The sequence below is a fragment of the Pseudomonas sp. BF-R-26 genome, from assembly GCF_019947395.1.
GTDB classification, from domain to species: domain Bacteria; phylum Pseudomonadota; class Gammaproteobacteria; order Pseudomonadales; family Pseudomonadaceae; genus Aquipseudomonas; species Aquipseudomonas farris.
Genome location: NZ_JAGYGK010000013.1, coordinates 1 through 57671 on the forward strand (window position 1 = coordinate 1; position 57671 = coordinate 57671).

The 57671-nt window shown below is 59.5% G+C and carries 48 protein-coding genes (1 of these 48 running past the window's edge); 18 read left to right on the forward strand and 30 right to left on the reverse strand.

Going from position 1 to position 57671, the window contains the following annotated elements; all coding sequences use genetic code 11:
- Positions 1 to 159: 159 nt before the first annotated feature.
- Together KGB18_RS19840 and KGB18_RS19845 are read right to left on the reverse strand one after the other, a co-directional pair.
- The gene (locus KGB18_RS19840; RefSeq protein ID WP_007904205.1) at positions 160 to 318 is read right to left on the reverse strand and encodes a YqaE/Pmp3 family membrane protein; all 159 of its coding nucleotides are present in this window, start codon (positions 316 to 318) and stop codon (positions 160 to 162) included.
- 199 nt (positions 319 to 517) lie between these two features.
- Positions 518 to 1801, reverse strand: coding sequence for an aspartate aminotransferase family protein (locus KGB18_RS19845; RefSeq protein ID WP_123719587.1), 1284 nt, complete (start codon positions 1799 to 1801; stop codon positions 518 to 520).
- 169 nt (positions 1802 to 1970) lie between these two features.
- Between KGB18_RS19845 and KGB18_RS19850 the strand changes: the two genes are divergently transcribed.
- A complete protein-coding gene (locus KGB18_RS19850) occupies positions 1971 to 2900 on the forward strand; it encodes a LysR family transcriptional regulator (RefSeq protein WP_123719588.1) in 930 nt (309 codons plus the stop codon).
- A 227-nt stretch (positions 2901 to 3127) separates the two neighbouring features.
- On the opposite strand, the gene KGB18_RS19855 is transcribed toward KGB18_RS19850, so the two are convergent.
- The 10 genes from KGB18_RS19855 to bioB form a co-directional block, all read right to left on the reverse strand.
- Positions 3128 to 4906: an acyl-CoA dehydrogenase C-terminal domain-containing protein gene (locus KGB18_RS19855; protein ID WP_123719589.1), complete on the reverse strand. Its 1779-nt coding sequence runs from the start codon at positions 4904 to 4906 to the stop codon at positions 3128 to 3130.
- Positions 4907 to 5168: 262 nt separating this feature from the next.
- Positions 5169 to 6965, reverse strand: a complete 1797-nt coding sequence (locus KGB18_RS19860; protein WP_123719590.1) for an acyl-CoA dehydrogenase C-terminal domain-containing protein — start codon at positions 6963 to 6965, stop codon at positions 5169 to 5171.
- A gap of 90 nt (positions 6966 to 7055) precedes the next feature.
- Entirely contained in the window at positions 7056 to 8345 is a 1290-nt protein-coding gene (locus KGB18_RS19865) for a GGDEF domain-containing protein (protein ID WP_123719591.1), read from the reverse strand.
- 227 nt (positions 8346 to 8572) lie between these two features.
- Entirely contained in the window at positions 8573 to 10378 is a 1806-nt protein-coding gene (locus tag KGB18_RS19870) for a phenylacyl-CoA dehydrogenase (protein ID WP_007904189.1), read from the reverse strand.
- A 277-nt stretch (positions 10379 to 10655) separates the two neighbouring features.
- Positions 10656 to 10952: a hypothetical protein gene (locus KGB18_RS19875; RefSeq protein ID WP_007904188.1), complete on the reverse strand. Its 297-nt coding sequence runs from the start codon at positions 10950 to 10952 to the stop codon at positions 10656 to 10658.
- Positions 10953 to 11071: 119 nt separating this feature from the next.
- Positions 11072 to 11752 carry a dethiobiotin synthase gene (bioD, locus tag KGB18_RS19880; RefSeq protein ID WP_123719592.1) on the reverse strand — a complete coding sequence of 227 codons (681 nt, stop codon included), beginning with the start codon at positions 11750 to 11752 and terminating at the stop codon, positions 11072 to 11074.
- A complete protein-coding gene (gene bioC / locus KGB18_RS19885; RefSeq protein ID WP_123719593.1) occupies positions 11749 to 12561 on the reverse strand; it encodes a malonyl-ACP O-methyltransferase BioC in 813 nt (270 codons plus the stop codon). Before bioC ends, bioD begins: the two co-directional genes overlap by 4 nt.
- On the reverse strand, positions 12554 to 13285 hold the full coding sequence (locus KGB18_RS19890; protein ID WP_038981188.1) for an alpha/beta fold hydrolase: 732 nt from the start codon (positions 13283 to 13285) through the stop codon (positions 12554 to 12556). The genes bioC and KGB18_RS19890 overlap by 8 nt, the downstream gene beginning before the upstream one ends.
- Entirely contained in the window at positions 13278 to 14456 is a 1179-nt protein-coding gene (gene bioF, locus KGB18_RS19895; RefSeq protein ID WP_038981185.1) for an 8-amino-7-oxononanoate synthase, read from the reverse strand. The genes KGB18_RS19890 and bioF overlap by 8 nt, the downstream gene beginning before the upstream one ends.
- Before the next feature lie 173 nt (positions 14457 to 14629).
- Positions 14630 to 15685, reverse strand: coding sequence for a biotin synthase BioB (bioB, locus tag KGB18_RS19900; protein ID WP_038981183.1), 1056 nt, complete (start codon positions 15683 to 15685; stop codon positions 14630 to 14632).
- 90 nt (positions 15686 to 15775) lie between these two features.
- Here bioB and KGB18_RS19905 point away from each other — a divergent pair, with 90 nt between their 5' ends.
- The 5 genes from KGB18_RS19905 to rarD all read left to right on the forward strand — a co-directional run bounded on the left by KGB18_RS19905 (position 15776) and on the right by rarD (position 21645).
- On the forward strand, positions 15776 to 16516 hold the full coding sequence (locus KGB18_RS19905) for a ComF family protein (RefSeq protein ID WP_223570363.1): 741 nt from the start codon (positions 15776 to 15778) through the stop codon (positions 16514 to 16516).
- 63 nt (positions 16517 to 16579) lie between these two features.
- Positions 16580 to 17344 (forward strand): TOBE domain-containing protein, encoded by a 765-nt coding sequence (locus KGB18_RS19910; RefSeq protein WP_123719595.1) that lies wholly within the window; start codon positions 16580 to 16582, stop codon positions 17342 to 17344.
- Positions 17345 to 17524: 180 nt separating this feature from the next.
- Positions 17525 to 19426: a PhoX family protein gene (locus tag KGB18_RS19915; RefSeq protein WP_223570364.1), complete on the forward strand. Its 1902-nt coding sequence runs from the start codon at positions 17525 to 17527 to the stop codon at positions 19424 to 19426.
- A 196-nt stretch (positions 19427 to 19622) separates the two neighbouring features.
- On the forward strand, positions 19623 to 20597 hold the full coding sequence (locus KGB18_RS19920; RefSeq protein ID WP_123357589.1) for a serine/threonine protein kinase: 975 nt from the start codon (positions 19623 to 19625) through the stop codon (positions 20595 to 20597).
- 160 nt (positions 20598 to 20757) lie between these two features.
- Entirely contained in the window at positions 20758 to 21645 is an 888-nt protein-coding gene (rarD, locus tag KGB18_RS19925; RefSeq protein ID WP_123497325.1) for an EamA family transporter RarD, read from the forward strand.
- 215 nt (positions 21646 to 21860) lie between these two features.
- Here rarD and KGB18_RS19930 read toward each other — a convergent pair whose 3' ends face one another.
- On the reverse strand, positions 21861 to 22379 hold the full coding sequence (locus KGB18_RS19930) for a glycine cleavage system protein R (protein WP_038981174.1): 519 nt from the start codon (positions 22377 to 22379) through the stop codon (positions 21861 to 21863).
- 333 nt (positions 22380 to 22712) lie between these two features.
- Positions 22713 to 22979 carry a hypothetical protein gene (locus KGB18_RS19935; RefSeq protein WP_148710183.1) on the reverse strand — a complete coding sequence of 89 codons (267 nt, stop codon included), beginning with the start codon at positions 22977 to 22979 and terminating at the stop codon, positions 22713 to 22715.
- Between KGB18_RS19935 and KGB18_RS19940 the strand changes: the two genes are divergently transcribed.
- Positions 22962 to 25139: a malate synthase G gene (locus KGB18_RS19940; RefSeq protein WP_223570365.1), complete on the forward strand. Its 2178-nt coding sequence runs from the start codon at positions 22962 to 22964 to the stop codon at positions 25137 to 25139. The two genes, KGB18_RS19935 and KGB18_RS19940, sit on opposite strands and share 18 nt — an antisense overlap.
- A 215-nt stretch (positions 25140 to 25354) precedes the next feature.
- On the opposite strand, the gene KGB18_RS19945 is transcribed toward KGB18_RS19940, so the two are convergent.
- Positions 25355 to 25801, reverse strand: a complete 447-nt coding sequence (locus KGB18_RS19945) for a response regulator (RefSeq protein ID WP_123719599.1) — start codon at positions 25799 to 25801, stop codon at positions 25355 to 25357.
- A 264-nt stretch (positions 25802 to 26065) separates the two neighbouring features.
- On the opposite strand from KGB18_RS19945, the gene KGB18_RS19950 reads away from it, so the two are divergent.
- From KGB18_RS19950 to KGB18_RS19985, 8 genes are all read left to right on the forward strand, one after another.
- A complete protein-coding gene (locus tag KGB18_RS19950; protein WP_123719600.1) occupies positions 26066 to 28006 on the forward strand; it encodes a putative nucleotidyltransferase substrate binding domain-containing protein in 1941 nt (646 codons plus the stop codon).
- Positions 28003 to 28710, forward strand: coding sequence for a PolC-type DNA polymerase III (locus KGB18_RS19955; protein WP_123719601.1), 708 nt, complete (start codon positions 28003 to 28005; stop codon positions 28708 to 28710). The genes KGB18_RS19950 and KGB18_RS19955 overlap by 4 nt, the downstream gene beginning before the upstream one ends.
- Before the next feature lie 247 nt (positions 28711 to 28957).
- Entirely contained in the window at positions 28958 to 29476 is a 519-nt protein-coding gene (locus KGB18_RS19960; protein ID WP_123719602.1) for an RNA polymerase sigma factor, read from the forward strand.
- A complete protein-coding gene (locus KGB18_RS19965; protein ID WP_223570366.1) occupies positions 29473 to 30447 on the forward strand; it encodes a FecR domain-containing protein in 975 nt (324 codons plus the stop codon). Before KGB18_RS19960 ends, KGB18_RS19965 begins: the two co-directional genes overlap by 4 nt.
- A 234-nt stretch (positions 30448 to 30681) precedes the next feature.
- The gene (locus tag KGB18_RS19970) at positions 30682 to 33120 is read left to right on the forward strand and encodes a TonB-dependent siderophore receptor (RefSeq protein ID WP_123719604.1); all 2439 of its coding nucleotides are present in this window, start codon (positions 30682 to 30684) and stop codon (positions 33118 to 33120) included.
- A 69-nt stretch (positions 33121 to 33189) separates the two neighbouring features.
- The gene (locus tag KGB18_RS19975) at positions 33190 to 34320 is read left to right on the forward strand and encodes a PepSY-associated TM helix domain-containing protein (protein ID WP_123719605.1); all 1131 of its coding nucleotides are present in this window, start codon (positions 33190 to 33192) and stop codon (positions 34318 to 34320) included.
- A complete protein-coding gene (locus tag KGB18_RS19980; RefSeq protein WP_123719606.1) occupies positions 34317 to 34496 on the forward strand; it encodes a hypothetical protein in 180 nt (59 codons plus the stop codon). Before KGB18_RS19975 ends, KGB18_RS19980 begins: the two co-directional genes overlap by 4 nt.
- Positions 34497 to 34632: 136 nt before the next feature.
- On the forward strand, positions 34633 to 35262 hold the full coding sequence (locus tag KGB18_RS19985; RefSeq protein WP_123719735.1) for a glutathione S-transferase: 630 nt from the start codon (positions 34633 to 34635) through the stop codon (positions 35260 to 35262).
- Positions 35263 to 35295: 33 nt separating this feature from the next.
- On the opposite strand, the gene KGB18_RS19990 is transcribed toward KGB18_RS19985, so the two are convergent.
- The 5 genes from KGB18_RS19990 to KGB18_RS20010 form a co-directional block, all read right to left on the reverse strand.
- On the reverse strand, positions 35296 to 38094 hold the full coding sequence (locus KGB18_RS19990; RefSeq protein WP_223570367.1) for an RHS repeat-associated core domain-containing protein: 2799 nt from the start codon (positions 38092 to 38094) through the stop codon (positions 35296 to 35298).
- 183 nt (positions 38095 to 38277) lie between these two features.
- Positions 38278 to 39648, reverse strand: coding sequence for a cell envelope integrity protein CreD (gene creD, locus KGB18_RS19995; protein ID WP_123719608.1), 1371 nt, complete (start codon positions 39646 to 39648; stop codon positions 38278 to 38280).
- Between the two features lie 203 nt (positions 39649 to 39851).
- Complete coding sequence (creC, locus tag KGB18_RS20000; RefSeq protein WP_223570368.1) at positions 39852 to 41270, reverse strand: two-component system sensor histidine kinase CreC; 1419 nt, start codon at positions 41268 to 41270, stop codon at positions 39852 to 39854.
- On the reverse strand, positions 41270 to 41950 hold the full coding sequence (gene creB, locus KGB18_RS20005; RefSeq protein WP_123719610.1) for a two-component system response regulator CreB: 681 nt from the start codon (positions 41948 to 41950) through the stop codon (positions 41270 to 41272). The genes creC and creB overlap by 1 nt, the downstream gene beginning before the upstream one ends.
- A 59-nt stretch (positions 41951 to 42009) precedes the next feature.
- Entirely contained in the window at positions 42010 to 42516 is a 507-nt protein-coding gene (locus KGB18_RS20010) for an ATP-dependent zinc protease (RefSeq protein WP_123719611.1), read from the reverse strand.
- 354 nt (positions 42517 to 42870) lie between these two features.
- On the opposite strand from KGB18_RS20010, the gene KGB18_RS20015 reads away from it, so the two are divergent.
- The gene (locus KGB18_RS20015; protein WP_123719612.1) at positions 42871 to 43755 is read left to right on the forward strand and encodes an acyltransferase; all 885 of its coding nucleotides are present in this window, start codon (positions 42871 to 42873) and stop codon (positions 43753 to 43755) included.
- Between the two features lies 1 nt (position 43756).
- On the opposite strand, the gene KGB18_RS20020 is transcribed toward KGB18_RS20015, so the two are convergent.
- The 9 genes from KGB18_RS20020 to KGB18_RS20060 form a co-directional block, all read right to left on the reverse strand.
- Entirely contained in the window at positions 43757 to 44353 is a 597-nt protein-coding gene (locus KGB18_RS20020; RefSeq protein WP_123719613.1) for a DUF2780 domain-containing protein, read from the reverse strand.
- A gap of 276 nt (positions 44354 to 44629) precedes the next feature.
- Positions 44630 to 45829, reverse strand: coding sequence for a formaldehyde dehydrogenase, glutathione-independent (gene fdhA, locus KGB18_RS20025; protein ID WP_123719614.1), 1200 nt, complete (start codon positions 45827 to 45829; stop codon positions 44630 to 44632).
- Between the two features lie 207 nt (positions 45830 to 46036).
- Complete coding sequence (gene purU / locus KGB18_RS20030) at positions 46037 to 46894, reverse strand: formyltetrahydrofolate deformylase (RefSeq protein ID WP_007907570.1); 858 nt, start codon at positions 46892 to 46894, stop codon at positions 46037 to 46039.
- A gap of 180 nt (positions 46895 to 47074) precedes the next feature.
- Complete coding sequence (locus KGB18_RS20035; protein WP_201061805.1) at positions 47075 to 47707, reverse strand: sarcosine oxidase subunit gamma; 633 nt, start codon at positions 47705 to 47707, stop codon at positions 47075 to 47077.
- Positions 47708 to 47832: 125 nt separating this feature from the next.
- The gene (locus tag KGB18_RS20040; RefSeq protein WP_123719616.1) at positions 47833 to 50850 is read right to left on the reverse strand and encodes a sarcosine oxidase subunit alpha; all 3018 of its coding nucleotides are present in this window, start codon (positions 50848 to 50850) and stop codon (positions 47833 to 47835) included.
- Complete coding sequence (locus KGB18_RS20045; RefSeq protein ID WP_033053963.1) at positions 50847 to 51176, reverse strand: sarcosine oxidase subunit delta; 330 nt, start codon at positions 51174 to 51176, stop codon at positions 50847 to 50849. Before KGB18_RS20045 ends, KGB18_RS20040 begins: the two co-directional genes overlap by 4 nt.
- A 14-nt stretch (positions 51177 to 51190) precedes the next feature.
- Complete coding sequence (locus KGB18_RS20050) at positions 51191 to 52441, reverse strand: sarcosine oxidase subunit beta (RefSeq protein WP_007947735.1); 1251 nt, start codon at positions 52439 to 52441, stop codon at positions 51191 to 51193.
- Positions 52442 to 52464: 23 nt separating this feature from the next.
- Positions 52465 to 53718: a serine hydroxymethyltransferase gene (gene glyA, locus KGB18_RS20055; RefSeq protein WP_123719617.1), complete on the reverse strand. Its 1254-nt coding sequence runs from the start codon at positions 53716 to 53718 to the stop codon at positions 52465 to 52467.
- 318 nt (positions 53719 to 54036) lie between these two features.
- Positions 54037 to 54753, reverse strand: a complete 717-nt coding sequence (locus KGB18_RS20060) for a TraX family protein (protein ID WP_123719618.1) — start codon at positions 54751 to 54753, stop codon at positions 54037 to 54039.
- A 131-nt stretch (positions 54754 to 54884) separates the two neighbouring features.
- Here KGB18_RS20060 and KGB18_RS20065 point away from each other — a divergent pair, with 131 nt between their 5' ends.
- Positions 54885 to 55925, forward strand: a complete 1041-nt coding sequence (locus KGB18_RS20065) for a low specificity L-threonine aldolase (RefSeq protein WP_123719619.1) — start codon at positions 54885 to 54887, stop codon at positions 55923 to 55925.
- Positions 55926 to 56167: 242 nt separating this feature from the next.
- Positions 56168 to 56992 (forward strand): SDR family oxidoreductase, encoded by an 825-nt coding sequence (locus KGB18_RS20070; RefSeq protein WP_201061799.1) that lies wholly within the window; start codon positions 56168 to 56170, stop codon positions 56990 to 56992.
- A 105-nt stretch (positions 56993 to 57097) separates the two neighbouring features.
- On the opposite strand, the gene gbcB is transcribed toward KGB18_RS20070, so the two are convergent.
- On the reverse strand, positions 57098 to 57671 hold the 3' portion of the coding sequence (gene gbcB / locus KGB18_RS20075; RefSeq protein WP_123719621.1) for a glycine-betaine demethylase subunit GbcB. It continues 527 nt past the right edge of the window; 574 of the gene's 1101 nt are visible here — the last part of the coding sequence; the start codon falls outside the window, past its right edge; the stop codon is at positions 57098 to 57100.

The window sequence follows — 57671 nt, forward strand, 5'->3', positions numbered from 1 at the left end:
AACCAGAGCGGAGAGGTGAATGGCAGCATGGGCTCCCACACGTGCTTTAAGCACTCCGGGCATTCAGCTTGCCACTCACCGCTCTCACCCTCAGTCTAATTCCTGCCCAAGACACAAGCGGGCTTGCTCGCGAATGCGATCTAACCGGCGCGGCAAAACTCAGCGCTTGGCGATGATGTACACCGCATGCACGATCCCCGGAATGTAACCGCACAACGTCAGCAGAATATTCAGCCAGAATGCTCCAGCGAAACCGACTTGCAGAAACACACCCAGTGGCGGCAACAGAATGGCGATGATGATTCGAATAAAGTCCATGGGGTAGCTCCTGATTGAAGTTGGTTCTTGTGAAACCATACAGCTAATCGACCTGCGGCGTTCTTCGGGGTTCAGTTGTAAATTCCGATCACTGCCCCTTCCAAAAGAAGACAAAAAACGCCCCACGCCAAAAGAATCAGGCGTGGGGCGATGCGTTATACCGCGAGACGGTTCTGGAATTCGTGTAGGACGAGTCTGATCAGACCGCAATACCTTTGCGGCATTGCAGTTGCGCGGTGCGTACGCGGGAGAAGGCTCGGGCCAGGCGCAGGAGCATTTCGTCGACATTGGCCTTGCTGACGGTGAGGGCCGGGGTAAAGCGCAGGCAATCGGGTTGCGGGGCGTTGAGCAGCAAGCCTTCGTACAACGCAGCTTTGACTACGGCCTCAGCCGAATCGTCGGACAGATCAAGACCCCAGAGCAGTCCTTGCCCGCGCAATTCACCGTGACCGTAGCGATGAGCCAGACGACTCAACCCTTCACGCAGATGCTGACCCATTTCCCGCACATGATCGAGATGGCCCTTGTCCTGCACGTTGTCGAGGACGACAAGACCGGCCGCACTCATCAGTGCATTGCCGTGATGCGTGCCGGTCAGTTCGCCGACTTCGAAACAACAGGCCTTGCCTCGCGCCAGCAATGCCGCCAAGGGCACGCCACCGCCAAGCCCTTTGCCGAGCACGACGATATCTGCCCGCACGCCGTAGGACTGTTCGGCGAGCAAGGTGCCGCAGCGACCGATGCCGGTTTGCACTTCGTCGAGTATCAGCAAGATGCCAAGCTCACGACACAGGCGCTCGACCCCTTTGAGGTAGTGCTCGGTGGCGGGAATCACACCGGCCTCGCTCTGGATCGGCTCGAGCATGATTGCGACAGTCTGGGCGTCTACAGCTGCATGCAGTGCTGGCAGGTCATTGAACGGGACATGACTGAAGCCCGGCAGTTGTGGCTCGAATCGGTTGATCAGATTCGAACTGTCCGACGCTGAAATCGTCCCGAGACTACGGCCATGACAACCTTTACTGGCAACGATGATCCGCGAAGCACCGCCACGATGTCGCTGACCCCATTTGCGCGCCAACTTGATCGCTGCTTCACAGGCTTCGCTGCCACTGTTGAGCAGGTACGCTTGGTCACTGCCGGTGCTGGTACAGAGCCGTTCGGTAAGATTGAGCATGCCTCGGTTATGCAAACTGAAACCTGGGTTGATCAGCGACTGAGCCTGCTCCGAAATCGCCTTGACCAGAACTGAGGGGCTATGTCCGAGGCTATTGGCGCCGCCACCCTGGGAGAAATCCAGATAAGCGCGGTCATCGCTGTCCCACAGCCATGAGCCTTGGCCCCGCACGAAAATCTGTTTCGGCCGTTCGACACTGGGCATCAGGCACTCGCTGGATAAGTTGTCGCTTCTGGACGGCTGGGAGGTATCCATCGCCAGGTCATCAAGGCTTGGTGGTTTGCGTCGCAGGTTGAACAGATTCATTGGATAAAACCTCGTTTGAGGTTTTCTGTCTTGCCTATGTAAACACCATCGTCGTAAACGGTATTCATCGTGCGCTCTGGCCCTGTAAGCCTTGTGAATGCGGTTAGACTAGGCTTAGGCAAGGCACTGAGCCATTTCGATTTCCCAGCATTTTCGATAAGTATTACTTATGGATTTCAAGCAACTGCGTTATTTCGTCGCGGTCTACGAAGAAGGCCACGTCGGTCGGGCCGCCGAGCGACTTTCAATCTCCCAGCCAGCGTTGTCCCAGCAGATTCGCCAACTCGAAAAAAACCTCGATGTGAGCCTGTTCGAGCGCAGCAGCAAACGTCTGTTGCCCACTCTGGCCGCCCATACGTTGTACAACCATGCCCTGCCCTTGCTCGATGGCCTGCAGCGCGCACGCGAAGCCTTGGGCAATTTCAAGGGCAAGGCGCTACGAACCTTGGCCATCGGCGTGCTACAGACCGTCCATTCCAGCCTGGTGCCGCAAATGCTCGAACGCGTGCGCAAGGCACAGCCACATTTGGTGGTGCAGATCTATGAACTGACTGGCCTGGAAATCGAGCGGCGGTTACTCAACGGTTCGCTGGACATCGGCATCAGTTACCTGCCGCCCCGTCAGCCGGGTTTGCACGGCGTGCAGTTGTACGAAGATGAACTGACCCTTGTCATCCCGGCGGACCACCCGCTGCGGGAATTCAAGAAAGTGTCCATGAGCCAGGCCGCCGAGCTGCCGATGTTGCTACTGGGTGAGGAGTTTCAGGTGCGGCAGATCTGGCAGGCACAACTGGCCAATCTGGGACGTCGCCCGCAGGTGCAGGCTGAGCTGAACAACATGGCGGGGATTCTCGACAGCCTGCCGCACACGCGACTGGCGACGGTTCTGCCGGGGCGCTCGCAAAAGACCCATGGCGATCAGGCCTTACTGTGGAAGCCACTAAGCGAGCCGCGGGTGCCGCTGAAAGTCGGATTGGTGTGTCGGGATGTGCAGCGGCAACAGGCTTCGCTGACGTTGTTGCGGACATTGCTGGAAGAAGTGATGAATGGCCCGGATGACCACTTGAATGGCCCTGCGACACTGGACGGTTTGAGCTGAGTACTTTTTTGCAGGCAAAAGAAAACCCCGCCGAAGCGGGGCTTTGCAGACTGTTTCCCTGACATCCATTTCACTCCGCCGTCCTGGCAGAATCCTACGTGTCCGTGTTGTTGCTTTGCGCTTCCTGCGCGACGTCCATGTGAAGTAGATTAGCTCTGGATCCAATCTTCGCCTATGGGAAAACAGCAGCACGTTATGTAAGAGAAAGCTTACATAACGTTAAAGGGTCAGAATTGTCCTGCGTCCAGCAGGAACAACGATTCGCTACCGGCCTTTACCGACGCGCTCAACGAGTGAATACGCGGCAGCAGACGTGCGAAATAGAACCGCGCCGTACCGAGTTTGCTCGCGTAGAAATCGTCCTGGGCTTCTTTACCGAAGGCTGCCTTGGCCATCAGTGCCCACATGTAGGCGTAGGCCATGTAACCGAATGCTTGCAGATACTCGACCGACGCCGCGCCGATCTCGTTCGGGTTGTTTTTCGCCCGATCCAGCAACCACTCAGTCAGTTCGTCGAGGGTATCCACCGCATCATTCAACGGCTTGGTGAACTCCGCCAGGTTTGTATCGGCGGTCGCGGTGAAATGGCGAATCTCGTCAGCGAACAATTTGTAGAACGCGCCGCCGCTACCAACGATCTTGCGTCCTACAAGGTCCAGTGCCTGAATCCCGTTGGTGCCTTCGTAGATCTGAGTGATCCGTACATCACGAACCAGTTGCTCCTGGCCCCACTCACGAATGTAGCCGTGACCGCCAAAAACCTGCTGACCGTGAACCGTGGTTTCCAGACCCAGGTCGGTCAGGAAGGCCTTGGCCACCGGCGTCAGCAGTGCAACCAGATCTTCTGCGCGCTTGCGGGTGGTGGCGTCTTCGCTGAACTTGGCGGTGTCCAGCTGCATCGCCACGTAAGTGGAGAAGGCACGGCCGCCCTCGTTCGAGGCTTTCATGGTCAGCAGCATGCGACGCACGTCCGGGTGGACGATGATCGGGTCAGCCACTTTGTCCTTGTTCTGCGCGCCGGTTGGCGAGCGGCTTTGCAGACGGTCGCGAGCGTACTCGATAGCGTTCTGGTACGAGCGCTCGCCAGTGGCCAGGCCCTGGATACCGACGCCCAGACGCTCGTAGTTCATCATGGTGAACATCGCTGCCAGGCCTTTGTTTGGCTCACCGACCAGGTAACCCACGGCTTCGTCGAAGTTCATCACGCAGGTCGCGGATGCCTGGATGCCCATCTTGTGTTCGATCGAACCACAATTCGCCGGGTTGCGCGCGCCCAGGCTGCCATCGGCATTGACCATGAACTTCGGCACCAGGAACAGCGAAATGCCTTTCGGCCCCGCTGGCGCGTCGGGCAGTTTGGCCAATACCAGGTGGATGATGTTCTCGGTCAGGTCGTGTTCACCGCCGGTGATGAAGATTTTGGTGCCGCTGACTTTGTAGGAACCATCGGCCTGAGGCTCGGCCTTGGTGCGGATGATCCCCAGGTCAGTACCGGCATGCGGCTCGGTCAGGCACATGGAACCGGCCCAGACACCGGCGTACATGTTGGGCAGGTACGCGGCTTTCAGCTCTTCGCTGGCGTGGGCGTTGATCGACAGGCAAGCGCCGGCAGTCAGCATCGGGTACAGACCGAACGACAGGCTCGCGGAGTTGACCATTTCTTCGACCTGCGCCGAAACCGCCTTGGGCATGCCCATGCCGCCGTAGGTCGGATCGCCCCCGACACCAACCCAACCGCCTTCGGCGTAAGTCTGATAAGCCTGTGGGAAACCGGCCGGGGTGGTGACGGCACCGTCGGCCCAGTGGCAACCTTCTTCGTCAGCTGCACGGCTCAGGGGTGCGATGCTTTTGCTGGTGACCTTGCCGGCTTCTTCGAGAATGGCTTCAACCGTTTCCGCATCGACGGTCTCGGCCAGCGCAGGCAGTTCGGCCCACAGTTTGGCGACCTCAAAAACTTCATTGAGGACGAAGCGCATATCGCGCAGGGGCGCTTTGTAGTCAGCCATGGCAAACCTCGCAAGATCTAAACAGGTGGTTCGTAGAATAGTGATTTCGTTGTGTCCGAGTGTACCTCAACAACTTTTACGACACATAGGGTCAACTCATGACTGTTTTGTTATTTTTAGTCACTTAGAGTCAGGCGGATGTCTCAGGTCCGCCAAAACGCATTCGCGGGCAAACCTCGCTCCTACAGTTTTATGTCGTTCGCGCACACGACGAAGATCTGTAGGAGCGAGGCTTGCCCGCGAAGCTTTTTAAGCTTAACCGTCAGAGCGCAAACAACTCCGCCGGCAGCTTCATCAGACAATCGCTACCCGCTTCGATGGCCGCCCGATGAGCGGCCGTACGTGGCAGCAAACGCTTGAAGTAAAACTCGCTGGTCGCCAGCTTGCCCCGGCAGTAATCGGCATCGCCGCCGCCCGCCTCCAACTGCGCCTGAGCCACCAACGCCATGCGTAGCCACAGGTAGCCGAGAATGATGTAGCCGCTATACATCAGGTAATCCACCGAGGCGGCGCCGACTTCATCCGGATTTTTCATCGCCGCCATGCCGACCTTGGTGGTCAACTCGCCCCACTGCTGATTCAGGCTATTGAGCTGCGCCACATAGCTGGCGAGTTGCGGATGTTCAGCGTTTGCCGTACAGAACTTGTGGACGATTTTGGTGAAGCCGCGCAGCAATTTTCCCTGACTGCCAAGGACTTTGCGCCCAAGTAAGTCGAGCGCCTGAATGCCGTTGGTTCCTTCATAGATTGGCGCGATCCGGCAGTCACGAACCAACTGCTCCATGCCCCACTCACGAATGAAACCGTGGCCGCCAAACACCTGCATGCCGAGGTTGGTCACCTCCAGCCCGGTGTCGGTCATGAAGGCTTTGCAGATTGGCGTCAGGAACGCCAACAGGTCTTCAGCATCCTGACGCGCCGTTTCATCCGGGCTCAGATGAGCAACGTCCAGCAACTGCGCGGTGAAATAGGTCAGCGCCCGGTTGCCTTCGTTGAAGGCCTTCATGGTAAGCAACATTCTGCGCACATCGGGATGAACGATGATCGGGTCGGCGACTTTTTCCGGCGCTTTCGGGCCGGTCAGCGAACGCATTTGCAGGCGGTCGTTGGCGTATTTGATCGCGCCCTGGAAACTTGCCTCACCCAGACACAGACCTTGCATACCAGTGCCGAGCCGCGCGTGGTTCATCATGGTGAACATGCAATTCAGGCCCTTGTTCGGCTCACCGATCAAGAACCCCTTCGCGTCGTCGAAATTCAGCACACAGGTAGCCGAAGCCTTGATGCCCATTTTGTGCTCGATCGAACCGCAGGAAACGCCATTGCGCTCGCCCGCCTCGCTCTCGGTATTGGGTAGGAATTTGGGAACGATAAACAGCGAAATACCCTTGGTACCGGCAGGAGCGTCCGGCAGTTTGGCCAGCACCAGGTGAATGATGTTGTCACTCATGTCGTGCTCGCCGGCGGAGATAAAGATCTTGCTGCCGGAGATCGCGTAACTGCCATCGGCCTGAGGCACGGCGCGGGTCTTGATGATGCCCAGATCGGTGCCGCAATGGGCTTCGGTCAGGCACATCGTGCCGGTCCATTGGCCGGCAGTGAGCTTGCTCAGGTAGGTTTGTTTTTGCTCTTCGGTGCCATGGGCGTGAATCGCTGACATCGCACCGTGAGTCAGGCCGGGATACATGCCCCAGGAGGTGTTGCTGGAACCGACCATTTCACTGATGACCAAACCCAAGGAACTTGGCAAACCCTGGCCACCGTAAACTGGATCCGCCGCCAGACCATGCCAGCCGCCTTCAACGTATTGCGCGAAAGCCTGCTTGAAGCCTGTAGGCGTTGTGACCACACCGTTGTCGAAATGGCAGCCTTCTTCGTCACCGCTGCGGTTCAGCGGTGCGAGAACGTTCTCACAGAATTTCGCGCCTTCTTCAAGGATCGCATTGATCATATCCGGACTGGCATCTGTAGCACCCAGCGCGGCGTAGTTGCTGTGAAAATCGAAGACGTGGTCGATCAGAAAGCGCATGTCGCGCAGGGGAGCTTTGTACTCGGGCATGGTCATTTCTCCGGCAGCAGATTGCTCAAACCTACTGCCGCGCACCACGCCTCACAATCACAGTCCAGACGCTGAATGCGCCATCATCACTCAACCCGCAGCGGTATCCATGCGCACCGCGCCACGACGGTTCTGACCGAAAGCCATCACACAGTTTCGCCCCGCGCCTTTGGCGCTGTAGAGCGCCTGGTCTGCGGATTTGAGCACTTCTTCCGGTGTGCGCTGCTCCAACCGCTCGGCGACGCCGATGCTGACCGTGACCGATACACTTGAGGCGCCTGAACCCGCGCGGCGCTGGCGTCCCTGCTGGTCATCCTGGGGACGGTTGTCCTGATTGCGCAGCTGGATGTTGTAGGTGGCGATGGATTCGCGGATGACTTCCAAGTGCGGCATGCACTCTTCGAGGGTCTTGCCTGCGAACACCAGAGCGAATTCTTCACCGCCGTAGCGATATGCCCTACCGCCCCCACTGATTTTCGACAGCTTGCTGGCGACCAGACGCAACACCTGATCGCCGACATCGTGGCCGTGGGTGTCGTTGAATTTCTTGAAGTGATCGACGTCGCCCATGGCCAGCACGTAATTGCGCCCCAGCCGTTGCATGCGTTCGTTCAGGGCGCGGCGACCCGGCAGGCCGGTGAGCTCATCGCGGAAGGCCATCTGATAGGCCTCATGGGCAACCGCCGCGGCTATCATCAACATCACCTGGCTGCACATGATGTTCAGGGTGAATGGCAGGATGAAGGTTTTCGGTAACATCCAGAACAATCCCAGCAGCCCCACCAATTGCGCAGCATGCAAGGGTCTTGGGTTGCGCCAGTATTGCCAGGCCAGCAACAGGAACGAGGCGATGAATACCGGGTAGGACAACTGGATCAGGCTCATCCAGGCACCATGCAGGACTGGCCAACGGATCTCCGAGAGCCACATCAACAGCGCGTGTGGATAACTTTGCTCCAGCCCCAGCGCCACGCTGCCGAACGCCAGCAACACGGCGAAGCGCGCCACCATGTCCTGGAACAGGTGAGTACGCTCTTGCCAGGCGGCGAACAAGCCAAAGAGCAATGGCAGCAACAGACAGCACAGATGGAAAACCACGGCGGCGTCTTCACGGACTTTGCCGTTGTCGCGGTAGTAATCGGTCTGGGTGTCGAGCAGGAAGTAGGCGATGTACACCGTGACCATCAGAAACAGTTCACGCTGACGTCGGTAAACCGCGCAGTACGCCCCGCCGAGCAACAGCACCAGAGTAGGCAGCACGTTGAACAGCGAAGTGAAGAAGACGTTGAGATCCTTGACGTAGGCAGCCGCAAGCCCCGCAAGCAACAACAGCAGCGATGGCAAAAAATGACTGAAACGTACAGCGGAAGAACGCGGCAAGGGTAAAGCTCCGACCCGGCAAACAAAGATGGCATTGTGCCTGCATTTGGAGCAGCTAAGCACGTGCGATGTGACCTGTGTCACATCGCCACCCTCTTTAACGGCAGCAATGGCGTTCTTCTTAGCGTTTTAGTCAGGAATATTTACAGACGTGATCGTTTGCGTCCGGCATAAAAAAAGCCGCCGCTCCCGAGGAAGCAGCGGCTTTGTGAAGGACTGCGCAGGGCTTAGTAACCCAGTGCGAAGTCTTCTTCTTTCATGTCCATCAGGTTGTTGGCGCCCGACAGCATGGTTACAACGTGAGTGCGGGTACGCGGCAGGATACGCTGGAAGTAGAAGCGCGCAGTCTGCAGCTTGGCGGTGTAGAACGCCTCTTCGGTGGTGCCGGCAGCCAGTTTCTCGGCAGCCAGACGCGCCATGTCAGCCCAAAAGTAGGCGAGGCAGGCGTAACCGGAGTACATCAAGTAGTCCACCGACGCGGCGCCGACTTCTTCGCGGTCCTTCATGGCGGCCATACCGACCTTCATGGTCAGCTCGCCCCACTCTTTGTTCAGCGCAGCCAATGGCTCGACGAACTCTTTGACGGCGTCGTTGCCTTCGTTGGTCTGGCAGAACTTGTGGACGATCTTGGTGAAGCCTTTGAGCGCTTCGCCTTGAGTCATCAGCACTTTACGGCCCAGCAGGTCGAGTGCCTGGATACCGGTGGTGCCTTCGTACAGCATCGAAATGCGGCTGTCGCGAACGTTCTGCTCCATGCCCCACTCGGCGATGAAGCCGTGGCCGCCGTAGATCTGCACGCCGTGGTTAGCAGATTCGAAACCGACTTCAGTCATGAAGGCTTTAGCGATCGGAGTCATGAAGGCCAGCAGTGCGTCGGCTTTCTTCTTCTCTTCTTCATCTACGCCGTACTTGACGATGTCGACCTGCTTGGCGGTGAAGTAAACCATCGCACGATTGCCTTCGGCGAAAGCCTTCATGGTCAACAGCATGCGACGTACGTCAGGGTGAACGATGATCGGGTCAGCGGCTTTGTCCGGCGCTTTCGGGCCAGTCAGGGAACGCATTTGCAGACGATCGCGAGCGTATTTCAGGCCGCCCTGGAAGCCGATCTCGGCGTGTGCCAGACCTTGCAGCGCAGTCCCCAGACGTGCGGTGTTCATAAAGGTGAACATGCAGTTCAGGCCTTTGTTCGCCGGGCCGATCAGGTAACCGGTGGCCGCGTCGAAGTTCATCACGCAGGTGGCGTTACCGTGGATGCCCATCTTGTGTTCCAGGGAACCGCAGGTCACAGCGTTGCGTGCGCCGATCGAACCGTCTGCGTTTGGCAGGAATTTCGGAACGATGAACAGGGAGATGCCTTTGGTACCGGCCGGTGCATCCGGCAGACGTGCCAGAACGATGTGGACGATGTTGTCGGCCATGTCGTGTTCGCCAGCCGAGATGAAGATCTTGGTGCCGGAAACTTTGTAGGAACCGTCGGCCTGAGGCTCGGCCTTGGTGCGCAGCATGCCCAGGTCGGTGCCGCAGTGCGGTTCGGTCAGGCACATGGTGCCGGTCCATTCGCCGGAAACCAGTTTGGTCAGGTAAGCCTCTTGCTGCTCAGGCGTACCGTGTTCGGAAATGGTGTTCATCGCGCCATGGGACAGGCCTGGGTACATGCCCCACGACCAGTTGGCTTCGCCAACCATTTCGCTGACAGCCAGCCCCAGAGACTCTGGCAGGCCTTGGCCGCCGTGCTCTACGTCATGAGCCAGGCTTGGCCAGCCGCCTTCAACGAATTGCTTGTAGGCTTCTTTGAAACCGGTCGGGGTTTTAACGCCGGACTCGCTCCAGGTGCAGCCTTCGGTGTCACCCACGCGGTTCAGCGGAGCCAGCACTTGCTCACAAAACTTGGCGCCTTCTTCGAGAATGGCGTCAACCATGTCCGGAGTTGCGTCTGCACAAGCCGGAAGGCTCTGATAGTGCGCTTCGTAGCCGAGCAGTTCGTCACGAACGAAGCGAATATCACGCAAGGGGGCCTTGTAGTCAGGCATAGCGATAAACCTCTGCTGATGTAACCGGGAATGAACGACCGCGTTGATTTGTTGTGGCGGTCAAACAGTTGTTTGAAACATACGTTTACGCCCAATTCTTGTCAAGCGCCGATCTTTTGCCGTTCGTCATCGCACCATGAAAAGCTCGGCCACACAGTTGCGCAACGCCGTTGACTGAGCAACACGCCATGTAGGAGAGATTAGTTGAGGCAGAAGGACTTACGCAGAAAAACGCCGCGAACAGGCGCGGCGTTGGAGTAGCGGATACAGCGAGGGATCAGGCGTAGGTATCGATCAGCGTACCGAGCATTTCATCGGATGCCTTGGCGACTTTGACGCCCAACTCCACCTGGAACTTACCTTGGGACATCTCGACCATGTTGCTGGCCAGATCCGATTGCTGGCTGCGGTCTACCGAACGCAGACGATCAACCTGAATCTCGGAGGATTGACTGGTGACCGAACGCTCGATGGTGTTGTTGGCGATCTGACCCGAAGCCTGATCGACACGGTTCTGCCCTGTCTGAATAGTGCTCAGACCAGCATAAAAAGCGGTGTTTCCTGAGATTTCCATGGGTGAACTCGTCCGACAAAGGATCAACAGCGGCCATTGAACCAGACAAGCCGACAAAAGGCCCGACAAAAACACTAATGGCACAGTGCCTTGTCATAGGTAAAACCCACGTTAAAATTTCAGTCCAGCAGATCCAGCTGCAGGTGCTCGGCCACCGCTTCGACTGTCACCGATTTGAGTTTCGGCACCCGCCCCAGACACGGCGCGGGAATGCGCTCGGCCAGCGTCGCGAGGTTCTCTTCCAGACGCGAAGTCTTCGGATCAATGATGTTGGCCACCCACCCTGCCAACTGCAAACCATCCCGTGCGATCGCCTCGGCTGTCAGCAGTGCATGATTGATGCAACCCAGCCGTACGCCGACCACCAGGATCACCGGCAGACCCAGCGCCATGGCCAGGTCCGACAGATTGTCCTGATCCGCCAACGGCACTCGCCAGCCGCCAGCGCCTTCGATCAAGGTGAAGTCCGCCTGCATATCGAGAATCTGCCGCATCGGTGTCAACAGGGATTGCACGGTCAACGCCACGCCAGCCTCCCGGGCCGCCAGATGCGGTGCAATCGCCGGTTCGAACGCGACAGGATTGACCTGATCGTAGGTCAACGGTATCGAGCACTCGGCCAACAGGGCCAACGCGTCGGCGTTGCGCAAACCCTTGGGCGTCAGGTCGCAACCCGAGGCCACCGGCTTGCCTGCCGCAGTGCTCAAACCCGCTAATCGCGCGGCATGCAGCAAACCTGCGGCGACGGTGGTCTTGCCGACATCGGTGTCAGTACCGGTGATGAAATAGGCTGCACTCATAAGGGTTTCTCCAACACGGCGTAAACCACTTGATAAGTCGCCGGCAGTCCCTGTGCCTGACGATACTGCTCGTAAGCCTCGATCAGGCCGAGGATCCGCGCCCTGCCGGTCAAACCGCCTGGCCGACCGGGGTTCAGGTTATGCGCCCCTAGTGCCTTGAGCTCATGGGTCAGGCTGCGGACATCGGGGTAATGCAACACATGCGGCTGCGTTTCGAGGCTGACGACCTTCAAGCCGCTGCCCGCGCAAAGCTGTTGGTAAACACCGAACTCGCGAAAGCGGTTGACGTGCACCATGCCATCCACCTGACGCCAGCTGTCGCGCAATTCGTACAGAGTGCCTACACACAGACTAGCAAACGCGAAAATTCCGCCCGGTTTCAGTACCCGATACGCTTCATTGAGCACCGAAGCGAAATCCGCGCACCATTGCACCGCCAGGCTGGAGAAGACCAGGTCGCAGGTAGAGTCCTGCAACGGCAAGCGCTCGGCATCGCCCGCGATGAAATGAGTCGCGCCGCCCAAGGGACGGGCGTGATTGAGCATGCCTTCTGCGATGTCCAACGCCACGCCAGCGCTCGCAGAAAATTTCTCCGCCAAGGCTCGGCTGAAGTACCCGGTGCCGCAGCCCATATCCAGCCAACGAGCAGGGACAAAATCCTCCGGCAACCGACACAACAACTCGCTGCCCACGTCGCGCTGCAATTCGGCCACGCTGTCGTAGCTCGCCGCCGCACGGGAAAAGGACGCCGCCACCTGGCGTTTGTCGGGCAAGCCGCCAGGCAGGTTGGGAAGGGATAAATCAGTCATCACCGAACTCATGCAAAAAGGCCTGAATCGCCCCCGCCACACCGTGAGGGTCTTCCAGAAGAAACGCGTGACTGGCCTGTTCAATCAGACCGATTTCGACATCCGGCAGGAGTGCCAGCAAGTCGCCCGCCGCTTCGGCCGGGACCAGCCCGTCGAGGCCGCCAAACAAATGCAATTGCGGCCCGCGAAACGCCTGCAACGCTTGCCGGGTATCCAATTGGGCAAGCAACTCCAGGCCGCTCATCAGCACCGGCGAAGACGTATGCGGTGCGCCAGCGAGCAACAGTCGCGATATCCCGCGTGGGTCTTCGGCACCTTGGGCGCACAGCAGCGAAAAACGTTTCAACGTCATGCGCGAGTCAGCCTTGCAGCCGGCCAGAAACGCATCGAAGGTCTCACCGGGCATCGCGCTCGGCCACTGCTCATGGGCGACAAAAGAAGGGTTGCTCGCCAGCGTCACCAGGCCGCAGCAGCGGTCACCGCGTCGCGCCGCTAATTCGGACGCCAGCATGCCACCCAATGACCAGCCACCGAGCCAGGCATCCTGTGGCAACGTCGAGTCCAACTCATCAAGCCATTCTTCAAGGTCGCTCGATTCCAGTTCCGGCAACGGCTCGATCTCGACGCGCAGGTGCTCATCCAAACCCTGCAAGGCCGCTGCCAAGGGTTCCAGCGGCGAAATCCCGAGACCCCAACCCGGCAGCAGAATCAGACGATCACGCATGGCTTGGCTCCGGTCCCAGTTGTTGAAAACAATCGGCCAGTCCATTTAACAATAGCTGTACCTGCGCCTCGCTGTGAGCGGCGGTCAGGGTTACGCGCAAACGTGCGCTGCCTGCAGGCACGGTCGGTGGACGAATCGCAGTCACCATCAGCCCACGTTCGCGCAGCATCTGCGACAGTCGAACCGCGCGGCCGGCATCGCCGATCATGATCGGCTGGATCGGCGTGAAACTGTCCATCAACTCCAGGCCAATCTGTTCGGCGCCTTGGCGGAACTGGCGAATCAGCGTCTGCAGATGCTCACGTCGCCAGTGTTCGCTGCGTAACAGCTCCAGACTTTTCAGCGTCGCGCAGGCCAGTGCTGGCGGTTGGCTGGTGGTGTAGATGTAAGGACGAGCGAACTGGATCAGGCTTTCAATCAGCTCTTCACTGCCGGCCACAAACGCACCGGCCGTACCGAAAGCCTTGCCGAGGGTACCGACCAACACCGGCACGTCTTCCTGACTCAGACCGAAATGCTCGACGATCCCGCCGCCGTTGGCACCCAGCGGACCAAAACCGTGAGCGTCATCGACCATCAGCCACGCGCCTTTGGCCTTGGCTTCCCGCGCCAGCGCCGGCAGGTCGGCGATGTCGCCGTCCATGCTGAACACGCCATCGGTGACCACCAGCGTATTGCCGGTGGCCTTCTCAAGGCGCTTGGCCAAACTGGCCGCGTCGTTATGCAGATAGCGATTGAAACGCGCGCCGGACAACAGCCCCGCATCCAGCAACGATGCGTGATTGAGACGGTCTTCCAGCACCGTATCGCCCTGCCCGACCAGTGCGGTGACTGCGCCGAGGTTGGCCATGTAACCGGTGGTGAACAGCAACGCTCGCGGGCGACCGGTGAACTCGGCGAGGGCTTCTTCCAGTGCGTGATGCGGGCCGCTGTGGCCGATCACAAGATGCGAAGCGCCACCACCCACGCCCCAACGCGACGCGCCGGCACGCCAGGCTTCGATCACTTGCGGGTGATTGGCCAGGCCCAGGTAGTCGTTGTTACAGAACGCCAGCAACGGCTGACCATCGACCACCACTTCCGGGCCTTGCGGGCTTTCGAGCAATGGGCGCTGGCGATAAAGGTTTTCGGCACGACGGGCAGCAAGGCGCGCGCTGAGATCGAAAGACATGCAGGCCTCAAGTGTCAGATCACATATATCAGGATGGACACAGATCCTGTGGGAGCTGGCTTGCCTGCGATAACGGCGTCACATTCAACAAAGATGTCGAATGCTCCATCGCTATCGCGGGCAAGCCCGCTCCCACAGTGTTTTGCATTGCATCAAAAGAGTCGATTCCAGCTTCAGACAGCAGCGTTATAGAACTGCTCGCTGCTCTTCTGCTCCACCAGCGCTTGTTCGATCGCAGCCTGATGCACTTCGTCGGCGTGCTCTTCGCGGGCTTCCGGCAGGATGCCCAGACGCGAGAACAGTTGCATGTCCTTGTCCGCTTGCGGGTTGGCGGTGGTCAGCAGTTTTTCGCCGTAGAAAATCGAGTTGGCGCCAGCAAAGAACGCCAGGGCTTGCATCTGCTCGTTCATGGCTTCACGGCCGGCAGACAGACGCACGTGGGACTTCGGCATCAAGATACGTGCGACCGCGAGCATGCGGATGAAGTCGAACGGGTCGATGTCGTCGGCATTTTCCAGTGGCGTACCGGCAACTTTCACCAGCATGTTGATCGGCACCGACTCTGGATGCTCGGGCAGGTTAGCCAGCTGGATCAGCAGGTTGGCGCGGTCGTCGAGGGACTCACCCATGCCGAGAATGCCACCGGAGCAAATCTTCATCCCCGAATCACGCACGTAGGCCAGGGTTTGCAGGCGCTCGCTGTACGTACGAGTGGTGATGATGCTGCCGTAGAACTCAGGCGAGGTGTCGAGGTTGTGGTTGTAGTAATCCAGGCCGGCTTCGGCCAGCGCGACGGTCTGGTCCTGATCGAGACGACCGAGGGTCATGCAGGTTTCCAGGCCCATGGCCTTCACGCCTTTGACCATTTCCAACACGTACGGCATGTCTTTAGCCGACGGGTGTTTCCACGCCGCGCCCATGCAGAAACGGGTCGAACCGATGGCCTTGGCGCGAGCGGCCTCTTCGAGGACCTTCTGCACTTCCATCAGTTTTTCTTTTTCCAGGCCAGTGTTGTAGTGGCCGGACTGCGGACAATATTTGCAATCTTCCGGGCAAGCACCGGTTTTGATCGAGAGCAGCGTCGAGACCTGGACGCGGTTGGCGTCGAAATGCGCGCGGTGCACCGTCTGCGCCTGAAACAACAGGTCGTTGAATGGCTGAACGAAGAGTGCTTTGACTTCGGCCAAAGACCAGTCATGACGCAGGGTTGCAGTGGTGCTGGCGCTCATGGGCGTTTCCTTGTTTATGCTTGGCAAGCGGCTGGGGAATGGAATACCCACAGACGCGACACGGATGTTCGGCATATTTAAGGAAGAGCGATGCGCTGTCAACCACGATACGAAGGGTCGGTTTACATCTGGTTAAAAAACAAACAATCCTGTTTGCTCTGTTCAGAAGCCGCGGACGACACCACGCCAATCTGCATGGCCTGCGAAACCGAGTTGCCCTGGCTGGGCGAGCACTGCCAAATCTGCGCCCTGCCCTTGCCCGACACAGGTCTGACGTGCGGCCAATGCTTGAAACAACCGCCAGCCTTCGAGCGAGTTGCGGCACCCTGGACTTACAGCTTTCCGGTCGACAGTTTGATCACCCGCTTCAAGCACAGCGCAAAGTGGCCATTTGGCCGCCTGCTCGCCGAACTTCTCGCTCAGTTCCTGCAACATCGCTTCGATGAAGATCTGGATCGGCCCGATGCACTGATACCGGTACCGCTGGCTTCCAAACGTCTGCGCCAGCGGGGTTTCAACCAGGCGGCGATGCTCGCCCGCTGGCTCAGCGTCAGCCTCGACATTCCTTGTGATGAAACGCTGTTGCTGAGGGTTCAGGACACCAGCGCGCAACAAGAGCTGAATGCCGACGCCCGTAAAAAGAATCTGCGCCACGCCTTTGCCCTGGCGCCCGCGGCCTCGATCAAGGGTCGCCACTTCGCTTTGGTCGACGACGTGCTGACCACCGGCGCCACCGCCCAGGCCCTGGCTCGCTTGTTGATGGATGCGGGTGCCGCGCAGGTCGATGTCTACTGCCTGGCCCGCACCCCAAAACCTGGCGACGTGACCTGACTTGACTCCCACGCGCCAAGCCGCCAACGTCCTCCCCATCGCCACAGCCCAAAGCGTCTCGCCATGTCCTTGCCTACGTTGTTGTCCCAGCACATTGTCCGTCGTCCGCAGCGCATCGCGTTGCTGCAACACATCGCCGAACAAGGCTCAATCACCCGCGCCGCGAAAAGCGCGGGTCTGAGTTACAAAGCGGCGTGGGACGCCATCGACGAGCTGAACAACCTCGCGCAGAAACCGCTGGTGGAGCGTAGCGTCGGCGGCAAGGGCGGTGGCGGCGCCAAACTGTCCAGCGAAGGCGAGCGCGTGTTGCGCCTGTATCAAAAGCTCCAAGCCTTGCAGGCTCAAGTGCTGGAAGCCGCCGAAGAGGCCAGTGACCTTGACCTGCTCGGTCGCCTGATGCTCAGAACCAGCGCGCGCAACCAACTGCACGGCAAGGTCGTGGCGATCGATACACAAGGGCGCAACGACCGCATCCGTCTTGAACTGGCCGAAGGCTTGCGTATCGATGCGCAGATCACTCACGACAGCACTCTGCGCCTGGAACTGCAAACCGGCACCGAAGTGGTAGCACTGATCAAGGCCGGTTGGCTGGAACTGCTGAGCATCGATCAAGCCGCGGCGCCCGGCAGCAATTGCCTGAAGGGCACGGTTGAAGAAATCCTCGACGCCAAAGACGGTCCCAGCGAAGTGCGCATCGGCTTGCCCAATGGCCAGACACTTTGCGCCCTGTCCGAGCAACTGCACCTGAAAACCCTCGAGCTTACTGTCGGAAAACCGGTGCTGGTGCAATTCGCGCCATCCAACATTCTGCTGGGCACACCGCTCTAGATCAGACGCTACGCAACCCTGTAGCAGCTGCCGAAGGCTGCGTTCGATCGCGAAGCGGTCGTAAACCTGCCACCGCGACGCAGCCTTCGGCAGCTGCTACAAAAAATCAGTGCATCGCCTGCAACAAAACGTTCATCAACCATCATTAAGGTGACTGCAAAAACCCGCAGGGAGCCTGATGTGAGCTTATTAGAAGACAACCAACCCACCGACCTCGAAAAGATGGTTGGCCTCAGCCGTCGAGGCTTCATCAGCGCTGGTGCCCTCTGCGGTGCAGCGATGTTTCTCGGTGGCAATTTGCTGAGTCGCAGTGTGCTGGCCGCCAGCGTCAGCGCCGGCTCCAGCAAACTGTTGGGCTTCGACAGCATCGCCGCCGCCACGACCGACGCCATCACCCTGCCGCCAGGCTACAAATCTTCGGTGCTGATCAGCTGGGGCCAGCCACTGCAAAAAAATGGTCCGGCGTTCGACCCGAGCGGCAACGGCACGGCCGAGGCGCAGGAAGTCCAGTTCGGCGACAACAACGACGGCATGAGCCTGTTCGAATTCCCCGGTGACAAAGACCGGGCGCTGATGGCGATCAACAACGAATACACCAACTACCGCTACCTCTACCCTCACGCCGGCACGCCGCAATCGGCGGAAGACGTGCGCAAGGCCCTGGCCTGCGAAGGCGTGTCGGTCATTGAAGTACAGCGCAAGAACGGCCAGTGGCAGTTCGTCCAGGGCTCACGCTACAACCGGCGCATTCACGGCAACTCGCCGTTGAGCCTGAGCGGTCCGGCGGCTGGTCACGAGCTGATGAAAACCAGCGCCGACAAACACGGCAAGAAAGTCCTCGGCACCTTCCAGAACTGCGCCAACGGCAAGACGCCATGGGGCACTTATCTGACCTGCGAAGAGAACTTCACCGACTGCTTCGGCAGCAGCAATGCCGAGCAGAAATTCGATGCCGCGCAGAAACGCTACGGCGCGGTGGCGGCCAGTAAAGAAATCAACTGGCATCAACACGATTCGCGCTTCGACCTGGCGAAAAACCCCAACGAACTCAATCGTCATGGCTGGGTGGTGGAAATCGACCCGTTCGATCCGCAGTCGACGCCGGTCAAACGCACCGCGCTGGGCCGCTTCAAACATGAAAACGCCGCACTGGCCGAAACCAATGACGGTCGCGCCGTGGTGTACATGGGCGACGACGAACGTGGCGAGTTCATCTATAAATTCGTCAGCCGCGACAAGATCAACCACAAAAACCCCAAAGCCAACCGCGACCTGCTGGATCACGGCACCTTGTACGTGGCGCGTTTCGACGCGGGCGACGGCAACGCTGATCACCCGAAAGGCCAGGGCCAGTGGATCGAACTGACCCACGGCAAGAATGGCATCGATGCCAGCAGCGGTTTTGCCGATCAGGCCGAAGTGCTGATTCACGCACGCCTCGCAGCCAGCGTTGTGAGCGCCACGCGCATGGACCGTCCGGAATGGATCGTCGTCAGCCCCAAGGATGGCCAGGTTTATTGCACCCTGACCAATAACGCCAAACGCGGCGAAGAAGGCCAACCGGTGAACGGGCCGAACCCGCGCGAGAAAAACGTCTACGGGCAGATCCTGCGCTGGCGCACCGACCGCGACGATCACGGCTCGAATAGCTTTGCCTGGGATCTGTTTGTGGTCGCCGGCAACCCGGGCGTCCACGCCGGCACGCCGAAGGCCGGTTCGTCGAACATCACCCCGCAGAACATGTTCAACAGCCCGGACGGCTTGGGCTTCGATAAGGACGGGCGTCTGTGGATTCTCACAGATGGCGATTCGAGCAACGCCGGTGACTTCGCGGGCATGGGCAATAACCAGATGCTCTGTGCCGACCCCGTGACGGGCGAGATCCGTCGTTTCATGGTCGGCCCGGTGGGCTGCGAGGTGACGGGGATCAGCTTCTCGCCGGACCAGAAAACCTTGTTTGTCGGGATTCAGCATCCGGGGGAAAACGGTGGGTCGACGTTCCCTGAGCACCTGCCCAACGGCAAGCCGCGGTCTTCGGTGATGGCGATTTCCCGTGAGGACGGTGGGATCGTCGGCGCCTGACAGGGCCTCTTCGCGGGCAAGCCCGCTCCCACAGGATAGGCGCGATTTCAAAATTAGCGCATGACCTGTGGGAGCGGGCTTGCCCGCGATGGTGTCAGCCAAAATGACACACTATTCAAGCCCAACCACTATAGAAGCCCCGTCTGCGCTACCATGCTTGGCCGGACGCGGCAGCCTGCTGCGCGCAGGAGTCAGCATGGCCCACCCGTTTGCAACGCTCACCCCAGACCTCGTGCTCGATGCCGTCGAAAGCATCGGCTTTCTCAGCGACGCACGCATTCTGGCGCTCAACAGCTACGAGAACCGTGTCTATCAGGTCGGCATCGAAGACTCCGAGCCGCTGATCGCCAAGTTCTACCGTCCGCAGCGCTGGACCAACGAAGCGATTCTCGAAGAGCACCAATTCACCTTCGAACTCGCCGAGTGCGACGTACCGGTGGTCGCGCCGATGATTCACAACGGTGCCAGCCTGCACGAACACAACGGTTTCCGTTTCACCCTGTTTCCCCGCCGTGGCGGCCGTGCGCCGGAGCCGGGCAATCTCGATCAGCTGTATCGCCTGGGCCAACTGCTCGGTCGGCTGCACGCGGTCGGTGCTACAAAACCGTTCGAACACCGTGAAGCGCTGGGGGTAAAGAACTTTGGTCAGGACTCGCTGACGACATTGCTCGAAGGCAATTTCGTACCCAAAAGCTTGCTGCCAGCCTACGAGTCCGTTGCCCGCGACCTGCTCAAGCGTGTCGAAGAGGTCTACAAGGCCACGCCGCACCAGAACATCCGCATGCACGGCGATTGCCACCCCGGCAACATGATGTGCCGCGATGAGATGTTCCATATCGTCGACCTCGACGACTGCCGCATGGGCCCGGCGGTGCAGGATATCTGGATGATGTTGGCGGGTGATCGTCAGGAATGTCTGGGGCAGTTGTCGGAATTGATGGACGGCTACAACGAATTCCACGACTTCGACCCGCGGGAACTGGCGCTGATCGAACCGCTGCGCGCCTTGCGCCTGATGCACTACAGCGCCTGGCTCGCCCGTCGCTGGGATGACCCTGCCTTCCCTCGCAGCTTTCCGTGGTTCGGCACCGAGCGCTATTGGGGCGATCAGGTATTGGCGTTGCGTGAGCAATTGGCTGCGCTCAATGAAGAGCCATTGAAGCTCTTTTAAATTTAAGATCAAAAGATCGCAGCCTTCGGCAGCTCTTACAGGTGTACGCAATTCCTCCGTAGGAGCTGCCGAAGGCTGCGATCTTTTGCTTTCAGACACGACACATCTATACAACCTCCTTACAATCCCCTCTTTGTTAGCTGCCTAAGCAAGGATTCTCATGCAAGCCGCCAACCCGCGTCGCGGGTACATCCTGGGCCTGAGTGCCTACATCATCTGGGGCCTGTTCCCGATCTACTTCAAAGCCATCGCCAACGTGCCCGCCGTGGAGATCATCATCCACCGAGTGCTGTGGTCCGCGCTGTTTGGTGCTTTGCTGCTGCTCGTCTGGAAGCATCCCGGCTGGTGGCGCGAGCTGCGTGAAAATCCGCGGCGACTGGCAATCCTGGCCCTGAGCGGCACGTTGATCGCCGCCAACTGGCTGACCTACGTCTGGTCGGTGAACAACGGGCGCATGCTCGAAGCCAGCCTCGGTTACTACATCAACCCGCTGGTAAACGTGCTATTGGGAATGCTGATCCTCGGCGAACGGCTGCGGCGCATGCAATGGCTGGCGGTTGGCCTGGCGGCGGTTGGTGTTGCGCAGCAAGTGTGGCAAGTCGGTAGTCTGCCGTGGGTGTCGCTGGTGCTTGCATTGACCTTCGGCTTCTACGGATTGATCCGCAAGCAGGCACCGGTAAAGGCGCTGCCGGGGCTGGTGGTGGAAACCTGGATGCTGGTGCCGATTGCTGTCGCCTGGTTGCTGTTCAATCCGACGGCGAGCAGCGCGCAAGCCGAATTCTGGACCACCTCTGAAGCCTGGTGGCTGGTGGCTGCAGGTCCGGTGACGCTGGTGCCGCTGGTGTGTTTCAACGCCGCCGCACGGCACTTGCCTTACACCACCCTCGGATTTCTCCAGTACCTGGCGCCGACGCTGGTGTTGTTGCAAGCCGTTCTGCTGTTTGGCGAGCACTTATCGTCCAGCACGCTGGTGGCGTTCATCTTTATCTGGGCCGGTCTGGCGGTTTACAGCGTTGACGCGTGGATAAGTCTGCGCCGCCGCAGCTGATCAGAAAACGTACAAATCTCTACAGGCCACGTCTCCCGTGGCCTGCATCCATCCTTCCCAAGGTTATCCACAGCGTGATCCCCGGCGTTTGTGCGCAAGTCACTGAAACTGCTGGTTTTTTGATCAGATCCTGAAGAGCCACGGCCGACGTGGGCTGGCGAGGTGTCTCTACAGGTTATCCACAGGCAGGTGCACGTATAACTTGGATAACCTTTTCAAGGTTCGCTGCGCAGCACCAATTCGACCATCAAATCATCCGCCAGGGTTTCCAGGCGCGATTGCAGCACCTCCAGCGACAATGTCAGTGGCACCGCAAGAATCGCCTCGGCATGGAACAGCGGCTCGCTGCTCATCGGCGCCGGTCGAACTTCGGTCACCAACTGCTCCAGGTTCACGCCCTGCTCACTCAGCAGACGCGTAATGTCTCGCACAATGCCCGGACGATCATTGCCCACCAGTTCCATGGCAATCGGCTTCCAGGTGCAGGACTGTTCGATGCCACTTTCGGCGATCAGCACGCGGATCCCTTGGGTCGACAATCCCTGTAGGGCGTCTACCAGTTCGTCGTAGGCCTCAGCCGGCACACCCACCCGAAGAATCCCCGCGAACTGTCCGGCCATGCGCGACATGCGGCTCTCCAGCCAGTTACCGCCGTGCTCGGCAATGCATTGAGCAATGCGCTCGACCTGCCCGGGCTTGTCTGGAGCAATTACAGTGAGTACGAGATGGTCCATGGCGCAGCCCTCTGGTCATGACTTTTGTTATAGAAAAACAAGTATAGGCAAGGGGCTGGTTGTGGCGAGGGGGCTTGCCCCCGTTCGGCTGCGCAGCAGTCGCCAAATTGCCAAAATGCGGACTGGTGGAGAGATGCAGAGGGCCGCTTCGCGCCCCAACGGGAGCAAGCTCCCTCGCCACAAAAGCAATGCCCCATAGCAGGGCATTCAATATTATGTGTACAAGTTTTTATATTTAACTGGAACAATCCAATAGTTTTTTGAGAACATCCTGTTCCCCGACATGACCGCAATGCGTCATGGGGTCGCAGAACGACGTAATTAGTCTAATTTTCACAACCGCAATTCATCATGTAGTATGCCGCAGCGCGCACTACATAACGCTGGATCGATGTCTGCCGCAGGTGCCGCCGCAACCCCTGAAAGCCCTGTCAGCAAGGCCGCAAAGCCGTTGATCGGATCGAACCCAGCCGCCAGCAATGGCATGTACTGGTAGATGGGTTTGTGGTTTAAATGGCCAGAGGCTTCATTGTTAAATTGAAGAGCTGAAAAGCGAAATAGCTGAGCAGAGTGAGGCAAGCAATGACTGAACACGTTCAAGTCGGTGGCCTGCAGGTCGCCAAAGTCCTGTTCGACTTCGTGAACAACGAAGCCATTCCCGGTACCGGCCTCACCGCCGACAAGTTCTGGGCCGGTGCCGACAAGGTCATCCATGACCTGGCGCCGAAGAACAAAGCCCTACTCGCCAAACGCGATGATTTCCAGGCACGTATCGATGCCTGGCACCAGGCTCGTGCAGGTGTTGCGCACGATGCGGTGGCCTACAAAGCCTTCCTGCAAGACATCGGTTATCTGCTGCCAGAAGCGGCCGATTTCCAGGCAACGACGCAAAACGTCGATGACGAAATCGCCCGTATGGCCGGTCCACAGTTGGTGGTGCCGGTGATGAACGCGCGCTTCGCGCTCAACGCCTCGAACGCCCGCTGGGGTTCGTTGTATGACGCGCTCTACGGCACCGACGCCATCAGCGAAGCGGACGGCGCGGAAAAAGGCAAAGGCTACAACAAGGTTCGCGGCGACAAGGTCATCGCCTTCGCCCGCGCCTTCCTCGACGAAGCCGCGCCACTGGCAGCCGGCTCCCATGTCGACTCCACCGGCTACAAGATCATTGACGGCAAACTGGTAGTCGCCCTTAAAGGCGGCAGCAACACCGGCCTGCGCGACGATGCCCAACTGATCGGTTTCCACGGCGATACAGCGGCTCCAACCGCGATCCTGCTGAAAAACAACGGTCTGCACTTCGAAATCCAGATCGACGCCAGTACCCCGGTCGGCCAGACCGACGCTGCCGGTGTCAAAGACATCCTGATGGAAGCCGCGCTGACCACCATCATGGACTGCGAAGACTCGGTTGCCGCGGTCGATGCCGATGACAAAGTGGTGATCTACCGCAACTGGCTCGGCCTGATGAAGGGCGATCTGTCGGAAGAAGTCTCCAAGGCCGGTCAGACCTTTACCCGCACCATGAATGCCGACCGCACCTATACCGCCCTCGATGGCAGCGAACTGAGCCTGCACGGTCGCTCGCTGTTGTTCGTGCGCAACGTCGGTCACCTGATGACCATCGACGCGATCCTCGATAAAGACGGCAACGAAGTACCGGAAGGTATTCTCGATGGCCTGGTGACTTGCCTCGCGGCGATTCACAGCCTCAACGGCAACAGCTCGCGCAAGAACAGCCGCACCGGCTCGGTCTATATCGTGAAGCCGAAGATGCACGGCCCGGAAGAAGCTGCGTTCACCAACGAGCTGTTCGGTCGCATCGAAGACGTCCTCGACTTGCCGCGCAACACCCTCAAAGTCGGGATCATGGACGAGGAGCGCCGTACCACGGTCAACCTCAAGGCCTGCATCAAGGCTGCCGCCGAGCGTGTGGTGTTCATCAACACTGGCTTCCTCGACCGCACGGGCGACGAAATCCACACCTCCATGGAAGCCGGCCCGATGGTGCGCAAGGCCGACATGAAGGCTGAGAAGTGGATTGGCGCCTACGAGAACTGGAACGTTGATATTGGCCTGAGCACCGGCCTGCAAGGTCGCGCCCAGATCGGTAAAGGCATGTGGGCCATGCCGGATCTGATGGCAGCGATGCTCGAACAGAAAATCGCTCACCCGATGGCCGGTGCCAACACCGCCTGGGTTCCATCGCCGACTGCCGCCGCGCTGCACGCGTTGCACTATCACAAGGTCGATGTGTTCGCCCGCCAGGCCGAACTGGCCAAACGTACTCGCGCTTCGGTGGACGACATCCTGACCATCCCGTTGGCCGTCAATCCAGACTGGACCACGGAGCAGATCAAGAACGAACTGGACAACAACGCCCAGGGCATTCTTGGCTACGTGGTGCGCTGGATCGACCAAGGCGTGGGCTGCTCGAAAGTGCCGGACATCAATGACGTCGGCCTGATGGAAGACCGTGCGACACTGCGTATTTCCAGCCAACACATCGCCAACTGGCTGCGCCACGGCATCGTCACTGAAGATCAGGTGATGGAAAGCCTCAAGCGCATGGCGCCGGTGGTTGACCGTCAGAACGCCAGCGACCCGCTGTACCGTCCGCTGGCACCGAATTTCGACAGCAACATCGCCTTCCAGGCGGCGGTCGAACTGGTGGTCGAAGGCACCAAACAGCCGAACGGATACACCGAGCCGGTTCTGCACCGTCGCCGTCGCGAATTCAAGGCTGCCAATGGCCTTTGAGTAAACGCTGACGCCGGACATGAAAAAGCCCTGATCGAAAGATCAGGGCTTTTTTATGCCACGGTCCCTGTGGCGAGGGAGCTTGCTCCCGCTCGACTGCGCAGCAGTCGTATGCGGTGTATCAGATACATTGGGATCGCTGGTTTTGGGGCGGCTTCGCAGCCCAGCGGGAGCAAGCTCCCTCGCCACAAAAAGCTGCAGCCCTGAGGTCCGCACTACACATCCATCCCCAGCTCATGCTTGACCAATTCAAGCAGCTTGCCGCTATCGATGGGTTTGAGCAGAAAGTCCACTACGTGCAGGTGCATCGCTTCGATCGCATCCTTCACGTCAGCGTCACCGGAGACGATGATGATCGGCAACGCCGCACGAGCCGATTCCCGCACCTGACGGATCAGTTCCAGACCATCGACATGTCTCATCCGCAGGTCGGTAATCACCAGCCCGATCGATGGCTTCGCCTCCAGCAATTTGAGCGCCGCTTCGCCACTGGCTGCCGTCATGCAATTGATGCCGTCCAGTCCCAGAATTTCCGACAGTAATTCCCTGGAGTCCTTATCGTCATCGACGATCAGTACCCGCTGCGGCGGCAAGTCTGGTTCCAACATAACGGCACTGAGCGCTTCGCGCTCGGCATCACTCAAAATATCGTGGTCGGACATGGCTTTCTCAACGTTTTCGATTCGATCCCTGACACAGTGGTCAGACATCGCTAAGCAGACTTCAATGTGCACTTCGTCGGAAACTATTCCAATAGATAATGTAGGAGGTTTTTCCCGCAATTGTGTCAGACATTTCCCATATTCCGACCGCGGCACTGCCTACCTAGACTTACGTCCAATGGGCACCCTGCCCGCAGGGGCCGACCATGCCTGTAACGATCTGACACAACGATCCGACACAACAATCAGAAAAAGACTGCGGTAATGGTTATGAGTAAAGCGGACGCCTTCACCCAGGCAGGGAAAACCGCGGTGTTGCAGAACATCCAGGGCACTTTGCAATTCCTACAGCGCTTCCCGCCGTTCAATCAGATGGAAAACGCCCACTTGGCCTATCTGGTCGAGCAATGTCAGCTGCGTTTTTATGCCCCCGGCGAGAGCATCATCAAACCTGCCGATGGCCCGGTTGAGCATTTCTACATCGTCAAACAGGGCCGGGTCGTGGGCGAACGTCCGCACACGGCCAAGGGCGGGACCGAAACCACCTTCGAAATCACCACCGGCGAGTGCTTCCCCCTCGCCGCGCTACTGGGGGAACGGGCGACTCGCACCGAACATCTGGCGGCCGAAGATACCTTTTGCCTACAGCTGAATAAGCTGGCGTTCATCAAACTGTTCGCACTTTCCAGCCCATTTCGCGACTTTGCCCTACGCGGTGTCAGCAGTTTGCTGGATCAGGTCAACCAGCAAGTGCAGCAAAAAGCCGTGGAAACCCTCGGCACCCAGTACTCGCTCAATACCCGGCTGGGCGAACTGGCCATGCGTCACCCGGTGACCTGCAGCCCGATCACGCCTCTGCGTGAAGCCGTGACGCTGATGCACGATCAGCAAGTCGGCAGCATTGTGGTAGTCGATGAGCAAAAGGCACCGCTGGGCATTTTCACCCTACGCGACTTGCGACATGTGGTGGCCAACGGCACCAGCGATTTCAATGAAGCCATCGAAGGGCACATGACCCGGGCGCCGTTTTACCTGACGCCGGACCACAGCGCCTTCGACGCCGCGATTGCCATGACCGAGCGGCATATCGCCCACGTCTGCCTGGTCAAGGACCAGCGCCTGTGCGGCGTGGTCTCGGAACGCGACCTGTTTTCCCTGCAACGGGTCGATCTGGTGCACCTGGCACGGACCATTCGCAGTGCCCATAAGCTGGAAAACCTGGTGGCGATGCGTGGCGAAATCGGCCAATTGGTGGAGCGGATGCTGGCGCACGGAGCATCCTCCACCCAGATCACCCACATCATCACCCTGCTCAACGACCATACCGTGTGCCGGGTGATCGAACTGGTGCTCGCCGAGAAAGGTGACCCCGGCGTGCCGTTCAGTTGGTTGTGTTTCGGCAGCGAAGGCCGCCGCGAACAGACGCTGCACACTGATCAGGACAACGGCATTCTGTTCGAAGCCCGCGACGCAGCCCACGCCGCCGAGATTCGCGGCAAGTTGCTGCCCATCGCCCAACAGATCAATCAGAACCTGGCGCTGTGCGGCTTCACCCTGTGCAAAGGCAACATCATGGCCGGCAATCCCGAACTGTGTTTGTCCCGGGCCGAATGGGCGCGACGCTTTGCGGCGTTTATCCGCGAGGCGACCCCGGAAAATCTGCTGGGGTCGAGCATCTATTTCGACCTGCGTGTGGTCTGGGGCGACGAGCGTGGCTGCGAGCAACTGCGCCAAGGCATTCTCGATCAGGTCGGCGACAACCGCTTGTTCCAGCGGATGATGGCCGAAAACGCCCTGCGCAACCGCCCGCCCGTAGGGCGTTTTCGCGAATTCGTGCTGGCTCGCAAGAATGGCGAGAAGGCCACGCTCGACCTGAAACTCCAGGGCTTGACCCCTTTTGTCGATGGCGCACGAGTGCTGGCCCTGGCCCACGGCATCGACACCAACAATACCCTGGAGCGCTTTCGCCAATTGGTGGACAAAGAGGTTATTGAACGGCTGGACGGCGCGGCGTACGAAGAGGCGTATCACTTCATCCAGCAAACCCGCATGCAGCAACATCAGCTACAGACCCGGGAGAATTTGCCCTACTCCAACCGTGTCGATCCTGACAGCCTCAATCATCTGGACCGACGCATCCTGCGTGAATCCCTGCGCCAGGCCCAACGCCTGCAAAGCAGCCTGACCCTGCGGTATCAGTTATGAGCCTGTTTTCATGGCTGCGGCCGGTAAACCCCATTTTGCCCGGCGAACTGCAACAACGTCTGGAACGCTTGCCTGCCGTGGCCGAGCTGGGTGATTGCAGCCTGCGCGAGCAACGCTGGGTGGTACTCGACCTGGAAACCACCGGGCTGAACCTGAACAAGGATCGGCTGTTGTCCATCGGCGCGGTGGTGATCGAGGACGGGGCGATCGATTTCAGCCAGCAATTCGAACGCACGCTGCAATGCACCGAACTCAAACTCGGCCCCAGCGTGTTGATTCACGGCCTGGGCCCGAGCGCCATTGCTGCCGGCAGCGACCCCGCGCAGGCCCTGCTCGAATTCATGGAGTTCGTCGGCGACAGTCCGGTGCTGGCGTTTCATGCGCCGTTCGATCAGCACATGCTGGGGCGCGCGCTGAAAGAACATCTGGGCTACAAGTTGCAGCATCCGTTTCTGGACGTGGCAGACATCGCGCCGCTGCTGTGCCCGCAGGCGCACTTTCGCGAGGCCGGGCTGGACGAGTGGATCGACTGGTTCAAGCTGGAGGTCTTCGAACGGCATAACGCCAGTGCCGATGCCTTGGCGACGGCGGAGCTGGTGCTGATTTTATTCAGCCGGGCGCGACAGCAGCAGATTCATAGCCCGTTGAATTTGCAGCAGCGGCTGAGTCAGTGGAAGCGGCGGCGGCAAGCGCCTTCGCTCTAGATCTTCGGTGACTGTTCGGGCCCCATCGCGGGCAAGCCACGCTCCCACAGGTTTTTCGTCGTCCGTCGATTTTGCAAACGGCACAAAACCTGTGGGAGCGTGGCTTGCCCGCGATGAACGATAACTCGGTCTGACTGGATATTCCCCCGCTAAACCACCCGACCAGCGCCAATTGCTTACCTCCCCCGCCTCTGCCACAATCGCGAACAATTCTCGTTACTTAACACTTCCCATTTGGTGATGTTGCGTGTCGTCAGTCCAAAGCCCCCAGAGTGAGCTCGTTGGTGCGTTGTATCGCGACCATCGCGGCTGGCTATTGGCCTGGCTGCGGCGCAACGTGGCCTGCCCGCAACGGGCCGAAGACCTGAGCCAGGACACCTTCGTGCGCTTGCTGGGCCGTGATGAATTCAAGGAGCCTCGCGAACCTCGGGCATTTCTGGTGGCAATCGCCAAGGGCCTGCTGTTCGACTACTTCCGCCGCGCCGCACTGGAACAGGCCTACCTCACCGAATTGATGCTGATCCCCGAAAGCGAACAACCGTCGGTGGAAGAACAGCAACTGATCCTCGAAGACCTCAAAGCCATCGACCGCCTGTTGGGCAAGCTCTCGAGCAAGGCCCGGGCGGCGTTTCTCTACAACCGTCTCGATGGCCTCGGCCACGCCGAAATCGCTCAGCGTCTGGGTGTGTCGGTGCCGCGTGTTCGTCAGTACCTGGCCCAAGGCACTCGTCAGTGCTACATCGCGTTGTACGGTGAGCCGGTATGAGCCCGGTCAACTCCAAGCCCGTGTCGGCACAGGTGCTGGATGCCGCGATTGCCTGGCAACTGTCGCTGGATTCCGGCAACGCGGTCGAGCGCGAAGAATTCGCCAAATGGCACGCCGCCCACGAAGAACATGCTCGGGCGTGGCGTCAGTTAGGCATGCTCGACCAGCGTTTCAGCGTCGCCAATGGCCCGGCCCGCACAGCCTTGCTGCAATCGCGCGAAAGCATCCGGCGCCGGGTGCGCAAGCTCGGCAGCGGTCTGGCCAGCATCGTGGCGGTGATCGGCTTGGCGCTGTTCGCCGGTGATCGTTATCTGCCCATCGACTATTGGCTGGCCGACCAGAGCACCGCCACCGGCGAGCAGCGCACTCTACGCCTGACCGACGGCACGCTGATCAACCTCAACACCCACAGCGCAGTGGATGTGCGCTTCGATGAGAAGCAGCGGCTGATCGTCCTTCAGGAAGGTGAAATCCTCGTCGAAACCGGCCATGGCGATGCCCGGCCGTTTATCGTCGAGACCCGCGAAGGCAGCATGCGTGCATTGGGGACGCGGTTCCTGGTCAAGCGTGAAGACGAAGGCACGCGCCTGAGCGTGTTGAAGTCAGCAGTAGCCGCCCATCCCGAATCGAGCCCCGAGGAACAGATCCTGCGCGAAGGCCAGCAAGTGCTGATGCGCAGCAATGGCTTGGGCCCGATCATCGCCCTCAACCTCGGCGCCGATGCCTGGACCCGCGGCATGCTGGTGGTGGACAACGCGCGGCTGGAGGATCTGGTCCAGGAACTCGGCCGCTATCGTCGCGGGCATCTTGGCGTCACACCGGAAGTCGCCGACCTGCGCATCACCGGCAGCTTCCCCCTGAACGATACCGATAAGGCGCTGAGTGCGCTTTTGCCGACCCTGCCGGTGCAGATCGAACAGCACACGTCGTGGTGGGTGACGGTGGCGGCGAAGTCTGAGACCAAGCCCTAAAAGCTGCTGCGCCTGATCCGCCGCCTTCGCGGGCAAGCCCGTTCCCACAGGTTTTGTGTCGTTCACAGAACTCCCGCTCGACACAAAACCTGTGGGAGCGTGGCTTGCCCGCGATGGGGCCATCCGCCTCACCGCAATTGATAAATCGAAATTATTTTCATCTCGCCCTATCACTTTTGAATTCTCGTCCGGCACCTAGGCAATTGAGAAATATTTCCATTCAGGAGCCGCTGTATGTCCCGTTCGCTAGACACCGTGTTGCGCCCCCGTTTGCTGGCGGTCGCTATTGCCCTTTGCGCCCCTCTGGCCAGCAGCCAACTGATCGCCGCTGAACAGGCGTCCAGCGTTCGCGCCTACAACCTGCCGGCTGCGCCATTGGCCAGCACCCTGAATCAGATTGCCAGCCAGGCCGGTTTGGCGCTGTCGTTGAATCCGTCGCTGGCAGCAGGCAAGACCTCGGCCCCGGTGAAGGGCCAGTTCGACGCCACCGGCGCCCTGCGTGAAGCCTTGCGCGGCACCGGCCTGCAACTGGAACAGAGCAGCACCGGCACCTACAGCCTGGTGGCAGTGCCCGAGGGCGTGATGGCCTTGCCGGAAACCGCAATCATCGGCGCGGGAAATATTGAAAGCGCCTGGGGCCCGACCGAAGGCTACCTGGCCACCCGCACCGCGGCAGGCACCAAGACCGACACCGCGATTGCCGAACTCCCTCGTTCAGTCTCGGTGGTCACCCGCGAGCAAATGGATGATCGCTCCGTGCTCAGCCTCAACGATGCCCTGCGCTATACCGCTGGTGTACAGAGCAGCGGTTATGGCTCGGATTCGCGCAATGACTGGCTGCTGGTGCGCGGTTTTATACCCACTCAGTTCCTCGATGGTTTGCCGCTGCCAAAAGGCAACTACGCCACGCCGAAAATCGAACCGTGGAACCTTGAGCGCATCGCCGTCCTGCGTGGCCCGGCGTCCTCGGTCTACGGCCAGACCCCGCCCGGCGGTCTGCTGGACATGGTCAGCCGTCGACCCGAGGCACAAAGCAGCCACGAAGTGGAACTGCAGGCCGGCAGCAACGAACACAAGCAGATCAACTTCGACAGCACCGGCAAAATCGACGACGAAGGGCAGTTTCTCTATCGCGTCAGTGGCGTGGTTCGGGACAGCAATGCGCCGGTCGATCACATTCCCGACAAACGCTACAACTTGGCACCCAGCCTGACCTGGAACATCAACGACGACACCCGGCTGACCTTGCTGTCCCAATACACCCGCGACGACACCGGTATCACCGGGCAGTTTCTGCCGCTGCAAGGCACAAAACTGAGTACGCCCGCCGGAAAGATTTCCCATCACAAGAACCTTGGCGATCCGGACTGGGAATTCTACGACCGCACCTATTACGCCCTGGGTTACGCCTTCGAGCACCGCTTCAATGACACCTGGCAGTTCCGCCAGAACCTGCGCTACACCAAGAATGATCTGGAATTTCAGGGCATCACCGCGGGCGGGCAGATCTGGCCGGCGGGCCCGGATGAAGCCGTCAGCGACGATGGCACCATCCAGCGCACCGCCGGCAAGGTCGATGAGGACACCAGCCAGTTCGCGGTGGATAACAACGTCCAGGCCGACTTCCAGACCGGGGCCCTGAGCCACACCTTGCTGCTGGGCCTGGACCACCAGCGCTCCAACACCAATTCCCGCTGGTTGTGGGGTTCGGCGGGCGTGCCGTCCAGCAACATCAACCGGCCGGTGTACGGACAGGATTTTTCCAACGTCACCTACTTCACGATGTACGACTACAACCAAAAAACCCAACAAACGGGCCTCTACGCTCAGGATCAGATTGCCCTGGACAACTGGCGCCTGACCCTCGGCGGGCGTGAAGACTGGGTCCATACCGGCACGGTGTTCCACAATCAGAACGATGCGACCAACACTCAGCGCGACGAGAAATTCAGTGGCAACGCGGCGCTCAGCTATGTCTTCGACAATGGTGTAACGCCCTACCTGTCGTATGCGGAGTCTTTCCAGCCAGCAACCGGTGCCGCGGTCAACAGCACCGATTCGTTCAAGCCGACTGAAGGCAAGCAATACGAAGCCGGGATCAAGTACCAGCCACCCGGTACCAAAACGCTGCTAACCGCTGCCGTGTTCGACCTGACTCAGGAAAACCTGTCGGTCACCGAAAACAACATCACCCGTCAGGTGGGTGAAGTCCGGGTACGCGGCCTGGAACTGGAAGCCAGCGGCGACGTTACCGACAATCTCAAACTGGTCGGTTCGTACACCTACAACGACAGCGAAATCACCAAAGGTGCCAGCGCCGAAAAAGGCAATCGCATGGCACAGGTTCCGCGCCACCAGGCCACTGCATGGGCCGACTACACCTGGCACAACGGCCTGCTCGACGGTTTCGGCGTGGGCGCCGGTGTGCGTTATGTCGGCGACACCTACGGCAATACCACCAACACCGATTGGGGCCACGTCGGCTCCTACACCGTGTATGACGCCTCGGCCCATTACGACCTCGGTCGCCTGAACAGTTCGCTCAAAGGGGTCTCGGTGGCAGTGGATGCCAAGAACCTGTTCAACAAGGACTACCTGTCCACCTGCGACGGCTTCTACTGCTACTACGGCGACGAACGCAACGTGGTCGCCAGCGTGAATTACAAGTGGTAACGGATTGACCCCATCGCGACAAAACAAGGGTCACGGCACAGCCGTGGCCCTTTTGCATTTGGATGAATCATGAAAAGCAAAACCATCCGCCGCTGGTCATTCGTTCACACCTGGACCAGCCTGATCTGCACGGTATTCCTGCTGATGCTGGCCCTCACCGGCCTGCCGTTGATCTTCCACCACGAGATCGACCATCTGCTGGGCGATGCCGCCGAGTTGAAATCCATGCCCGCCGACACCCCGCAGCTGAATTTGCAGCAGTTGGTGCAGGCGGCTGAAAAGCATCGTCCCGGCGAGGTCATGCAGTATTTCGGCTACGACGAAGAAGACCCCAACGGCGTGATCGCAATCATGGCGCCCACCGCCGGCACCGAGCCGAACTCGTCCCACACCTTCATGCTCGACGCTCGCACCGGCGAAGCATTGGAAATGCCATCGGCCAACACCGGGCTGATGATGGTCATGCTGCGTCTGCACGTGGACATGTTCGCCGGGCTGCCAGGCAAGTTGCTGCTGGCGTTCATGGGGATTCTGTTTGTGCTGGCGATTGTTTCCGGAACGGTGCTGTATCTGCCGTTCATGCGGCGTTTGAAGTTCGCCACCGTGCGCCACGACAAATCCACCCGCCTGCGTTGGCTCGACTTGCATAACCTGATCGGCGTGGTGACGCTGACCTGGGCCCTGGTGGTCGGCGTGACCGGCGTAATCAGTGCCTGCGCCGACTTGCTGATCGCCGCGTGGCGCAACGACAGCCTGAGCGCGATGATCGCGCCTTATCGCGATGCGCCGCCGCTGACTCAATTGGCTCCTGCGACTCGTCTGCTCGACATCGCCAAAGACGTCGCGCCGGGCATGCAGCCCGATTTCATCGCCTTCCCCGGTACGCGGTTTTCCAGCGAACACCATTACGCCGTCTTCATGAAAGGCAGCACCCAACTGACTTCGCACCTGCTGACGCCGGTGTTGATCGACGCCCGCACCCTGCAAGTCACGGCGGTGGCCGAGCGGCCGTGGTACATGGACGCCATGGGCATGTCGCAGCCGCTGCACTTCGGTGATTATGGCGGCATGCCAATGAAAATCCTCTGGGCGACCCTCGATGTGCTGACCATCATCGTGCTCGGCAGTGGAGTTTATTTGTGGGTGGTGCGGCGCAAGGTCGCGAAACCTGTGCTCGAAAACGCGGAGTGCCCGACATGAGGCCGAGACAGTCGAATTTCTGGAAGGTCTTCGCCACACCAACCGTCATCGCCCTGCTCAGCGCCGCGGGGCTGTTTGCTGCGTTGCTGGGCGATGGCGTGTGGGATGCATTGAGCTGGCTCGGGCTGGGCATCCCTGCCGTCCTCGCCTTGCGCGGGCTGCTGCAACGCCATTGAACGACACGCAACCAAAAATGTGGGAGCGGGCTTGCTCGCTCCCACACTTCGTTCGATGCTCAACCGTGAGTTCGCGCTTGAGCTCAAGCTTTAAAGCGCTATGCTGCCGACACTGCCCATGATCGAGATCGTCGCCATGTCCGCCCCCAGCATGACCTTGTTCCACAACCCCGCGTCGCCCTTCGTTCGCAAAGTCATGGTGCTGCTGCACGAAACCGGTCAAACGAACCGCGTGGCGCTGCAAGCCAGCCAGCTCACACCGGTCAGCCCGGATCTGGCCCTCAACGAAGACAACCCGCTAGGCAAAATTCCAGCCCTGCGCCTGGCCGATGGCAATGTGTTGTACGACAGCCGGGTGATCCTCGACTATCTCGATCATCAGCACGTCGGCAATCCGCTGATCCCTCGCGATGGCTCAGCGCGCTGGCGGCGCCTGACGTTGGCCTCCCTGGCAGACGGGATCATGGATGCCGCGGTGATGGTTCGCTATGAAGTGGCCCTGCGCACCCCGGAAAAACACTGGGACGAATGGCTCGACAGTCAGCGCGACAAGATTCGTCGCGCCCTGGCGCTACTGGAAGCCGACGCGATTGCCGAGCTGACCAGCCATTTCGATGTGGCGGCAATCAGTGTTGCCTGTGCTTTGGGTTATCTGGATCTGCGTCATCCGGATCTGGAATGGCGCAAAGAGAATCCTAAGCTGGCGGAGTGGTATTTTGAGGTGAGTCAGCGGCCTTCGATGATTGCGACGATGCCGAAGGTATAGTGCAGTGTTACTTTCATTCCAAAGACGGAATGCTCAGTAATCAGGTTTTGGCTCGGGTGGTGGGGCGCTATATCGTTCTCTACGCGAACTTAAACGCTCGTCCAAAACGGGTAGACCAAGCAACACCGATGCTTGAGAGTAGGAGTCTGCGTTGTGGTAAAGCGAATCCGCTCGAAATCCGTGAAACCCCGCTTTAATTCGTTCCAGACTTTTCTCACCAAACATTGCCTGCAAACTGGTACTGCCAAGCTTGCTCTCTTCAATATTTTTTATTATTTCTGTGTCATAGCGACCACTTGAAACCATTTCCGCCTCGTTAAAAGCATTAAGCCAATAACTTTCGTCTATCATGGATCGCGTCCCTGGCGAAGCGTAGTAATAGTTGTCTTTAGTTTGGAGATCCAAATGGCTGATTTCGTGAATAAGAGTTGTCGCCAGTAACACAGCCCCCCGTCGAGACCTATCCTCCCAGGCTCGAGAGCGGATAAATATTCGTTTTAAGGGGTCCTTCCCTACAACAGACGCCAATGTTGAATCGCTTGATTTTTTCGATTTAACGAAGGCCAGCTCATCGTGTCTCACACCATTTCTATAAAGTTTAATCGCTGTCTTGAGTACCTGAAAACGAGACTCCAGTTCAGACCTACGATCTAGATTCGAGAACACTTGTTTCAGCGTTTGATCGATTGAGCGACGTGCCCGTCCCGTTTCTTGCATTGCCACGACAGCTTCGCTTACCAAGATATCGGCAATTTCGAAAGCGTGGTCTACAAACTCGATTACTGCTGCCGGCATTCTTGCGCGCCCACGCCCAACCATCACCGAATCCTGCTCTACAATTCTTTCCTGATGATCTCCTGGTGTCCCGCTGTACAGTCCCATCACATCTTGATGGGTCACCGGATTATTACCGGCCATATAAAACATATTCAAGCCATCAAAAATCCCCCCCGGATCCGGACTAATCCACCGCTGTAGCCACGGTGCGTAATACCGAAACCCGTAATAATACAGCCCTGTTGCATCCCGCTCTTTTCCAGAGTAACGAATACACTTGTGATCAGCTTCAACCTGCGAACGCCCCATCCACCAGGCCGTACCACCATATGGGTAATAACCTTCGTAACTGATCAGGTTTCCACAGTGATCAAGCTCAAGCGTACTGCTGCCCAAATGATCATCCTGGCTGTAGCGCACTTGATCCTCATCGATGCCACCCGGCCGCCCCTGTTCCCAATGCAATAACCGGACACTACTGCGTCCCGCCTGAATATTAATAACGTGCAGGACTTCGTCAGGATTGTCCGTCCCCTCGGTGCGGATCTCCAGCCCCGGCAGGTAACGAACCTCCGCTATTCGGGTCACGCTCGCCGCCAGCGCATGACGGACTTTACGGACCCGCATACCGGCACTGTCGTAGACATAACACTCACTGTCGTCCAGGCCATCTTCACGGCTCACCAGTCGAACTTCACTGAGTTGGTTGCGCGCCGTCCAACGCATCGGTTGCCCCGGCGCCAACAACTTGAGATTACCGTTGCCGTCGAAACTCGCGTCGAAGTCCGGTGTTTGCCCCTTCACCCGAGTCAGTCCGCGATTGCTGTCCGGGGCAATGTCCATTAAATGCGTTGGTTTATTGCTGTGATGCTGTTCGAGTAGATTGCCGCCCGCGTCATAACTCCAGCTCTGGCTGTAGGGTTGCAATCGACTCGGATCCAGAGGCGAGATCAGCGCCGGTAGCGCCGGGCCATTGACCGCTGAAGCCACTTCACGCCCAGTTGCGCTGATCAGTTGATAGAGCGTGTCGTACCAATAGCGATTAATCGGTTCGATACGTTGGTTGGCGAACCAACTGACGGGCTGGGACTTATCGGTCAGGCAGAGGATGTTGCCCACAGGGTCATAGTCGTAATGCAGCTCTTGCAGGTTCCACGCGCCTTTGCACGCAAGCAGGCGCTGCAGTCGACCGTCGGCGGGATCGAAGACACTGGAACTGATGACGCCATTGCCTGCCCTCTCGTACTCAACCTGACCGAAAGCGTTATAAGCGATATCACTGACTAACAAGTGCTCCGGCTTGCCGGCCACCTTCAACCAGGTGCTCTGTAATTGCCCTTGAGCGCTGTAGGCATAACGCCGTGTGTGCCCCGCTGCATCCATCTGGTCAAGCACGCCACCCGATGCATCGTATTGCCAGCGGGTGATGTAGGTTTTGTCCGCACCCTGTTCCAGTAAGGCATTTTGTTGGTTTTCGGGCCACCCAGAGTGATCCAATTCTGCCAGAAAGCGCCGCGACTCCATGATCGGCTTGCCTTGTAGGGTGTAGTCAGTCACCTCACGTGCACCGGCGGTATCCATATGACGAATCAACCGACCGCATTGATTCCGAGCGCTGGTCTCTACTTCGGCTGCGCCATAATACAAACGCTCCACACACTTTGTGGCTTCTTCGACAGTCAGCAGCCTGCCCATCGAGTCGTATTCAAAGCGCGCCGTGTTACCTGCCTCGTCCCAGCTTTGCCGGACCTGTGCCGCCTCATCCGGCAACGTCAGCCGCCAGCCGGCATCCACGCTGACGGTCAACAGGGATAACCCCGACAGGCCGCGAATTCGAATCATCGAGGCAATTGGCGCAGGACCTGCCCCCAAACGAGCATCCCAATTTGCCACTGATCGTCCCGCCACATCGAAAGTTTCGCGTGTCACGCGTGTCTCGGGCGGTGCATCACTGCTGCTCTTGCGGTAATAGGCAACGCAAGCAACGGTCAATCCACGACTGTCGATAACAGCGATTGTCGGGGTGTTGCGGTGCAAAGCGTATGCAGATTCCATGTGCGGGGCACTCGATGCGCAATCACTTGAGCTTAGACGACGATGCTACGGATCGCTGGAGGCGGATCACGGCAACCTGACCTTCAACACCAGCTTGCCTTCGATCAACTGGAAACAACCCCGCAATCCGCGTCGCCAATACCTCACCCACCCGCTGATCCTCGCGCAACCCCAACGACCGGCTCATTCCACGGCTCCAATATCAAAGGCCAGCGGCTTGGCGGTTTTCTGCCCGAACCCGTACCAGTCCAGCTTGCGGGTCAGCACCATAAACACGCCCAGCAGACCGAACAACAGCAGCGAGCCCATCAACAACGCGTAATCCTCGGCACTCAGCAAGCCGTAGAGCAAGCCATACAACGCCGCCAGCCCCGCCGAAAAACTCAAACCGTGATGCACGCTGCGCAGCACATGACAGACATAGAAACCGATCAACAACACACAGCCACTCGCCGACAGCAGATATGCCAAGGCAAAGCCAATGTGCTCGGACAGCGACAGCAACAACAAGTAGAAAAACGCCAGCGCCACGCCGACCAGCGCGTATTGCACCGGGTGTACCGCCAGGCTTTTCAGCACTTCGAAGAGGAAGAAACCGGCGAAGGTCAGGACGATGAACAGCAGCGCATATTTGATTGCCCGGTCGCTTTTCAGGTACTGGTCCACCGGGTCGATGAAACTCACGCCGAAGCTGCGACCGCTGAACGCCTCGCACTGGCCGCCAGACACGCAACTGTTCAATGCCTCTTGCAGGTTGGTGGAGAAAAACGAGGTTTGCCAATTGGCGGTGAAACCCTGATCGGTGATTTCACGCTGGGCCGGCAGGTAGTTACCGATGAAGCTTGGATGAGGCCAATTGGCGGCCAGTGAAACCTTGCTGGTCTTGCCCACCGGGAGAATCTGCAACTGGCCGGTGCCTTGCAGGCGCAAGTCGAAACCGAAGGCCAGTTCCGTGGCCTGTTTGGTATCCAGCGCTGGCAGCGTCACGTGCACGCCCTCACCCAACCAGCCCACCTGGCTACCCGGTACAAAATCCAGGCTCTGGCCATTGAGTTCGAGTTTCAATGCATTCTCGATGCCGCGAATGTCGCTGATGCCGACGGCCAGGAACGGTTGGTCGAAGCGGTAATCGGCGAAGTCCTCCTTGATGCCCAGTTGCGCCGGGACCGAGAAATGCCCGCTGATGCGGTTGTCGGCATGAAACAGCCGCGCCTCGTAGATACCCCGGGCGCGCAGTTCGGTCTGGACCTGGCCGTCCAGTTCGAAGCGCTCCGGCAGGAAATACAAACGCCCACGTTCCTCGCCGACGTCCTGGTAACGCTGGTTGGTTTTTTCGTTGGTTTTCCAGGTACGTACCGTTTTGCGATAGGGCACCACCATCAGCGGGCCGCTCAGTTGCTGGCTGTAACTGGAACTGCGGGCGATGTCTTCGAGCACACCATCGCGCAGTTGTTGCCGATCCTGGATCACACCGTTGATCATCAGCAACGGGATCAGCAGCAACAGAATCAAAAGGGCAATCGCCCCGAGTTTTAGGGTCAGGCTACGGTTCATGGGACTCTCCCTGTTTGGATGGGGAAAGTCTGGAGTCGGTGTGTGGGAGTTTTATGGGGGGAATGTGGAGAGTGTGTGGAGACTGGGCTGGCCCCATCGCGAGCAGGCTCGCTCACACATTTGATCTTCGGTTCGCATATATTTTGTGTTCGCTGGAGATCCCTTGTGGGAGCGAGCCTGCTCGCGATGGCCGCGACTCGGTCCTAAGGCAGGCGCAACGTGACCTCCACGCCGCCGTCGACATTACCGATACTCATCGCACCGCCATGCAACTTGACCACCTCTTCAACGAAGTTAAGCCCCAACCCCGTACTTTTACGCCCACTGTCCGGACGCGGCAGTGAGTAGAAGCGCTCGCTCAAGCGCGGCAATGCATAGTCGGGAATCGCCTCGGCCTGGTTGAACAGCCTGAACTCAATCTGCTCACCGAGTCGTTCGGCGCTGAATCGCAGCACGCCTCGAGCCGGGGTGAAGTCCAAGGCATTCTCCAGCAGATTGCCCAGCGCCTGGCGCAACAGAAACGGTTCGCCGAGCAGGTTCAGATCCGCTGCAATTTGCTGTTCCACACGCAACTGCTTGCCTTCGATTCGCGCAGCCTGCGCGCTCAACAGCTCATCTACCAAATCCGCCAACGGCACCGCCACGCGCTCTTCCAGCCCTTGGCGCTGTTCGACCTGCGCGAGGTTCAACAGTCGTTCGATCAACTGCTGCATGCGCGCACTTTCGCTGTCGATGTTGCTGACGAAACGCTGCTGCTGAGCCAGCGGCATCTCACCTTGCAGTAACTCCGCCGCACCACGAATCGCCGCCAGCGGGCTTTTCAATTCATGGGTCAGGGTGTGCACATAACGCTCGACGTAGGCTTTGCCCTCAAGCTGGGTGCGCATCTGCTCCACCGCCGTGGCCAGTTGTTCCAGCTCGCCGCCACGATAATGCGGTACCTCGACCCGCCGGCCTTCGCTGACTGCCTGGGCATACGCCGTCAACCGTCGCAGCGCCGCGCTCAGCCACCACGACAACAACGCACCGAATAGCAAACCGAGGCCTATCAGCCCGGCGCCATAAATCAGCAATCGCCGCTCGGTGCGATCAACGTAGGGCTGCAGCGAGCTGTTGGGCTTGGCCACCGTCACCACACCGATGATTTGGCCGTTGTCGCGAATCGGTGCCCCGACATGCATCACCGACGAGTTCGAATCATCCGGGTCGCTGCGCGTCGAACGAGCGCCGTACTCGCCGCGCAAGGTCAGGTAGACGTCGTTCCAGCGCGAGTAGTCCTGGCCCACCGCGATGCCGCTGGAATCCAGCACCACAATGCCCTTGGCATCGGTGACGTAAATCCGGTGGTTGACCTGATTCTTCGGCATGCCCCAGATTTTCGCCTTCGGTTGCCGCTCACCGTAAGCCTTGAGCAACTCCGGCCAGCGGTTCTGGCTGAGGGTGCCGGCCTTGAAGTCGTCGCGCAGGATCTCGGCCATCAGGTTGGCGGTGTCCACCAGGGTTTCTTCGGTGGACTGGCGCACGCCGGGGCGGATTTCTTCCATCACGGTGTTGAGCACGAAGTAGCCGGTCAGGCCGATGAACAGCACGTAGACCAGAAAAATCCGGATCCCCAGGGGCATCAGCTGTGCACCGGGCTGTAGCTGTAACCGAGGCCGCGGTGAGTCTGGATCGGCTCGGCGTCGGCCTTCACCTGGCGCAATTTGGCGCGCACGCTCTTGATGTGGCTGTCGATGCTGCGCTCGTAGCCGGCATCGGCGGCCACACCCAGTGCATCGAGCAATTGCTCGCGGCTGAAGACTCGCTCGGGTTGCTCGAGCAGGCATTGCAGCAAACGAAACTCATGGCGAGTCAGGCTCAGGGGCTGACTGCGATAGCTGATCTGCACCCGTTCACTGTCGATGCGAAACAGCACGGACGCCACCTCCGCCACCGGTCGTGGCGCCATACGCTTGAGAATCGCCCTGACCCGCGCCGCCACTTCCCGGGGGCTGAACGGTTTGACCACGTAGTCGTCGGCACCGATTTCCAGGCCCACCACCCGATCGATCTCTGCATCACGGGCGCTGAGGAAAATCACCGGCACTTCGCTGAAACGCCGCAACTGCTTGCAGGTCTCAAAGCCGCTGATGTCTGGCAGGCCGATATCGAGGATGATCAGGTCGGCAGGCGTGGCGCGCTGATGTTCAAGCGCCGCCGCGCCAAGGCTCAACCAAGTGGTAGTGAAGCCCTCGCCCTGCAAGGCGAAAATCAGGGTGTCGGCAATCGCCGCTTCGTCTTCGACAATCAGGATATGAGGCATGGCGTCCGAGCCCGCTAGTTAAGTGGGCGAACGGTGCCCCAAGGCTGATTCGCCGTCAATCAGCAGTCGGGTTTGTCTGCCGTAAAACGCCGTGCCGGGTTCACTGCAGCACCGAATTCACGCAGCGCTTTGGCGCCGATCAGCAACGGGTAATTGAAGCTGCTGCGGTCGGTGAGGTTGACCTCGACGGTGCGCTTGACGTTGCCCAGGCACAGTTCCAGATCAACCACTGGCCGCTTGGTGGGTTCGATCGCTTCCTTGTCATCCTCGTCTTCTTCGGAGCGGGTCTTGATCTTGCTGATCCGCGCGATCTTGTGTTCGTAGACCTTGTTGCTGGCACCTTTGGTGGCGAGGCGGAAACGCACCCATTCGTCGCCATCGCGGGTGAAGGTTTCGATGTCTTTGGCCGACAGCGACGCGGTCAGGGCGCCGGTGTCCATTTTGGCCTTGAGGACTTCGCCGCCGATTTCCGGCAGCGCGATGTATTCATAACGCCCGTACAGGGTCGGCTCGGCGGCCAGAATCGGCAGGGCCACGAGGGAAAGTAGTGCTAGGAGAGATTTCACGTAGGGGGGCTTCCTTAGGGAATGTGGAGGCATGGCCGAATTCTAGACCGTAAAAAACAACGATAGTTGGTCCGCCTCACACCTATGTGGCGAGGGAGCTTGCTTGTGGCGAGGAGGCTTGCCCCCGTTCGGCTGCGCAGCAGTCGTAAAACGGTCTATATGGTGTACCTGAAAAATCGCGGGGCCTGGTTTTGGGAGTCCTTCGGCCTCCAACGGGGGCAAGCCCCCTCGCCACAGAGAACTCATAACGCTGGAAGCATACCGCCACAAACGTGAAACATTCGTCACCACCAATTTGGCCTGTCGCCTGAAGCTGCTTATCATGGCGCGCCCAAACGCTTTCAAGAGTTACTTATGCGCCGCCTGCTCACCGGCTGTTTCGTTACCCTGCTGCTGTTGCTAAACACCCTGGTGCTGTTCGGGCCTTTGATGGTGTTCGCCCTGTTGAAACTGCTCCTGCCCGGGCGCTTCCGCGATTACGCTTCCTGGACGGTGATGTGGATTGCCGAAACCTGGGCCGAGATCGACAAGCTGATCTTCCGACTGTGCATCCCCACCCAATGGGACATTCGCGGCGGCGATGATCTGCGCCGCGACACCTCGTATCTGGTGATCGGCAACCATCAATCCTGGGTCGATATTCCGGCACTGATCCAGACGCTTAACCGGCGCACGCCGTTTTTCAAATTCTTCCTCAAGAAAGAACTGATCTGGGTGCCGTTCCTGGGCCTGGCCTGGTGGGCGTTGGACTATCCGTTCATGAAGCGCTACACCAAGGCGTTTCTGGCAAAGAACCCAGAGTTGGCCGGCAAGGATCTGGAGATCACTAAAGAAGCCTGCGAGCTGTACAAGCGTCAGCCAGTGACGGTGGTCAATTACCTGGAAGGCACTCGATACACCTCGGCGAAAAGCGCCCAGCAGCAGTCACCGTTCACCCACCTCCTCAAGCCCAAGGCTGGCGGCGTGGCTTTTGTGCTGGCGGCGATGGGTGAACAGCTGGATGCCGTTCTCGATGTGACAGTGGTGTACCCACAGCAGAAGATTCCGGGATTTTGGGATTTGATCAGCGGCAACGTGCCGAGGGTGATCATCGATATCCAGACCCGCGAGCTGGACCCGGCGCTGTGGCAAGGTGATTACGAAAACGATGCGGCGTTTCGCGAAAAGGTCCAGAACTGGGTCAACCAGCTCTGGATCGAAAAAGACCGGCGCATCAAGGCGCTACGCGCCGAAGGCTGACTCAGCTACCGGTTCCCGCGCCCCAGATCCCGCCGAGGTTTTGCAGCAGCGAACCGGCAACGCCTTGCTGACCGAGGTATTGCAGGATTACCGGAGCAAACTGGCCGATCATGCCGCTGTCCATGCCCAACGCGCTGAAGGCGTTGTTCAGGTCGTTGGTGTCCTTGACGTTACCCAGCAAGCCGTCGAGCAACGCATTCTTGTCCGACCCCGCGCCGAGCAACCCGCCCAGACCGTTCAGGCCACCGATGGCGCTGTTGCCAGCGATTTGACTGAGGCCCGGCACGTTTTTACTCAGCTCGGAGAAGTCTTCGCCGCTGAGTTGATTCCTGGCCAACCCCAACATCGCACCAGCACCGCCGACAGCCTGCTCCGGAGTGATGTCGAGCTGCGAGCCCAAGGTGTTGAGCAACCCGGCCGCCTTGGGTGCCGCCGCCACAGCGCCATCGCCCTGGTTGCCTTGGTTGCCCTGCATCGCCGAAACCACATTGGCCGCATCGCTGAGGCTGAACTCTGCAAAGGCCGGGCTGGCGGCCAGCGTCGTCAACGAAGCGACAGCCATGAGCGATGCCAGTGCAAAACCGCGTGAAACTTTCATCCAGACATCCTCTAGTGGCATGAAAACCGCCCGGTAACGAGGCGGAAAAACTGCCAATTTGACCGGACATCCGTCGGCATGTTCCCCCGTCACGTCTATGAAACGTGAAACCCCGGACTCACGCGATGAATGGCATACAGGCACCCGGATCTGGAGGAAGAACTGAGGCGACTTTTGTGGCGAGGGGGGTTGTCACAAAGCCCCCTCACCACAGGGTTAGTGTGACGCATAAAAAAACGGCGACCCGAGGGTCGCCGTTTTGCTTTGCGTGAAGCCTTACGCCGCGCTGAACAACTTGTGCGGATCGATCACAAACTTCTTCGGCACGCCCGCATCGAACTCGCCATAACCACGTGGCGCGTCATCCAGGCTGATGACTTCAACACCCACGATGTCGGCAATCTTGATGCGATCCCACATGATCGCCTGCATCAGTTGGCGGTTGTACTTCATCACTGGCGTCTGGCCGGTGTGGAAGCTGTGGGATTTAGCCCAACCCAAACCGAAGCGAATGCTCAGGCTACCCATTTTCGCGGCTGCATCCACAGCACCCGGGTCTTCAGTCACGTACAGGCCAGGGATACCGATTTTGCCGGCCACGCGAACCACGCCCATCAGCGAGTTGAGCACGGTCGCCGGAGCTTCGTGTTTCACGCCGTCATGGCCATGACCACGGGCTTCGAAGCCTACGGCGTCGACAGCGCAATCCACTTCAGGCTCGCCCAACAGCGCAGCGATCTGTTCGTGCAGTGGGGTATCCAGGGACAGGTCGGCGATTTCGAAACCCTGCGCCTTGGCATGCGCCAAGCGGACAGTGTTGACGTCACCGATGATCACCACTGCAGCGCCCAACAGGCGAGCAGAAGCGGCAGCCGCCAGACCGACTGGACCGGCACCGGCGATGTATACAGTGCTGCCAGGGCCAACGCCGGCGGTCACTGCACCGTGGTAACCGGTCGGCAGGATGTCGGAGAGGCAGGTCAGGTCGCGGATTTTTTCCATTGCGCGATCGCGATCAGGCAGCTTCAGCAGGTTGAAGTCGGCGTACGGCACCATCGCGTACTCAGCCTGACCACCGGTCCAGTCGCCCATGTCGACATAACCATAAGCACCGCCCGGACGCGCCGGGTTAACGCTGAGGCAGACACCGGTGTGCATCTCTTTGCAGGAACGGCAGCGCCCGCAAGCTACGTTGAACGGTACGGACACCAGGTCGCCGATTTGCAGGTTCTCGACGTCGCTGCCTTTCTCGATCACTTCACCGGTGATCTCGTGGCCGAGCACCAGACCGGTCTGAGCAGTGGTACGGCCGCGCACCATGTGCTGGTCGGAACCACAGATGTTGGTGGAAACCACACGCAGGATGACGGCGTGGTTAATCTTCCTGCCGCGCGGGTCCTGCATTTTCGGATAGTCGATTTTTTGTATTTCGACTTTGCCATTGCCGAGATACACCACACCACGATTGCCAGACATGCTTTCACCTCGCTGTTGTTTTTATGTAGCGGTCGCGTCGCCATGGATCGGCGGCGCGTTGATTGCTCGGGTTATTGCCTGTGTCTTTTTGCGTTGTCTGTCAGGGCCTCATCGCGGGCAAGCCCGCTCCCACAGGTCTTTGTGTCGTTCACAAATGTCGGGCACACCTCAGCTCACTGTGGGAGCGGGCTTGCCCGCGATGGCGATCTAAAGAACGACCGTGCGATTGGCGTTCAAAAACACGCGTCGTTCAATGTGATAACCAACAGCCCGCGCCAGCGTCAGCCCTTCGATATCCCGCCCTTTGGCGATCAAATCTTCGGGGTAATGGCTGTGATCCACAGCCTCCACGCCCTGGGCGATGATCGGGCCTTCGTCCAGGTCGTTGTTGATGTAGTGCGCCGTGGCGCCGACCAGTTTCACGCCCTTGTTGTAGGCCTGGTGATAGGGCTTCGCACCCTTGAAACCCGGCAGTAGGGAGTGATGAATGTTGATCGCCTTGCCATCGAGTTTGCGGCACAGCTCTGGCGACAGAACTTGCATGTAGCGGGCAAGAATCACCAGTTCGGCGCCGGACTCTTCGACCACCTGCCAGACCTGACGCTCCTGCGACGGTTTGTCGTTCGGGTCCAGCGGGAAATGGTAGTACGGAATCTGGTGCCAGTCGGCCAACGGCTTGAGGTCCGGGTGGTTGGAGACCACGGCGACCACGTCCATCGACAACTGGCCGATGCGCTGGCGGTAGAGCAAGTCGTTGAGGCAGTGATCGGCCTTGGAGACCATGATCACCACTTTTGGCCGGTGGTGCGGCGGGGTCAGCTCGAAGACCATCCCGAAGGCGTCACCACGCTCTGCCAAACCGGCGCGAAAAGCTTGTTCGTCGAAGCCATCGGGCTGACGAAATTCCACGCGAATGAAGAAACGGCCCGAGAGCCGGTCATCGAAGGAATGGTGCTCGGTGACGTAGCAGCCCTGCTCGAACAGAAAGCGGGTCACCGCATCCACGGTGCCGAGGACGCTAGGGCAATCGGCGGTCAGAATCCATGTGTCTGGGGCGCGGCTCATAGTGCGGTGACTCCTGTTCGAAAATACCTAGGCGACTGCGAAGACCTGTGCCGAGGGAGCTTGCTCCCGCTGGGTTGCGAAGCAACCCCTATTTCAGCAACCGCATTCCTGCAGAAGGAACGCGGACTCAGGTTTTACGACTGCTGCGCAGCCGAGCGGGAGCAAGCTCCCTCGCCACAATTACGCCTGGACGCTAAGCCCGTACTCAGCGGCCGCATCCTGCAACCACAACCACCAGTAATCCGAGAAGCTACGGCGGATCAGCAGTTCCCAGGTGTCTTCAGCGGTATGGCGGATCACCAGTTGCGACTTGGCAAACACGGTGCCGACAGCCTTGCCCACCGGGAAGCTGTTGGGGTGCACGTCATAGCTGGTGGATTTCATCAGCACCTGACGTACGTTCGGGCCGCTGAGTTCGAGGATCTGCTGGCCGCCGCTGACGTTGACGATCTGGATGTGCAGGTCACCCAGTGCTTCACGCAGCTTTTTCTCGGCAGCGAATTCTTCGCCGGTCGGCACGATCAGCAGCCATTCATCCGGCCCCATCCATTGCAGGCTGGTTTCACCTTTGATCACCACGGTCAGCGCGGCTGGCAGTTCCAGGCCGAGGGCCTTGTGCACGCCGGCGGCGAATGCCGGGTCGTGCCCATCGCCACGGATGGTCAGGTGACCGAGGAGTTTTTTCTCACGCACGATCACGCCGGCGTTCTTGCGACCCTTGCCCACCAGGCTGGCGAGGTCGGCATGATGCAGCGACGACTCGGCCTTGGCCCCGGAGGTTGGGCGTTGTTGGTAAACATTGGCTGCGGTCATAAAGCACCTGTTCCTGAATTCAATTTCCTGTGGGAGCGTGCCCGCGATGGGAGCAACTCGGTCTGCCTGTGGCACCGCGTTATCGTTCATCGCGGGCAAGCCCGCTCCCACAGGGGACTGTGGTGTTACACGTTCTGGCGATCGCCTTTCGGATCGAAGAACACCGAAGAAACGATTTCCGCCTCGATCACGCTGCCGTCGGCCAGCGGTGCGAACACACGCTCACCCATGCGCTTCAGACCGCCCTTGACCACACCCATGGCAAACGAATAGCCGAGGGAGTTGTGCAGGTAGCTGGAAGTCACGTGACCGACCATCGTCATCGGGATGGTTTGCTTGGTGTTGAACACCAGTTGCGCACCTTCCGGCAGCCATTTGGTCGGATCGATCGGCTTCAGACCGACCAGCTGTTTGCGCTGATCACGCACGCAGTCTTCGCGGTTCATGCCACGCCAGCCGATCCACGAGAACGGTTTGGTGCGACCGACACACCAGCCCATGTTCAGGTCGTCCGGGGTCATCGAGCTGTCAGTGTCCTGGCCAACGATGATGAAGCCCTTCTCCGCCCGCAGTACGTGCATGGTTTCGGTGCCGTACGGGGTCAGGTTGTACTTCTTGCCGGCCTCGACGATTTTCTCGAGCACGCCCATTGCATAGTCGGCCTGCACGTTGACTTCGTACGACAGCTCACCGGTAAACGAAATCCGGAATACCCGCGCCGGCACACCGCCGACCAGAGCTTCTTTCCAGGTCATGAACGGGAAGGCTTCGTTGCTCAAGTCGATGTCGGTGACTTCGCTGAGCAGCTTGCGGCTGTTCGGCCCCGACAGGGTCATGGTCGCCCAGTGGTCAGTCACGGAAGTGAAGTACACCTTCAGGTCTGGCCATTCGGTCTGATGGTAGATTTCCAGCCATTGCAGCACGCGTGCAGCGCCGCCGGTGGTGGTGGTCATCACGAAGTGGTTATCGGCGAGGCAGGCGGTTACGCCGTCGTCGAACACCATGCCGTCTTCTTTGCACATCAGGCCGTAGCGGGCCTTGCCCACGTCGAGTTTGGTCCAGGCGTTGGTGTAGATGCGGTTGAGGAACTCACGCGTGTCCGGGCCCTGGATGTCGATCTTGCCCAGGGTCGAAGCGTCCAGCAGGCCGACGCTGTCGCGCACGGCTTTGCATTCGCGCTTCACGGCGGCATGCAGGTCTTCACCGTTTTTCGGGAAGTACCATGGACGTTTCCACTGACCGACGTCTTCAAACTCGGCGCCGTTCTTCACGTGCCAATGATGCAGCGCGGTGAAACGAACCGGCTCGAAGATGTGCCCACAGTGACGACCGGCCACGGCGCCGAAGGTCACCGGCGTGTAGTTCGGACGGAACATGGTGGTGCCCATCTGCGGGATGGTCACGTTCAGCGAACGGGCGGCAATGGCCAGACCGTTGACGTTACCGAGCTTGCCCTGATCGGTGCCAAAGCCCAGCGCGGTGTAGCGTTTAACGTGCTCGACCGACTCGAAGCCTTCGCGGGTCGCCAGTTCGATGGCGGCAGCGGTGACGTCGTTTTGCAGGTCGACGAATTGCTTCGGCGCCCGTGCGGTGGCTTTTTCGTGAGGCACCTGGAACAGCGCCAACGTCGGTTCTTCCAGACGGCTCAGGGCTTTCGGCAAGGTCGCTTCGACCCCGCTGAAACCGGCTTCGCTGGCGGCGCGAGCGCCCCCTTCAAAACCATCGGCCAGCGAATCGCCGAGGCCGTAGACGCCGTTGATGCCACCGACGCACACGCGTTTTTGCGGTGCTTCGCCCGGTACGAAACCGAGGATGTCTTCACGCCAGATCGGCTTGCCACCCAAGTGCGACGCCAGGTGAACCACCGGGCTGTAGCCGCCGGAACTGGCGACCAGGTCGCAATCGAGCCATTCGCCTGGGCTGGTGACGGTGTGCGCTTTTACATCAATCGCTGCAACACGAGCGGCGGTGACGTGCTTGCTGCCACGGGCTTCGATCACGGCGCTACCGGTCAGGATGCGGATGCCTTTGGCGCGCGCTTCTTCCACCAGCGCACCGCGAGGGTTGCTGCGGGCATCGGCGATCGCCACCACTTGCAGACTGGCGTCGAGCCAATCCAGCGCTACGCGGTAGGCATGGTCGTTGTTGGTCGACAGCACCAGTTTCTTGCCCGGTGCCACGCCGTAACGGCGCACGTAAGTCGACACAGCGCCGGCAAGCATGTTGCCCGGCACGTCGTTGTTGCCGTAAACCAGTGGACGCTCATGAGTACCGGTCGCCAGCACTACACGCTTGGCGCGAACCCGGTGGATGCGCTGACGCACCTGGCCGATCGGGGCGCGATCGCCGAGGTGATCGGTGAGGCGCTCGTGAATGGTCAGGAAGTTATGGTCGTGGTAACCGTTGACCGTGGCGCGCGGTAACAGCAGCACGTCCGGGGTGTTTTTCAGCTCGGCGATGACGCTGGCGACCCACTCGGTGGCAGGCTTGCCGTCGAGGCTTTCGCGGGAATCGAGCAGGCTGCCGCCGAACTCTTCCTGCTCATCGGCCAGGATCACACGCGCACCGCTACGGGCAGCCGCCAGTGCAGCTGCCAGACCCGCAGGGCCAGCGCCGACGATCAGCACGTCGCAGTGCTGGTTCATGTAGTCGTAGGTGTCCGGATCGTTCTCGGTCGGCGAGCGGCCAAGGCCGGCAGCCTTACGAATGTACTTCTCGTAGGTCATCCAGAACGATTGCGGGTACATGAAGGTTTTGTAGTAGAAGCCCGGCGGCATCAGCTTGCCGCCGACCTTGCCGAGAATCCCCATCATGTCGTTGTTCACGCTCGGCCAGCCGTTGGTGCTGGTGGCGACCAGGCCTTGATACAGCGCTTGTTGCGTGGCGCGTACGTTCGGGATCTGCGTGGCTTCGGTCGCACCGATCTGCAGCACAGCGTTCGGCTCTTCGGCACCGGCGGCGAAGATGCCGCGCGGGCGCGAATATTTGAAGCTGCGGCCGATGATGTCGACACCGTTGGCCAGCAAGGCTGCGGCCAGGGAGTCACCTTCAAAGCCTTTGTAGACCTGGCCGTTGAAGGTGAAGCTCAGCACTTTGTTACGGTCGATCCGTCCGCCGTTGGACAGGCGATTGATCTGGCTCATACCTTCTCTCCCAGAGCCGTGGCGGCCGCTTTCGGGCTGTCGGTCTTGTCGGTGAACTGCGGCTTGGCGCCGATCTTGTAGGTTTCGAGAATCTCGTAGGTCACGGTGTCACGGGTGGCGTTGAAGTACTGACGGCAACCGGCGACGTGATCCCACAGTTCGTGGTGCAGACCGCGAGGGTTGTCGCGGAAGAACATGTAATCGCCCCACTCCTCGTCGGTGCAGCTGTTCGGATCCAGTGGACGCGGGATGTGCGCCTGGCCGGATGCGTGGAATTCCTCTTCGGAGCGCAGTTCGCCGCAGTGAGGACAGAAGATATGCAACATGGGGATTTCTCCTGTTAGTGGGCAACCGCAGCAGCGCCGTGTTCGTCGATCAACGCACCGTTGTGGAAACGGTCGATGGAGAAAGGTGCGGCCAATGGGTGCATTTCACCCTTGGCCAGGCTTGCGGCAAACACGTTGCCCGAGCCAGGTGTTGCCTTGAAGCCACCGGTGCCCCAACCGCAGTTGAAGAACATGTTCGGTACCGGGGTTTTCGAAATGATCGGGCACGCATCCGGCGTGGTGTCGACGATGCCGCCCCACTGACGGTTCATGCGTACGCGCGACAGCACCGGGAACATCTCGACGATGGCCTGAATGGTGTGCTCGATCACCGGGTACGAACCACGCTGGCCGTAGCCGTTGTAGCCGTCGATACCGGCGCCGATCACCAGGTCGCCCTTGTCGGACTGGCTGATGTAACCGTGTACGGCGTTGGACATGATCACGCTGTCGATAATCGGCTTGATCGGCTCGGATACCAGCGCTTGCAGCGGGTGCGATTCGATCGGCAGACGGAAACCGGCGAGTTTGGCCATGTGCCCGGAGTTACCGGCGGTGACCACACCGACGCGCTTGGCGCCGATGAAACCCTTGTTGGTTTCAACACCGATGCACACACCGTTTTCCTTGCGGAAGCCGATCACTTCGGTCTGTTGAATCAGGTCCACGCCCAAGGCGTCGGCGGCACGGGCAAAGCCCCATGCCACGGCATCGTGACGGGCCACGCCGCCGCGACGCTGGACGGTTGCGCCCATCACCGGGTAGCGAGTGTTCTTGGAGCAGTCGAGGTACGGAATCTCGTCGGCTACCTGTTTGGCATCGAGCAGTTCGCCGTCCACGCCGTTGAGGCGGTTGGCGCTGACCCGACGCTCGGAATCACGAATGTCTTGAAGCGTGTGGCACAAGTTGTAAACGCCACGCTGGGAGAACATCACGTTGTAGTTCAGGTCCTGGGACAGGCCTTCCCACAGTTTCATCGCGTGTTCGTACAGGTGCGCCGACTCGTCCCACAGGTAGTTGGAGCGAACGATGGTGGTGTTGCGCGCGGTGTTACCGCCGCCCAACCAGCCTTTCTCGACCACGGCCACGTTGGTGATGCCGTGTTCCTTGGCCAGGTAGTAGGCGGTCGCCAGACCATGCCCGCCACCGCCGACGATGACCACGTCATAGACCTTTTTAGGGGTCGGCGTGCGCCACATCTTCTGCCAGTTTTCGTGATGGCTGAGGGAGTGTTTGAAGAGGCCGAAGCCCGAATAGCGTTGCATAGTCATTTACTCCAAAACCGCGCTCAGCGATAAACCGGGAAGTCCGCGCACAGGGCCGCCACTTGCTGCGCGACATTGGCCTCGACATCGGCGTCGCCGAGGTTGTCGAGGATGTCGCAGATCCAGCCGGCCAGTTCAGTGCACTGGGTAACCTTGAAGCCACGAGTGGTCACCGCCGGGGTGCCGATACGCAGGCCGGAGGTCACGAACGGCGACTGTGGATCATTCGGGACAGCGTTCTTGTTCACAGTGATGTGGGCGCGACCGAGTGCTGCGTCCGCCTCTTTGCCGGTGAGGCCCTGACGGATCAGGCTGACCAGGAACAGGTGGTTATCGGTGCCGCCGGACACTACATCGTAGCCGCGTTTGATAAATACGCCGGCCATGGCCTGGGCGTTGTCGATCACTTGTTGCTGGTAAGCCTTGAAGCCAGGCTCCAACGCTTCCTTGAAGCACACCGCCTTACCGGCGATCACGTGCATCAGCGGGCCGCCCTGAGCACCCGGGAAGACTGCCGCGTTGAGCTTCTTCTCGATTTCTTCGTTGGACTTGCACAGGATCAGGCCGCCACGTGGACCGCGCAGGGTCTTGTGGGTGGTGGTGGTGACCACATCGGCATACGGCAGCGGATTCGGGTACAGACCGGCAGCGACCAGACCGGCGACGTGAGCCATGTCGACGAACAGCAGCGCACCGACCTTGTCAGCGATCTGGCGGAAGCGTGGGAAGTCGAGGGTCTTGGAGTAGGCCGAGAAGCCGGCGACGATCATCTTCGGCTTGCATTCGACGGCCAGGCGCTCCACTTCGTCGTAATCGATCAGACCGGTTTTGGTGTCGATACCGTACTGCACGGCGTTGTACAGCTTGCCCGAGGACGACACCTTGGCACCGTGGGTCAGGTGACCACCGTGGGCCAGGCTCATGCCCAGAATGGTGTCGCCGGCTTGCAGCAGGGCCAGGTACACGGCGCTGTTGGCCGAGGAACCGGAGTGCGGCTGCACGTTGGCGTAATCGGCGCCGAACAGTTGCTTGGCGCGTTCGATGGCCAGGGCTTCAACCTTGTCCACGTGCTCGCAACCACCGTAGTAGCGCTTGCCCGGATAGCCTTCGGCGTACTTGTTGGTCAGGCCGCTGCCCTGCGCTTCCATGACGCGTTTGCTGGTGTAGTTCTCTGACGCGATCAGCTCGATGTGATCTTCCTGGCGTTGCTCCTCGGCATTCATCGCCGCCAGCAGTGCATCGTCGTAACCCTTGATCTGGTCTTGCTTGCTGAACATCGCGTCTCTCCCAGCGGCATCTATGCGCCATTCGTCTCGGTAAGGCACTGGCGTTACGGCAGTGCCCTTTGGATGCGATGGTATGACCGGCGCAGACAGGTCAAATGCCTATGGACGCCACGCAAAGGTGCGTTTACGACATGGGCCAGAAAGGCAGGACCAGGGAAGGCTCTTGTGGCGAAGGAGCTTGCTCCCGCTCGGCTGCGCAGCAGTCGTAAAAACGACCAACACGATCAACCTGACGAACCGCATGCACTGGGTTTGGGGCTGCTACGCAGCCCAGCGGGAGCAAGCTCCCTCGCCACAAGAGTATGGGGCTCAGGCGATGAGTTGGCGCAAGGCCAGAAGCACGAGGAAATGCGCGGGATAGAGCGCGTAAGCCCAGCGACGCATCGGCGGTGGCCGGATGCCTTGGGCATGTCGCAAGAGCAACAGCCCCAGCAATGGCGCAATCAGACAAGCGGCAATGCCGAGCATCGCTGCGCTGCTATGAAGTCGTGCAGCGTAATACAGCACTTGCCATTGATTGGCCGCCAGACAGACCAGCCCCGGCAGCAGGCTGAAATACCAGGGCCGTTGGATCACCAGCAACATCGCCAGCGGCAACAGCACGCCGAAGAACCCGAACATCAGTCGCTCCGGGAACAGTGCTGCCAGCAACAAGGCACCGGCCGCCAATAGTCGCGATTGAAGCATCCTGTTCTGCCAGCCACGGGCGACCAACAAACCCAGAACCAACGTGGGCAACACGTTCAAGGTGTTGTGATCAGGAATGTACATCCGGTAGGGAATTTCGCTCAGAGCGCTAAACAGCAACAACCAACCGAGGTAACGCCACTGGCCATCCGTCGTTACTGCACGGGTTCGCGACAGGTTCGCCGCCATCGCCAGACAGAACCACGGGAACGCCAACCTACCCGGCACATACAGCAGATCGATGGAATAACCGACATATCGCAGGTGATCGAGCACCATGCTCAGCAGCGCGAGCCACTTGAGCAGATCCAGCGCCCCATCCCGTTGCGTCATGTGCATAATTGCCCGTCAACCGTGTATTTTTCTGACAGCAACATCCCGTGTGCTCCCCGGACGATCTTCGGTAAAGTGCGCACCATCATTGACCACGAAGCTCTTCACCATAAGAGCCTCGATTACGGAAGCCGGCCATGACCGATAAGAGCCAACAATTCGCCAGCGACAACTATTCCGGTATCTGCCCTGAAGCCTGGGCTGCCATGGAACAGGCCAACCACGGCCACCAGCGCGCTTATGGCGACGATGAGTGGACCGCACGCGCAGCGGATCAATTCCGCAAACTGTTCGAAACCGACTGCGAAGTGTTCTTCGCCTTCAACGGCACCGCGGCCAACTCATTAGCCCTGTCATCACTGTGCCAGAGTTATCACAGCGTGATCTGCTCGGAAACCGCCCACGTCGAAACCGACGAATGCGGCGCACCGGAGTTTTTCTCCAACGGCTCCAAGCTGCTCATCGCCCGCACCGAGAACGGCAAGCTGACGCCGGAATCGATCCGCGAAATCGCCCTCAAGCGCCAGGATATCCACTACCCGAAACCGCGCGTCGTGACCCTGACCCAGGCTACCGAAGTCGGTAGCGTGTACACCCCGGCCGAAATCCGCGCCATCAGCGCCACCTGCAAAGAACTGGGCCTGAACCTGCATATGGACGGCGCACGCTTCTCCAATGCCTGTGCGTATCTGGGCTGCTCACCAGCCGACCTGACCTGGAAGGCCGGCGTTGACGTGTTGTGCTTCGGCGGCACGAAAAACGGCATGGCGGTGGGCGAAGCGATTCTGTTCTTCAACCACAAACTGGCCGAAGACTTCGATTACCGCTGCAAACAGGCCGGTCAACTGGCGTCGAAGATGCGCTTCCTCTCGGCGCCGTGGGTCGGGATTCTGGAAAACGATGCCTGGCTCAAATACGCCCGCCACGCCAACCACTGCGCGCAGCTGCTGGCCGAACTGGTGAGCGACATTCCGGGCGTGGAACTGATGTTCCCGGTACAGGCCAACGGCGTGTTCCTGCAACTGTCGGAACCGGCCATTGCCGCATTGACTGCCAAGGGCTGGCGCTTCTACACCTTCATCGGCAACGGCGGCGCACGGTTCATGTGCTCGTGGGACACCGAAGAAGAACGCGTGCGCGAATTGGCGACGGATATTCGGGAAGTCATGGCAGCCTGACGCCCCAAGCTTTTGTGGCGAGGGAGCTTGCTCCCGCTCGGCTGCGCAGCAGTCGTAAAAACCAACCAACGCGGTCTGCCTGACAGACCGCATGCTCAGGCTTTGGGGCTGCTGCGCAACCCAACGGGGGCAAGCCCCCTCGCCACAAAAAGCCCTGATGCAAAATGCCCCGCAAGAGTTGGTCTACATTGACTGGCGAGCCGTTTCGATCCGCTCAGATAACAACAATCAGGAGCGTACGCATGTCATTACAAGGCAAAACCCTGTTCATCACCGGCGCCAGCCGTGGCATTGGGCGTGAGATTGCGCTGCGGGCAGCGAAGGACGGGGCCAACATCGTGATTGCCGCCAAAAGCGCCACTCCTCACCCCAAACTGCCTGGCACCATCTTCAGCGTGGCGGCGGAGGTTGAAGCCGCGGGCGGCAAGGCGTTGGCTTTGCAGGTGGATGTGCGTGATGAAGTTGCTGTGCGCCAGGCCATGACCGACGCCAGTGCACATTTCGGCGGCATCGATGCGCTGATCAACAATGCCGGGGCGATCAAGCTGACCGGCGTGCAACACATCGAACTCAAGCGCTTCGACCTGATGCATCAGATCAACACCCGCGCCGTGCTCCTTTGCAGCCAGGCTGCCCTGCCCTATCTGAAAAAATCCGCCGGGCACATCCTCAACCTGTCACCACCGCTGAACCTGGCCACCAAGTGGTTCGCCCAGTACAGCCCTTACACGGTGACCAAATACGGCATGAGCATGCTGACTTTGGGCATGAATGAGGAGTTCGCCTCCTACGGCATCAGCGTTAATTCCCTGTGGCCGCAGACCATGATCGCCACTGCCGCCATCGAGTTTCAGCTGGGGTCACGCGAGTCGTTCAAGCATGCGCGTTCGCCGGCAATTATGGCGGATGCTGCTTACGCGATTCTGGATAGCAGTGGCCGCAGCATTACCGGGCGCTTGCTGATTGATGAGGAGATTCTGCGGGAGCATGGCGTGACCGAATTCGATCATTACCGCTTTGAGCCCGGCACCCAAGACAAGCTGATGCCAGACTTGTTTGTGGACTGAAATACCAACCATTGTGGGGGCGGGCTTGCTCGCGAAAGCGGTGTGTCAGGCAACATCAATGTTGACTGCGCTGCCGTCTTCGCGAGCAAGCCCGCTCCCACAGGTTCAAAACTCGATCCGCACATCGCCCTTCGGCACGCTGCAGCACGACAGGATGAACCCTTCGGCTTCGTCTTCCTCGGTAATCCCGCCGTTGTGGTCCATTTCGACCTCGCCCCCCAGCTTCATCACCTTGCAGGTCCCGCAGATCCCCATCCCGCAGGCTTTCGGAATCAGCAGGCCAAGCTTGGCCGCCGCCGCATGCACGGTTTCGCCCGGCGCCACGCGAATGCTTTTGCCGGACGCGGTGAATTCGACCTGATGCAGGTCGGCAACGTCGACTTCCGGTGCATCTGCTGCGATTTCGGCTTGTTCCACCGCGTCGGCACGGGCTTCCGCTGGTGTCGCACCAAAGGATTCCTCGTGATAACGCGTCATGTCGAAACCGGCCGTCTCGAGCATGCGCTTGACCGCGTTCATGTATGGGGTCGGGCCGCAGCAGAAGACTTCACGCTCAAGGAAGTCCGGCGCCATCAGTTCGAGCATCTTGTGATTCAGGTAACCGCGATAACCGGCCCACGGCTCGCCTAGACCATGTTTCTCGCAAATCAGGTGCAGGCTGAAGTTATCGATCCGCGAC

Bases quoted from the DNA above. Each gene is read 5' to 3' on its own strand.
- bioD (WP_123719592.1), bottom strand. From the start codon at position 11,752: ATGAGTGCAGCCTATTTCATCACCGGTACTGACACCGATGTCGGCAAG.
- KGB18_RS20060 (WP_123719618.1), bottom strand. From the start codon at position 54,753: ATGCACATGACGCAACGGGATGGGGCGCTGGATCTGCTCAAGTGGCTC.
- KGB18_RS19955 (WP_123719601.1), top strand. From the start codon at position 28,003: ATGAGCCTGTTTTCATGGCTGCGGCCGGTAAACCCCATTTTGCCCGGC.
- KGB18_RS19910 (WP_123719595.1), top strand. From the start codon at position 16,580: ATGTCCTTGCCTACGTTGTTGTCCCAGCACATTGTCCGTCGTCCGCAG.
- KGB18_RS20015 (WP_123719612.1), top strand. From the start codon at position 42,871: ATGCGCCGCCTGCTCACCGGCTGTTTCGTTACCCTGCTGCTGTTGCTA.
- bioC (WP_123719593.1), bottom strand. From the start codon at position 12,561: ATGACTGATTTATCCCTTCCCAACCTGCCTGGCGGCTTGCCCGACAAA.
- fdhA (WP_123719614.1), bottom strand. From the start codon at position 45,829: ATGTCTGGCAATCGTGGTGTGGTGTATCTCGGCAATGGCAAAGTCGAA.
- KGB18_RS20035 (WP_201061805.1), bottom strand. From the start codon at position 47,707: ATGACCGCAGCCAATGTTTACCAACAACGCCCAACCTCCGGGGCCAAG.
- KGB18_RS19870 (WP_007904189.1), bottom strand. From the start codon at position 10,378: ATGCCTGACTACAAGGCCCCCTTGCGTGATATTCGCTTCGTTCGTGAC.
- creD (WP_123719608.1), bottom strand. From the start codon at position 39,648: ATGAACCGTAGCCTGACCCTAAAACTCGGGGCGATTGCCCTTTTGATT.
- bioF (WP_038981185.1), bottom strand. From the start codon at position 14,456: ATGTCTTTCGATCTCAGCGCGCGCCTTGCTGCCCGTCGTGCCGAAAAC.
- KGB18_RS20040 (WP_123719616.1), bottom strand. From the start codon at position 50,850: ATGAGCCAGATCAATCGCCTGTCCAACGGCGGACGGATCGACCGTAAC.
- KGB18_RS19850 (WP_123719588.1), top strand. From the start codon at position 1,971: ATGGATTTCAAGCAACTGCGTTATTTCGTCGCGGTCTACGAAGAAGGC.
- KGB18_RS20020 (WP_123719613.1), bottom strand. From the start codon at position 44,353: ATGAAAGTTTCACGCGGTTTTGCACTGGCATCGCTCATGGCTGTCGCT.
- KGB18_RS19980 (WP_123719606.1), top strand. From the start codon at position 34,317: ATGAGGCCGAGACAGTCGAATTTCTGGAAGGTCTTCGCCACACCAACC.
- KGB18_RS19860 (WP_123719590.1), bottom strand. From the start codon at position 6,965: ATGCCCGAGTACAAAGCTCCCCTGCGCGACATGCGCTTTCTGATCGAC.
- glyA (WP_123719617.1), bottom strand. From the start codon at position 53,718: ATGTTCAGCAAGCAAGACCAGATCAAGGGTTACGACGATGCACTGCTG.
- creB (WP_123719610.1), bottom strand. From the start codon at position 41,950: ATGCCTCATATCCTGATTGTCGAAGACGAAGCGGCGATTGCCGACACC.
- KGB18_RS19905 (WP_223570363.1), top strand. From the start codon at position 15,776: ATGCGCTGTCAACCACGATACGAAGGGTCGGTTTACATCTGGTTAAAA.
- KGB18_RS19965 (WP_223570366.1), top strand. From the start codon at position 29,473: ATGAGCCCGGTCAACTCCAAGCCCGTGTCGGCACAGGTGCTGGATGCC.
- KGB18_RS19985 (WP_123719735.1), top strand. From the start codon at position 34,633: ATGTCCGCCCCCAGCATGACCTTGTTCCACAACCCCGCGTCGCCCTTC.
- creC (WP_223570368.1), bottom strand. From the start codon at position 41,270: ATGCCCCTGGGGATCCGGATTTTTCTGGTCTACGTGCTGTTCATCGGC.
- purU (WP_007907570.1), bottom strand. From the start codon at position 46,894: ATGAGCCGCGCCCCAGACACATGGATTCTGACCGCCGATTGCCCTAGC.
- KGB18_RS19875 (WP_007904188.1), bottom strand. From the start codon at position 10,952: ATGGAAATCTCAGGAAACACCGCTTTTTATGCTGGTCTGAGCACTATT.
- KGB18_RS19845 (WP_123719587.1), bottom strand. From the start codon at position 1,801: ATGAATCTGTTCAACCTGCGACGCAAACCACCAAGCCTTGATGACCTG.
- KGB18_RS19890 (WP_038981188.1), bottom strand. From the start codon at position 13,285: ATGCGTGATCGTCTGATTCTGCTGCCGGGTTGGGGTCTCGGGATTTCG.
- KGB18_RS20050 (WP_007947735.1), bottom strand. From the start codon at position 52,441: ATGCAACGCTATTCGGGCTTCGGCCTCTTCAAACACTCCCTCAGCCAT.
- KGB18_RS19840 (WP_007904205.1), bottom strand. From the start codon at position 318: ATGGACTTTATTCGAATCATCATCGCCATTCTGTTGCCGCCACTGGGT.
- KGB18_RS19975 (WP_123719605.1), top strand. From the start codon at position 33,190: ATGAAAAGCAAAACCATCCGCCGCTGGTCATTCGTTCACACCTGGACC.
- KGB18_RS19970 (WP_123719604.1), top strand. From the start codon at position 30,682: ATGTCCCGTTCGCTAGACACCGTGTTGCGCCCCCGTTTGCTGGCGGTC.
- KGB18_RS19945 (WP_123719599.1), bottom strand. From the start codon at position 25,801: ATGTCCGACCACGATATTTTGAGTGATGCCGAGCGCGAAGCGCTCAGT.
- KGB18_RS20045 (WP_033053963.1), bottom strand. From the start codon at position 51,176: ATGTTGCATATCTTCTGTCCTCACTGCGGCGAACTGCGCTCCGAAGAG.
- bioB (WP_038981183.1), bottom strand. From the start codon at position 15,685: ATGAGCGCCAGCACCACTGCAACCCTGCGTCATGACTGGTCTTTGGCC.
- KGB18_RS19855 (WP_123719589.1), bottom strand. From the start codon at position 4,906: ATGGCTGACTACAAAGCGCCCCTGCGCGATATGCGCTTCGTCCTCAAT.
- KGB18_RS20065 (WP_123719619.1), top strand. From the start codon at position 54,885: ATGACCGATAAGAGCCAACAATTCGCCAGCGACAACTATTCCGGTATC.
- KGB18_RS19940 (WP_223570365.1), top strand. From the start codon at position 22,962: ATGACTGAACACGTTCAAGTCGGTGGCCTGCAGGTCGCCAAAGTCCTG.
- KGB18_RS19950 (WP_123719600.1), top strand. From the start codon at position 26,066: ATGGTTATGAGTAAAGCGGACGCCTTCACCCAGGCAGGGAAAACCGCG.
- rarD (WP_123497325.1), top strand. From the start codon at position 20,758: ATGCAAGCCGCCAACCCGCGTCGCGGGTACATCCTGGGCCTGAGTGCC.
- KGB18_RS19930 (WP_038981174.1), bottom strand. From the start codon at position 22,379: ATGGACCATCTCGTACTCACTGTAATTGCTCCAGACAAGCCCGGGCAG.
- KGB18_RS20070 (WP_201061799.1), top strand. From the start codon at position 56,168: ATGTCATTACAAGGCAAAACCCTGTTCATCACCGGCGCCAGCCGTGGC.
- KGB18_RS19990 (WP_223570367.1), bottom strand. From the start codon at position 38,094: ATGGAATCTGCATACGCTTTGCACCGCAACACCCCGACAATCGCTGTT.
- KGB18_RS19920 (WP_123357589.1), top strand. From the start codon at position 19,623: ATGGCCCACCCGTTTGCAACGCTCACCCCAGACCTCGTGCTCGATGCC.